Here is a 57193-nt window from a genome sequence, read left to right on the forward strand (position 1 = left end):
ACGACCGATGTGCTCACACCTTCCTGTCGGCGATCGCCTTCGCTGCAGCCTTCATCTTCTGGATCAATGAGTCCTGACCCTAGCTGGCCTGTGGACGCAATCTATCCAGCCTTCAGCCGTGAACCGGTGAGCAGACCGCGCTCCTCAAGCACGGGATAGGCCATCGAGGCGAGCAGCGAGTTGATCTGCTTGAGGTCCCGAATGGTGTCGAGATGGATGGAACTGGTCTCGACACTCTTGGCGGTGCCGTCGCGCAGCCGCACGAAATGGCTCTGGCTGGTTTCCTTCTCGCGGTCGCGCAGCCGGTCCTTTTCCAGCACCAACTGGCGAGCGGTCTCCGGATCGCGAGACACCAGCACGTTGAAGGCAAGCCTGGCATTGGCAAGCACCAAGGCATGGAAGGCGCAAAGCTCACGCCATCCTTCCGGCGTGAACTCCAGCCCGCGCTCGAATTTCTTCTTCACGTGGACCAGCATGTTGCGCACGATGATGTCGCCGACCTGCTCCAGCTTGACGCAGGCGCCGATCAGCTCCTGGCAACGCAGGGCCTCGTCCTCGCTCAGCGGGTTCTTGGTGACCCTGGCCAGATAGAGCTTGATCGCCGCGTGCTTTCTGTCGACACGGTCGTCGAGTGCGGCCAGCGCGCCAATCTTGTCGGCATCGGCGCTCTCATAGAGCTCGATGATCCGTTTCAGCATGATCTCGACCGTTTCGCAGACCCGCACCACCTCGCGGGTGGCGTTGGCTAATGCCTGGCTCGGCACGTCGAGCGCACTTTCGTTGAGCGCGGAAAGCTCAACGACGTCGAGCGCGTCGGCGGGCTGCGGCTTGGTGCCCAGCGCCACGATCTTTTCCGAGGCGCGATAGACCAGGCGCGCCAGCGGCACGCCGGCGATCAGGATCAAGATGTTGAAGGCGATGTGGGCATTGACGATCTGCTCGGGCACGGTGCTGCCCAAGAAGGCGACCCGCGGCTTGAACGTCAGGAACAGGATCAGCATGATCAGCGAACCCATACCGCGCATCAGGAGATTCCCGATCGGCACGATGCGAACGCCGGGCTCTGCGTTGCGGGTTAGAAGCGGCGCGATGATCGAAGAGCCGAGATTGACGCCGAGCACCAGCACGATGCCGAGTTCGGGCGGGATGAAACCGCGACCGGCGAGCGTCACCATCAGCAGCACCGCGGCGATCGAGGAATGGAACAGCCAGGTGACCAACGCCGCCAGAAGATAGGCGGTGACCGGATCGCCGGAGAAGTAATCGACGATGAGCGGCATCAGCGTGCTCTGGCGCAGCGGCTCCGACGCCTGGCCGATCATCTCCAGCGACAGAAGCAGCAGGCCGATGCCGACCAGGATGCGGCCGAACTGGCGCCAGTCGCGCCGCTCTGTGGCCATGAACATGACCGTGCCGGCGACCAGGCAGACCGGCACCAGCAGCGACAGATCGAAGGTAAGCAGCTTGACCACCAGCGCCGAGCCGATCTCGGCACCGCGCACCGCAAGCTGGCCCGACATGCCGCTGACAATACCGGAGCCGGCGAATGAGCCGACCAGCAAGGTGACGGCGGTCGAGCTTTGCAGTGCGACAGCCAGGCCGCAGCCGGCCAGAACCGCCATGAAGGGATTGCGCATGGTGGCGCGCAGTTTGTGGCGCAGCACATCGCCGTAGGCGCGCTCGACGCCGGTCTTCACCAGACGGGTGGCAAACAGCATCAGTGCCACCGCACCGGCAAGGTGCAGCAAAACGACGGAGCCACTCATGCCAGGCCCCGCAACGCCACAGGCGCCGGCGACGCGGGCGCGGTGAAGTCGAAGGGGCAAAAGCGGGCGCGAATCGTGGACATTGCAGAGGTTGATATTACTCCGATTTATTTTAGCCGAATAATAAATTTTGCCCGGTTCGGACGCCTGTTGGCACGCGACGGGGCGTGTCGGAAATGGATGGCTGACAAAATGGTTGCATAGCCTGCGAGGTTGCGGAGGGTCATGCGTCCATTCTCGGACGGTCGCTTTAAAGGTATCGCTGAATTAGTCGTGCTAAATATAAGAAATCATTACGAAAACGTAATCTATGCATTCAGTTTCGGTTCATCCTTCCGGCTCTATTCCGGAGGCATCGACAACCAAGGAGTACCCGCCATGAAACGTATCGTTCTTTCCGCCATTGCCTTCTCGATGCTGGCTGCAACCGCCTTGCAGGGCCAGGCTGCACCACTGAACACACCAAACGCGCCGCAGTCGAACTACAGCCAGGTCGACTGGCAGAAGCCGGCAGGCATGTGAACAAGCATGTCGACGTGAACAAGCGCGTCATAGTGAAGAAGAAGATCGTCGTGAGACGCAGCCATTGGCGCAACGGCCAGAGATATTCGAGCTGGAAGCGTCACCAGCCGATCCGCGACTATCGCCACTATGGCCTGCGCCGTCCGGGTCCCGGTCAGGAATGGATCCGGGTCGGTAACGACTATCTGCTGGTCAGCGTTCTCTCCGGCCTGATCTTCAGTGCCATCGCCGCGCAGTGAGCGCGGAACGGCTGACCGGCGCTGCGCCGGTTTAGATCAAGAAGGCGGTCCGCGGGCCGCCTTCTCTTTTGACCTGTGAAAACCGGGTATGGTCGCCATTAGGAGTCGTCGGGCTTCGCCCGTTTGATTATATGAAGGCCAAACGAGCTGTCCCCATGCGCTTTCCGCCTGCTTTCCTCGACGAGATACGCGACCGCGTACCGATTTCTTCGGTGATCGGCCAGCGCGTCGCGTGGGACAGGAAGAAGACCAACGCGCCGCGTGGCGATTATTGGGCGTGCTGTCCGTTCCATGGCGAGAAGAGCCCGTCCTTCCATTGCGAGGACAAGAAGGGCCGTTATCACTGCTTCGGCTGCTCGGTTTCGGGCGATCATTTCAAGTTTTTGACCGAGCTCGACGGAATGAGCTTTCCCGAAGCGGTCGAGAAGATCGCCGACATGGCCGGCGTGCCGATGCCGGTTCGCGATGCCGATGAGGAACGGCGCGAAAAGGAACGCGCCAGCCTGACCGATGTCATGGAGATGGCGACGGTGTTCTTCCAGGAACGGCTGCAGGGACCGGAAGGGGCAAAGGCCCGCGCCTACCTGCGCGACCGGGGGCTGACACCGGCGACGCAGCAGTCTTTCCGCCTCGGCTATGCCCCTGACAGCCGCAACGCGCTGAAGGAGCACCTTGCCGCCAAGGGCGTCCCCAAGGCCGACATAGAGGCGTGCGGGCTGGTGCGACATGGCGACGACGTGCCGGTTTCGTATGATTGGTTTCGCGACCGCATCATGTTCCCGATCCCGGATTCCAGGGGCAAGATCATCGCCTTCGGCGGGCGGGCACTGGCGCCGGATGCGCTGGCCAAATACATGAACTCGCCCGACACGGAGCTCTTCCACAAGGGCAACGTGCTCTACAATTTCGCCCGTGCGCGCCAAGCGCTCGGAAAGGGAGCGCTGGCCAAGGGCGGCACGGTCATTGCCGTAGAGGGCTACATGGATGTGATCGCGCTGGCGCAGGCCGGCTTCGAGAACGTGGTGGCGCCGCTCGGCACCGCATTGACTGAAAACCAGCTCGAACTTCTGTGGCGCATGGCCGGCGAGCCGGTGCTGTGCTTCGACGGCGACCAGGCCGGGCTGAAGGCAGCATGGCGCGCCGCCGACATGGCGCTGCCGGCGGTCCAGGCGGGCCGCTCCGTGCGGTTCGCCCTGCTGCCGGAGGGCAAGGATCCCGACGATCTGGTCAAGGGTGACGGACCGGATGCGTTCCGCGCCGTGCTTTCCGAGGCGCGGCCGCTGGCCGACCTCTTGTGGATGCGCGAGACCGCCGGCGGCATCTTCGATACGCCGGAACGGCGGGCGGAGCTCGAAAAGACGCTCCGCGAACTGACCAGCCGCATCCGCGACGAGAGCCTTCGCTATCACTACCAACAGGAAATGCGCGAGCGCGTGCAGAGCTTCTTCGGTGCCCAGCGCGGACGCCAGGGACGTCAGGACGGACGGCCCGGTGAGCGCTTCCCGGGCAGGGTCTCAGCACCCGGCGGACAGTTTGCACGTGGCGGCGGTGCCGGTGGGCGCACCGCGATCACCGAAAGCCTCGGCCGCTCGGCGCTGGTCAAACGCGGCGGCGAGGGCATGTCGGTGCGCGAGGCGACGATCATTGCGGCCCTCGTCAACCATCCCGTGCTGATCGACGAGAATTTCGCCCATGTCGAGTTCCTCGATCTCGCCAATTCCGATCTGAAGCGGCTGCATGCGGCCATCCTCGACGCCATGGCGCACGATATGGCCAACAACCGCGAGGCTGTAATCGCGACGATCGAGCGGGCCGGCTGCGGTGAGATCTGGCGGCGCGCGGTGGCGCTGATCAAACGTGCGCGGCAATGGCCGGCGCTGGAAACGGCAGCACTCGACGATGCTCGTGATGCGTTCAGCCAAGCTCTCCACTTGCAGCGCAGCGCGCGCACCTTACATAAGGAGCTGAAGCAGGCGGAAGCAGCGCTCGCCAGCGATCCCACGGACGAAAATTACCGGCACCTGGTCGAAATCCAGGCGCAATTTCGTGATGTGCAGGCAACGGAAGCGCTGATCGAAGGGTTTGGCGTATCGTCGGGCAGAGCTGGGCGCGTTTAGATCGAAGCCTCCAGAAGACTGAAATGTAAGGACGTGCTTGCGCGTTGAATCAAGCGTGCGGTGCTCTAAGTCGGGTAATTGATTCGCTTTTTTCATGCGAATCATGCGAGAGGCGCTTGACCTTCCGGCAGAATGGCGGAATCAGGTCGATTCGAAACGTTAACCCGCCCCGGCATCGACGGGAATGCAGCGATGTAAGGTACTGATCACTGGACAGGCAGTCTGCTTGCCACAGATATCAGGGTTAATCTGGACTTAACGAGAGATGCAGTTACTGGCCCGGTAAAGCGCGTTCTGGAAGGAGCGCATCCAATTTGACCGGACCGGCAGCTTACGCGGCTTTGATACTCAGCCGCTTGGAGAAAATAAAGACTATGGCGACAAAGGAAAAGGAAGAAGTCGAGACCGAACGCGAGGCCGCGACCGATGGCCCTCTGCTCGACCTTTCCGACGATGCTGTCAAGAAGATGATCAAGGCCGCCAAGAAGCGCGGCTATGTCACCATGGACGAGCTGAATTCGGTGCTGCCCTCGGAGGAAGTGACCTCCGAGCAGATCGAGGACACGATGGCCATGCTTTCCGACATGGGCATCAACGTGGTCGAGGACGACGAGCAGGGCGAGGAGCCCGAAGCCGCCGATACTGCCGCTGACGCCGAGGAAGACGCGAACGAACTCGCCGAGCAGACCGGCACCGCCGTCGCCGCCACCACGACCAAGAAAGAGCCGACCGACCGCACCGACGATCCGGTCCGCATGTATCTGCGCGAGATGGGCTCAGTCGAGCTTCTGTCGCGCGAGGGCGAAATCGCGATCGCCAAGCGCATCGAGGCCGGCCGCGAGACGATGATCGCGGGCCTGTGCGAAAGCCCGCTGACCTTCCAGGCCATCATCATCTGGCGTGACGAGCTCAACGAATCGAAGATCCTGCTGCGCGAGATCATCGACCTCGAGGCGACCTATGCCGGGCCGGAGGCCAAGCAGGCGCCGGTTGTCGAGCGTATCGAGGAAGCCAAGACCGAGGAAAAGTCGCGCCGTTCGCGCGAGGACGAGGACGACATCACCAACGTCGGCGGCGACACCCGTGGCCTGGTGGACGATGACGAGGAAGACGATGACGAGGCGAGCCTGTCGCTTGCGGCGATGGAAGCCGAACTGCGCCCGCAGGTGATGGAGACGCTCGACGTCATTGCCGACACCTACAAGAAACTGCGCAAGCTGCAGGACCAGCAGGTCGAGAACCGGCTGGCTGCCGCCGGCACGCTGTCGCCCAGTCAGGACCGCCGGCTGAAGGAATTGAAGGACCAACTGATCAAGGCGGTGAAGTCGCTGTCCTTGAACACGGCGCGCATCGAGGCGCTGGTCGAGCAGCTCTACGACATCAACAAGCGCCTGGTGCAGAACGAGGGCAAGCTGCTCAGGCTGGCCGAAAGCTATGGTGTGCGCCGCGAGGAATTCCTCAAGGAATATCAGGGCTCGGAGCTCGATCCCAACTGGACCCGCTCGATCGGCAATTTGACTTCGCGCGGCTGGAAGGAATTCACCAAGAACGAGAAGGACGCCATCCGCGACCTGCGCGCCGAGATCCAGAACCTCGCCACCGAGACGGCGATTTCGATCCAGGAATTCCGCAAGATCGTCAACCAGGTGCAGAAGGGCGAGCGCGAAGCCGCGATCGCCAAGAAGGAAATGGTCGAGGCCAATCTGCGCCTCGTCATTTCCATCGCCAAGAAATACACCAATCGCGGCCTGCAGTTCCTCGATCTGATCCAGGAGGGCAATATCGGCCTGATGAAGGCGGTCGACAAATTCGAATACCGCCGCGGCTACAAGTTCTCGACCTACGCGACGTGGTGGATCCGGCAGGCGATCACCCGTTCTATCGCCGACCAGGCGCGCACCATCCGCATTCCGGTGCACATGATCGAAACGATCAACAAAATCGTGCGCACCTCGCGCCAGATGCTGCATGAGATCGGCCGTGAGCCGACGCCGGAAGAGCTGGCGGAAAAGCTCGCCATGCCGCTGGAAAAAGTGCGCAAGGTGCTGAAGATCGCCAAGGAGCCGATCTCGCTCGAAACGCCGGTCGGCGACGAGGAGGATTCGCATCTGGGCGACTTCATCGAGGACAAGATGGCGATCCTGCCGATTGACGCGGCGATCCAGGCCAATTTGCGCGAGACGACGACGCGTGTATTGGCCTCGCTGACGCCGCGCGAAGAGCGCGTGCTCAGAATGCGCTTCGGCATCGGCATGAACACCGACCACACGCTTGAAGAGGTCGGCCAGCAATTCTCGGTCACCCGCGAGCGCATCCGCCAGATCGAAGCCAAGGCGCTGCGCAAGCTCAAACACCCGAGCCGGTCGCGCAAGCTCAGAAGCTTCCTCGACAGCTGAGGCCGGGTGACGGATAAGCAGTTTCAAGGGCGCCGGTGGCGCCCTTTTCCGTTTAGGCACAGGCGATCACGATTGAACGCGCCGCTCTTGCGGGTCGTGCCTTACGAGAGGATAATTCCGCGACGGACGCATTCTCTGGGCGACAAACCCGGATGCCCGCCCCGGCGGTTGGACGCCGTGCTCCGTGGCACCGGAGGGAGGTGTGCCATGACAACTTACATCGTGCTGATCAACTGGACGGAACAAGGCGCCAAAAATGTGCGCGAGTCGCCGAAGCGGCTCGATGCCGCCAAGAAACTGCTGGGCGACATGGGCGGGTCCTTCAAGGCATTTTATCTCACCATGGGGGATTGCGACATGGTGGCTGTGGTCGAAGCGCCCGACGATGCCGTCCTGGCTCGCTTCTCGCTGATGCTGGCGACGGCCGGAAACGTCAGGACGCGGACACTCAAGGCTTTCCCGGAGGATGCCTATCGCGAGATCATCACCTCGCTAGGGTAAGTTGCGCTCCAGGCCTAGCCGGCCATTTCGCGGCTGTCGTGTTGCGTTGCGGCGCAACGGCGTTTGCCGGATAGTCGGTGCGTCCCTCTGGTGCCGTTTCGAAACATGAGCAAGCCTCTGCTGACCGTCTGGTATAATACGCGCTGTCCGGTCTGTGATGCCGGCATCAGCCGGCAGAAACGGCGGCTGATCGAGGCGGTCAAGGCCGGTCGGATCGAATTTCGCGACATCAATACCGAACCGACGGCGTTGGCCCGCTACGGCATAGGGCTGGAGGATATCCGGCGTCGGCTGCATGCGACCGACGCCGGTGGCAAATTGCTGGTCGGCGCAGATGTTGCAGTTGCGGTGTGGCTGATAACGCCGGGCGAGGGCGGGTTGGCGACGCTGTTCGGCAATCCCGCCGCACTGCCGTTGACGCGCTATGCCTATGATCGTTTCGCCGATCTGCTCTATGCCTGGAACCGGCGCAAAGGCCGCTGGTAACAGGTATCCATTCCTCCCGCACCGAGCGTTTCGCATGCCCCGCTATCAAGCCGCGGGGTCGCGAAGCCAGCCAACGATGCGGCGCACCGCAGGCAGCACCAGCAGCAGCGTTGGAGGCAGCTTTCTGCGCGAGGTTTTCACATTCGTCTGGGATTTCGCCGAAGCATCCGGTCCGTCGCCTTGCATCCATTCGCCGGTCTTCGGCGTAACTGCCCGGAACGGGGCGTTGCTTCACGTTAGACGCCTGGGGAGTGGCCTTCGGCCCCTCGCGCGCTTCCTCCGCCCTTGCCGGCGAAAACCAATCCTGCTGGCGCCATCTTCAGATACATCGTAAGATATATCTTGACTCCGCCGCTGTGAATACGTAGTTGAGATATATCTTAAGACATAACTCAAGGAGCAAACAATGCACAAAGACAATCATTTCGGGCGTCATCGTTTTGGCGAACACGCCGAGCGCGTTTTCATGCATATGGCCGGCAAGTTCGGCGGACGCGGCGGCGGCTTCGGCCCGTTTGGGCATGGCATGAGAGGCGGACGCGGCGGGCCGGGCGACATGTTCCGCGCCGGGCGCATGCTGGCCGACGGCGACCTCAAGCTGATCACGCTGTCGCTGCTGGCCGAGGCGCCGCGGCACGGCTACGACATCATCAAGGCGCTGGAGGAGCGCACCAGCGGCTTCTACAGCCCGAGCCCCGGCGTGGTCTACCCGACGCTGACCTTCCTGGAAGAGGCCGGCTACGCCGTTTCTGCGGCGGACGGCAACAAGAAGGTGTTTTCAATCACCGAGGCTGGGCAGGCGCACCTCAACGAAAATCGCGAGATGATCGACCACGTGCTCGAACATCTCGAGCGCTTCGGCCGCAAGATGGCTAAGGCGCGCGACTGGTTCGGCTGGAACGACGACGGCGACGGTGGCCGGCGCGGCCGCGGCCGCTCGGAAAAGCGCGACGAGTTTCGCGCCGTGCGCCACCGGCTGCGCGCCGCGCTCGGCGAAATCGTCGATGCGTCTGAAGGAAAGCAGGCCGAGGCAATCAGCATATTGGAAGCTGCCGCAGAGGCCTTGGAAGCGTTGTCGCGCGACTGACCTCTGAGTGCCAAGCCAGCTGCGGCCCTTGCCCGCTCGGCCAAGGACCGGTACTGAAAATCATCCTGCACCGCGCTATGTGGTGCAGGATGATTGCCGTTGGAGGATACCCCATGTCTTTTCTGAAGCGTCTTTTTGGCGGAGGCAACGAAGCCGCCGAGCCAAAGACAGCGGCGCCGGCAAAGCAGATCGAGCACAAGGGCTTTTTGATCAGCGCCACGCCCTACAAGGCCGAGGGCCAGTACCAGACCTGCGGCGTGGTTTCGAAGGAGATCGACGGCGTGATGAAGGAGCACAAATTCATCCGCGCCGACCGCTTTGCCGGGCTTGACGACGCTATCGACATTTCGATCAAAAAGGGCATCCAACTGGTCGACGAGCAAGGCGAAAAGATCTTCGGGTAGATCGGCTACCACAGCCTTGGGTCGATTGGCCCGCTTTCCAACGCCAGCACGGCGAAGACACACTCGTGAACCCGGCGTAGCGGCTGCTTGGCGACAAATCGCGTTAGCGCTTCGTGGCCAAGCGCGAACTCTCTGAGCGCCAAGGCTGCGCTTGCCGGCCAGGCCGCGTTCTCGGAGGCGCACGAGATTGTTGGGCGCGTCATATTCGGGACCATAGATGATGCGCAAATATTCCGGGCCGCGGACCTTCAGCGCCGGCTGGATGACCCCCTTCTTGCCACGGCTGACGAATAACCAATGGCAGTTGTGTGGCCCACCACAATAGGTTGTCGCCAACGACAACAAGGGCAGGCGCCAGGCGCCTTCCCTTGTACAATTCAGACGATGCTGACGCTCTACGCCGCGGTGGCCACGCGCTCGGCACTACCGTTCGCGGCCACAATGGCGTCGACCTTGGCCGACGCCTTGGCCAGCGCTGCTGCCACCGCATCGGCGCCCATCCCGACTCCTTCGATGCGGATGACCTCGACATCGTTCATGCCGAGAAAGCCGAGTACGCTGCGCAGGTAGGGAATGGCGTGATCGAACTGCACGGCCGCACCTTCGGAATAGATGCCGCCCGAAGCCAGCACGATATAGACCTTCTTGCCGGTGACGAGGCCCTTGGGGCCGTTCTCGCCATAGGCAAAGCTCTTGCCGGAACGGGCAATGTGATCGACCCAGGACTTCAGCGTCGAGGAGATGTTGAAGTTGATGAAGCCGGTGGCGAGAATGACGGTCTCGGCCGCAAACAGCTCGTCCAGCACCGTGTCGGAAACGCCGACGACCTCAGCCTGGCGCTGGCTGCGCGCTTCGACCGGCATATATATGCCGGTCGAATAGTCGGGGTCGATATGCGGCAGCGGGTTGGCTACGAGGTCGCGGGCGACAAGCCTGGCCGAGGGATTGGCGGCAAGCAGCTTCTCGGCGAGTTCGGTGGCGATGCGGGTCGAGTGCGAGGCGGCGCCGCGTGGGCTGGATGTGACAAGAAGGATCGACATGATGGGTCTCCAGGGTTGGACTTAAAATCTCCCGGCAAATATGTGTGCGCAGACCCATTTGAAAAACTGGTATATTTTGTATATGATCCATCTAAATTGTGGATTGAACGATGCAACCGAACCCGACGCTTGACCAACTGCAGATACTGGTTGCGGTGGCCGAGACCGGCAGCTTCTCGGCCGCCGGGCGCAAATTGAATCGCGCGCAATCGGTGATCAGCTACGCTATCGCCAACCTCGAAGCGCAGCTCGGGCTGAAGCTGTTCGAGCGCGAGGGCACGCGTGAACCGCAACTGACCGATGTCGGCAAGGCGACGCTGGAAGATGCGCGACGCATGGTCGGCGTGCTGCAACGCATCCGCTCGCGTGTCGACGGATACCGGCAGGGATTGGAGGCGGAAGTTACGCTGTCGGTCGACGTGACACTACCGTCGCCGGTGCTGGTTCGGGTGCTAAAGGCATTCGAGGCGCAGTTCCCGGCAGTGACGCTGCGTCTGCATATCGGCTCGCTTGGCCTGATCCTCGATCATGTTGTCGGCGGACAGGCCGATCTCGGCATCGGGGGGCTTCTGGGTGAGACGGACGTGAATCTGCTTCGCATCGGCTTCATCTCCCTGGTGCCAGCTGCAGCGCCTGAACACCCGCTGGCGCTGCTGCCGAGACCAGTGGCGCTAGAGGATGTCCGCGAACACATCCAACTGGTCGTCTCGGACCAATCCGAGCGTACGCGCGGGCGTGACTATGGCGTCTTCGCCTACCGCACCTGGCGGCTGACGGATGTGCGCACCAAGCACGTGCTGATGCGCGAGGGGCTGGGCTGGGGCGGGCTACCGCGATGGCTGATTGCCGATGATCTGGCGAACGGCCGGCTCGTCGAACTCAATCTCGAGCCTTACAGCGAAGTCCGCTCGCCGCTCTATGCCATGCATCGCGCCGATCGCAGCCCGAAACCGGCGGCCGCCTGGCTGATCGACCAGTTCAAGCGCCAGCTCGGCTGTTTCAACGAGTTCGAGCCGGGTGAGATGCCTGCGAAGGAGCCGGAGACAGGCCGTCGATCAGCGCCATGAGAACGGCGCGGTAATCCTCGATCGAGGCTCCAGCTTCAATGGCGAGCGCTGCGCGGTCGAAGGCAGCGGCGAGCAAAGCGGTCAGTGCTTCCACAGGCAATCTCTTCATGGAGTGCGACCGCATCGTGGCAACAAGGCTGTCGCGCAGCGAACGGTTGCCATGGCGATTGTCGATCGCATCCATGGCGGCGCGGCCGAGCACGGCCGGGCCATCAAGCAGCAAGAGTCGAGTTCGGCCGGGGGCACGCATGGCAGCCAGATAGGCATCCGAGCCGGCAATCAGCGCATCGTGGGCAAATAGCGAAGGCGGCGACGCGCGTTCGATCTCTTCCGCGATGGCTTGCGCCTCTTTTTCGACCACAGCGGCAAACAGCGCCTGCTTGTCGGCAAAGTGATGATAGAGCGCGCCGCGCGTTACGCCAGCAGCGGCGACGATCTCGGGTGTGCTGGTCTCGGCATAGGATTTTTCGGTGAACAGTTTTCGCGCCGCGGCGATGAGCTCGGCGCGTGTCGCCTCCGTGCGATCGCGGTTGGAGCGGCGAGCGGATCGTTGTTGCATACATGCAGCCTGTATGTTAGTTTAATTTAGATGCAGACTGTATGTTATTCGCCGGGAGAAGGAAAGATGAGGACGACGAGCTATTATCCGGTGCTGATGACGGGCGATGTTGCCGGCACTGCAGCCTTTTATATCGCGCATTTCGGCTTCAAGCCGCTGTTCGAGGCCGACTGGTACGTCCATCTGCGCTCAGCCGAAGATCGTCGCGTCAACCTCGGCATCGTCCAGGGCGATCATGAGACGATCCCGAAGGAGAGGCGGGGCCGCACCTCCGGCCTGCTGATCAATTTCGAGGTCAGGGATGCGGATGCCGTCTATGAGCGGATCACCGCCGCCGGGCTACCGATCCTGCGAACGCTGTGCGACGAACCCTTCGGCCAGCGCCACTTTATCACCAAAGATCCCAACGGCGTGCTGATCGACGTCATCAGGCCGATCCCGCCGAGCCCGGAATTCCTAGCGCAATACGCCGATGGCGCGGCGGGCTGAGCGAGACAGCGGCCGCTGGCAGGAACTGTCCGCAGACGCGACGTGAGGGCTTTAGCCGCGTGGCCGGTCACGCCTTTGCGGTTTATGCTTAGGGGTTAATCAACCCTGGGCCTTCTCCATGCGTGAAATCTGCCTTGTCCGCGCACCCTCCAACCTTGGCCTCCGCCCGCTCCGGCCGGGGCATATTCCGGGGACCTGGCGCGCGCCGCAGGCGCTTACCGAAGCCGGCTTGGTCGAGATGCTTTCGCCCGCCAAAGTGGTTGATCTTGATCGGCCCGCCTATAGCACCGAGCCACAGCCGGGCACCCGGCTGCGCAAGGGCAACGCCATACGCAGCTTCAATCTCGCACTCGCCGAAATCGTTGCCGGCGCGCTGGGACGAGGCGAGTTCCCGCTGGTCGTGGGCGGCGACTGCGCTGTCCTGCTTGGCGCGCTGGCCGCAGCACGGCGATCTGGTCCGGTTGCGCTGGTCCATGTCGATGGCCACAGCGATTTCCGCCATCCGGGCAATTACGACGTCAACGCCTCACTCGGCTCGGCCGCCGGCATGGACCTTGCGCTCGCAACCGGACGTGGTGAGCCGTTGCTGACCGACTGGCCCGGCATCGCAAGACCGCTTGTCGCGGACGAACAGGTGATACAGATCGGCGAACGCGAGAACCGCAACGCCAACTTCGGCTGGCCGGACATCCATTCGACCGCGATGACGTTGATCGACGTCTTTGCCGTGCGCGAGCTTGGCGCGGCGAAGGTCCTGGACAAGACCTGGAGCACGTTGGCGCGAACCGGCTGGCCCCACTGGGTGCATTTTGACGTCGATGCGCTCGATCAGACAGTCATGCCGGCAGTGGATTCACCGGGCAGCCCCGGCATCGATCCTGACGATCTCGTCGACATTCTCACGGCGCTGGTGGCGGATACGCGCTGCACCGGAATGGATATGACCATTTTCGATCCGGATCTCGATCCGACCGGCGAACTGGCCGCGCTGCTGGTTTCGCTGCTTGGCCGGATCTATGCGCCGCGATAGAGCCTGCCCATTCCGATAGGTTCGGGATGGGCTCTATCTTGTTTGACCATGATGTTGTCCGAAAAACCGGTTCCCACTTTTTGCTGCGCTGACCTTCGGTTCGGGATCAAGGTCGAGCACTCAGCTTCGCGCCACTGGCATCACCGTGACCTGAGTAATGCCGGAGCGGCGCACCACCGTGCACAGCGTCTCGTGGCCGATGCGCTCGGCGTCGAGCATGCGCACCAGATCGTCGACACCGGTGACCGGGCGGCCGTCGATGGCGGCAATGATGTCGCCTTCCCTGAGGCCGGCCTTGTCCGACGGGCTGTTCTTTTCGACGGTGCGCAGGCGCACCGCCGTGCGGCTCGATACTTGCGACAAAAGGGCTGCGCGGCGCGGCAGGTTGGTGGTGTCGGCTGAAACGCCGATGAAGGCACGGCGCACGCGGCCGAAGCGGATGATTTCCGAGATGACGAAATTGGCCGTGTTGGAGGCAACCGCGAAGGCGATGCCTTGCGCACCATGGATCATCGCGGTGTTAACGCCTATCACCTCGCCGGCCGAGGACACCAGTGGTCCGCCGGAATTGCCGGGGTTGAGCGCGGCGTCGGTCTGGATGACGTCGTCGATCAGCCGGCCGGTGGAGGCACGCATCGAGCGGCCGAGTGCCGAGACGACGCCAGTGGTGACGGTCCATTCGAAGCCGAGCGGGTTGCCGATGGCAATTGCAATCTGGCCGCGCCTCAAACGCTTGGAATCGCCGAGCGGCGCAACGTCGGCAAAGTCACCGTCGGCGCGCACCAGCGCAATGTCGGTGTCGGGGTCGCGGCCGAGCACGCGGCCTTCCCTGGAAGCGCCGTCCGGCATTGATACGCGCACGCTGCGCGCATCGCCGACGACGTGGAAGTTGGTGACGACCAGCCCGTCCGGCGCGATGACGAAGCCGGAACCATGGCCGCCCGGGCCACCGATGCGCTCGATGCGGCAGACGGCGGGCCCGATGCGGTCGACGGCATCGGCGACCGTCGCCGAATAGGCATCGAGAAGGGCATCGTCATATTGCAATTGCTGAGCGGGCAGGGCCACCTGAGGACTCCGTTTGGAACAAGATGAACAATGCCTATATGTGCGGAGCAGCCGGACCGGCCGCGACCTGACCAGATGGCCAGTCAAATGCTCAACTAGCCGTCAGGCGAGTATCCGCCAACCCCCGCCGGGCGATATCTGGGTCACGAAGAACCCAGGAGACAAATCATGAGCGATTTCAATCTGAGCATGTTATCCGACGCCATTGCCGACATCGCGGCAGCTGCGGCACCAGCGACGGCCAGCTTCGCGACGCACCAGCGGACGTCAACTGCTTTCCACTGGCGGGACGGCTATTTCGTCACTGCCGAGGAGGCGGTCGAGGCCGGCGAGGAGATCGAGCTGACGTTTTCTTCGGGCCAAGCCGTCAAGGCCGAACTGGTCGGCCGCGACCCGTCCACCGGCACGGCCGTTTTGAAACCGGCCGGCGCGCCGAGCGCCCCGTCATTGGTAAAGGCGGAGGCGGTGCGGCCGGGCAATCTGGCAATCATCGCGGGCAATAGTGACGGTACGTCACTCGCCACCTTCGGCACGGTCGGCGAGGTCGGTCCGGCCTGGCGCTCGATGCGGGGCGGCACGATCGACCGGCGCATCAACCTTGCCGTCAATGCCGGCGGCCGTTTCGAGGGCGGCCCTGTGCTCGACGCCAAGGGCGGACTGATCGGCATGCTGCTGTTCGGGCCACGCCGGCGGGCACTGGTCATGCCTTACGAAACGATCGAACGGGCAGTCACGACACTGCGCGAGAAGGGTCATGTGGCGCGCGGCTATCTTGGCGCCGGCCTGCATCCGGTCCGCAATGGTGATACACAGGGCGCCATGGTGATGAGCCTGGACGATAACGGCCCGGCGAAAGCAGCCGGTCTCAGCCTCGGCGACATCATCGTGTCGTGGAACGCAGAGGCGGTGCATGGCCCGCGCGAGCTGATCCGCAAGCTCGGGCCAGACAGTGCCGGTGCCCTGGTGACACTCGGCGTGGTGCGCGGCGGCGAGAATCGTGAGGTTTCCCTGACCATCGGTGAAAAACCACTGAGCTGAGGGATAGATGGTAAGCGGTGAGGTCGCTGGCAGACGGCTGACGGTGCTGATCGCGCTCGCTGACGCCGAGCGCGCACGAAGTCTGTCCGCGGCTCTCGCCGCGACCGATGATCTGCGGCCGGTTCTGGCGGGCGATGTCGACGGGCACGGGGCGGCGGATGTCGCCATCGTCGATGACCATGGAGTACAAGGCGGTCTCTTCGACGCGGCTATGCCTCGCGTGCTGCTATTATCGCGAGCGGCCCGTGAACGGCCGGCCGATACAGTGTTTGCCGTGCTGCCGGTGCAAGCGGACGAGTTGCTGATCGCCGCCGCCGCGCGGCTGGCGGCGGCGGGCTACCGGATTTCGCGCGACAGCCATGCTCTATCCGATCTGCATCACGATTTGACCTTCCACGACAGCGGCCGGTTCGAGGAGGAACCAACTGACGAGCATATCGTCCGGCCGACGCTTTCGCCGCGCGAAAGCGAGGTGCTGGCGCTGCTGGCCGAAGGCGCGCCCAACAAGGTTATCGCGCGACGACTGGACATCTCCGTGCACACGGCGAAGTTCCACGTCGCGGCTATCTTGACCAAGCTCGGTGCCGTCAACCGCACCGATGCGATCGCCATCGCCATGCGGCAAGGCTTGGTGCTGGTCTAACGTGGATCAAAGGGCCGGTTCGATGTCGGTCAGCCGGAAGTCGTCACCCTTGAACAGCAATGGCATGGCTTCGAGACGGGCCGTAGCATAAGCAATGCAGTCGCCGAAGTTCAGAGCGGCAGGATGCCGGCCTTTGCCGTAGCGCAGGAAAGCCTGACGGGCGACAGCGGCGTGGTCGGCCGTGAAGGGTATCGTTTCGATCGAGGCAGTGCGCAAAAAGGCTTCGAAACGATCGATAATCTGATCCTGCCAGCGACCGACAAGCACCATTGTCGTTTCGAGCAATGTCGGTGCCGCAAGCAAACGTCTTTCAGCCTGGGCGATTGCCAAAACGAATCGATCGTAGCCCGGTTCCGCGCGCAAGATGGCGACCAGCGCCGAGGAATCGATGATCATCGCGTCGGGATGCCCAGCTCATCGTAACCGAGAATTTCATCTTCGCTCATCGCGTCTTCGCGCTCCGGTATTCGTGCGGCCCGTTCGGCAATGGCCATCAGACGTTGAAAGAGATCACCGGTCTCCTCGCGGGGCACAAGCCGTTCGCGCGCAACTTCCCGCTCAAGGCTTTGACGGATGGCCTCCGTCACCGATACCCGGCGGCGGCGGGCGAGCTCACGCGCCAATTGCTCGACCTTGGTATTCTTGATAGACAAAGCCACTTATATATTCTTCCTGTTTAGGTAGAATATAACAATTTTGCTCGGCGATTCAACGCGTCTCACGAAATCCACAACCCTCCGTGGCGTCACACCGTTACGGCCGCAGGCCCTTGTATCCGTCGTTGGTGCGGGCAAGGATCGCAAAGAGAAAAGATAGCGGAAAAGAGCGTAGCACAAGGAGACGCAACGATGTCGCTCAAGGGAAAGACGCTATTCATCTCCGGCGGGTCGCGCGGCATCGGACTGGCGATTGCGTTGCGCGCGGCGCGCGACGGCGCCAACGTGACGATCGCGGCCAAGACCGCCGAGCCGCATCCGAAGCTGCCGGGGACGATCTACACGGCGGCGCAAGAGATCGAGCAGGCCGGCGGCAAGGGGCTGCCAGCGCCGTGCGACATCCGTGATGAAGCGCAGGTCGCCGAAGCCGTCGCCAAGACCGTGGAGAGGTTCGGCGGCATCGATATTTGTATCAACAACGCCAGCGCCATCCAACTCACCGGCACGCTGGAGACCGACATGAAACGCTACGACCTGATGCACCAGATCAATACGCGCGGCACTTTTCTCGTCTCCAAAATGTGCATTCCATACTTAAGGTTGGCGGAAAATCCTCACATTTTGAATCTGGCACCGCCGCTCGACATGAAGGCCAAATGGTTCAAGAACCATGTCGCCTACACGATGGCGAAGTTCGGCATGTCGATGTGCACGCTGGGCATGAGCGCCGAGTTCGCCAGGGATGGCATCGCGGTCAATTCGCTATGGCCGATCTCTACCATCGACACGGCGGCGGTGCGCAACCTCTTGGGCGGAGCGACGGTGGCAGCGATGAGCCGTTCGCCCGACATCATGGCCGATGCGGCATACGCCATCCTGGTCAGGCCGTCGCGCGAGGCGACCGGCAATTTCTACATCGACGAAGAAGTGCTGCGTGCCGAGGGCGTCAGCGATTTCTCGACCTATGCGCCGGGCGCGACAGGCCCGCTCGCCGGCGACTTTTTTGTGCCGGACGAGGTGTTCGGGCGGACTGATACCAAAATCAAAGCTATCTACTGACGGAAGTATCTACCTACAGAAGTATCCTCAAAAGACCGGCACAGACGCATGCTCACTCCCCGGCTTTCTTGGCTTTGCCCAGGCCCATCAGCCGGTCGATATAAGCAAGCATGAATGCCGAGGCGACGAAGGCCAGATGAATGATGGTCAGCCACATCAGCTGGTCGGTCGTGTAGGAGACCGAGTTCAGGAACACCTGCAAGAGGTGGATCGAGGAGATCGCTACGATTGTCGAGGCGACCTTGACCTTCAGCGAGCCGACATCGATCGTGCCCAGCCAATGCACCTTGCCGTCATTTTCATCGAAGCGGCTGACGAAGTTTTCGTAGCCCGAGATGATCACCATCACCACCAGTGAGGCGACCAGCGCGGCATCGATGAGGCCGAGCATTTTCAGGATGGTGTCGGTGTCATCGAGCGTGAAGGCGACAGGAACGAACTCGAACAGCTTCTTGCCGAAGGACACGGCATAGATGGCAAGTGCCGCGCCCAGTCCGAGATAGAAGGCGACCAGCAGCCAGCGCGAGGCGAGAATGATCGATTCGATGGCAAGTTCGATGCGCTTCATGTGACGGTTCCGGGCTTCTTTGCGGAGCGCCGTATTTCGGGCAGGCTGCGGCGGTTTGCAAGGTCCTAAAAAAACGAAACCCCGCCGGGAGGGGACCGGCGGGGCTCGCGTGTCCCGCTGGAGTCGGGACAGGGCAGGGAAGCCCTGTCCAGAATTTGGGATTGGTAGCCGCGCGTTTCAAGATTGATGACCGCGCGACTCAATGGTTGATCGAATCGCGCGGTTCACATTGCGGTTTATTGGGCGCTGGCCACCGGCGCCACCAGGGGGGTAATCCGGCGGATGGCGACGCGCCGGTTCTCGCGATTGGGTCCCGACGTGTTGACCTTGAGATACTCCTCGCCATAACCCTGCGTCGTCAGGTTCTCCGGCGGGATGCCAAAGGCATTGGTCAGAGCTTCGGCGACCGCCTCGGCGCGGCGGTCGGACAGAGCGAGGTTCGCCTCCGGCGTGCCGACTGCATCGGTATGGCCTTCGATCAGGAAGGTCTCGGCCGGGTTTTTCTTCAGCAGCTTCTCCATGGCGTTGGCAACACCCTCCAGCTTCTGGACCTCGGTGTCGGAAATCGAAGCCGAACCGAACTCGAAGTTGAGCGTATCGAGGTCGATCCGGCGGGCGATGTCACGCACTCGGGCCGAGCGCTTGACCTCGTCGACCGAATAGAGGCGCTGGACCCTCTCCACCGGCGGCCGTTCGAGGAAGGTGTAATAGTCGTCCGGATCCTCGACCTCTTCGGAATCCAAAATGTACTCCTCTTGCGGAATGGTAAGGCGCATCGGCGGCAGGTCGTCGCCCGGGTCGCGCCAGTCTGCATCATCGTCATAGTAGCGCTCGTCGACATAGCTCAGCACATATTCGCGCCCGTCAGGCGCGATGCGTGAACGCTGGATGACGTCGCCGTAGCGGTTGCGGATAGTGACGATCCGGACACCATTGTCACGCTCGACGATTTCCCGGGTGCGATCGCCCGACAGGTCCTCATAATAGACATTCCTGGCGCCGCGGTGCATGCGCGGGGCATCGCTGCTTTCCACGAAGGTCTGGTTGTTGAACTGCAGGATGACGCGGTCGCCGAATTCCCTGACGACGTTGGCGCCCTGCGGGCGCGGACGGCGGCGAACATCCTCGATGTCGGGCGCACGCTCGACGCGCTTGCCTTTTTCCTCGGTCACCGGAACGATCTTTTCAGGCTTGATCTCCTGCTGGGCTGCCTTGTCGTCGGTAGGTGGCGGTCCCTCCTCGATCGGAGCAGGCTTCGGGGCTTCCACCTGGTTCTCGCCCTGCTGGGCTGGCTGGTTGCCCTGCTGCTTACCGGCATTTTGGCCGCGCTCCTTGCCGCCCTTGCGCTTGCGCAAGACATCCTTCTGGCTGTCCAGTATGGGCGCCTCGTTCGGGTTGGCGGCGGCTTCGCCCTGAGCAGGGAGCCCACCCTCGGCGGGTGCTGCCTGTTCGCCCGTCGTCGTGGGCTGCTCACCGGTTGCGGGCTGCTGTTCGCCGGTCACCGGCTCTTCCACAACGGGCTTCTTGCCACGCTTTTTCGCCTGGTTCTCGGGCTGTTCGCCTTGAGCAGGAGCCGCTTGCTTCTCGGTTGGAAGTGGCTCGGCCTGTGGGAGAGGCTCACCGGCGGGGCGTTCCTTCTTGCGCGGCGCCTGTTCGGCCGGTGCCGCCTCGATCTGCTGGTCTTGCTTGTTCTTCCTCTTGCGCGGATTGACTTGCTCGTTGTTGTCGTTCGCGGGTGCAGCCTGCTCGGCCGGCTGTTCGGCAGGCGCGGCCTCCTGCTGTTGCTGGTCGCGCTTCTTTCTCCTCGGCTTGAGCTGCTGCTGATCGTCGTTCGCGGGTGCAGCTTGCTCGGCCGGCTGTTCGGCAGGCGCGGCCTCCTGCTGCTGCTGGTCGCGCTTCTTCCTGCGCGGTTTGAGTTGCTGCTGATCGTCGTTAGCAGGCGCGGCCTGCTGGTCAGCCGGAGCGGCTTCGATCTGCTGCTGGTCGCGCTTCTTCCTGCGCGGTTTGAGTTGCTGCTGATCGTCGTTAGCAGGCGCGGTCTGCTGGTCAGCCGGAGCGGCTTCGATCTGCTGCTGCCTCTTCTTCCTTCGTTGATTTCCTTGCTGCTCTTCGCCGGAAGGCGCGAGCTGTTCAGCAGGCGCGGATTCACTCTGTTTTTGCTGCTCGCGCTTGTTCCTGCGCGGCTTCTGCTCGGGCTCGCCCGATTGTTCGGCGGGCGCCGCTTCGGATTGTTTTTGCCGGTCGCGCCTCTTGCCGGGCTTCTGTTCCGGCTCCGACTTTCCGCCTTGAGCGCAGGCTTCGGCCGATTCGCCCTCGGCACAATTCGACTGCGCCGGGATAAACATTGCGCTGTTCCGGGCGGGGCCGAATGCAGCATTGCCTTGCAGCGGGAACGCGCCTAACGGCGCGGACGCCATCAACAGGCCAAGCGCCGTGCCTGCCAGAATCCGTGGTTGGCGTTTCATCATAAACACTCCTTGTGGCGTCCCATCCGTGCCCAAACTTTCAGCAACCATGTTTGGTTCCTGTTTGCAGGTCTTAGCGGTGGCACAGGGCGATTGACCGGCGTTTTGAAGGCGACTTCGTGTCATTCGTATGTTCCTGGCGTATCGTTCGGACGAGGCGCAAAGGTTGCCGTGCTTGACCTTGAGGCGTCCGAGGGCCACATGCCGACAATGGACAAGCCGTTCTGGAAGACCAAGACGCTCGAGGCGATGACCCCGGCCGAGTGGGAATCACTCTGCGACGGTTGTGGCAAGTGCTGCCTGTCCAAACTCGAAGACGAGGACACCGGAGAGATCTACTGGACCAGCGTCGGCTGCCGGTTGTTCGACGCTGGAAGCTGCCGCTGCTCCGACTATGCCAACCGGCTGGCGCGTGTTCCGGATTGTGTCGGGCTGACGCCGCAGAATGTGCGCACCATCAGCTGGCTGCCCAAGACCTGCGCTTACCGCCTGGTCGCCGAGGGCCGCGATCTCTATTGGTGGCACAGGCTGGTGTCTGGAAGCGACGAGACCGTGCACGAGGCAGGCATCTCGATGCGCGGCCGAGTCAGCGCCAGCGAGATCGACCTTGCCGAGCCGGACGACTATTTCGACCATATTCTCGCGGACGAGCCTTAGGATTTTATCGCAAAATCGAGAATCCGGAATCGACGGCAAAACGGACGTTGTCCATCCACCATGCTATCCACCCTATGTAGCACCGCCGTCCATAGCACCGCCTTCAGAAGCGAGAGACTGTTCCGGTCTGCCTCATGAACTGGAGATGAATGGCCGGTTCGCAAAAAATTCAGACAGGCGGGTGCATTCTCCTCCCATCGGTTCGACGAAACGGGTGGAAACCCTCAACAAGGAGAGAAGACAATGTTCAACACCATCAAGACGGCGGCTCTTTCGGCTCTTGTCGGCCTTGGCACGCTTGCTGCCATCCCCGCTCATGCTGACAGCATCTATCTCGGCTTCGGCAACAACCAGGACCCGCGCGTCGGCGTCTATGCCGGCGACGAAGATGATGGTTACTATCGCGAACACCGCCGTCATGGCGGCTGGCGCCGGTTCTGTTCGCCGGAGCGTGCCATCGACAAGGCCGAACGCATGGGCCTGCACCGCGCCCGCATCATCGACATCAACCGCCGCACGGTCAAGGTCGCCGGCCGCCAGTATGGCGACCGTGTCGTGATCGTATTCGCCAACGAGCGCGGCTGTCCGATCATCTATCGCTAAGGTCTTCGGGCCTGCGGCCGGCTGACTTGCAGCCGGTAGCGTAGCAGAGCCCTTTCCGCCAGGACGGAAAGCGCGGCTTAAAAAAGCCCCGGAGGATCGATCCTCCGGGTTTTGCATGTGCAAGCGATGATCATTTCAATTCGAAAGTCACCGTCACCTGTGCGGTATAGGAATTCTCGCCGGCTTGCACCGGGACCGACGCGCCGGCGGCATCGAATGCCTTGGCGTTGATCGGCATCGGCGGTGGTGCGAAATTCTGGTCGGTGATTTCCAGGACCCGGCCGATGCCGACGCCGGCTGCTTCGGCCAGCGTCTTGGCCTTGGCCATGGCATTGGCGACGGCCTTCTTGCGTGCCTCGGTGACGGCTGCCGCCGGATCGTCGTTGGAGAAGGAGATGCCGCCGCCTTGGTTGACGCCGAGCGACACCGCCTTGTCGAGAATGTCGCCGGTCTTGTCGATGTCGCGGATGCGCACCGACAGCGTGTTGGTCACCTGATAGGCGACAAGCTCGGCCTCCTGGCTGCCGTCGGGCTTGTTGGCGTAGTTATAGCGCGGGTTGATCTGAATGCCCGCGGTCTGCAGGTCGCGCTCCTTGATACCGGATGATTTCATTGCAGCGATCACCGCGGCCATGGCGTCGTTATTGGCATCGAGCGCTGCACGTGCCGTCTTGGCTTCGCGCATGACGCTGAGCGTCAGCAGAGCCAGATCGGGTGCTATCGCCGCCTCGCCTTCACCGGTGACGACGATACGCGGCGGCGGTGGTGAATCGGCGGCGGCCGCGATCGCCGGTAATGCGACTGCGGCGGCAATCGCCAGGGGCAAAATACGTCTGGTCATAAAATCTCCTCGATCTGCGATCCCAAGGCAGCCGAGTAGGCCGCGTCCAATGGGCGACGTGCAATAGGTTATCAATATGGGCTGATTTGGGCGATCTCTGCCAGCCCCCTTGGAACGCCTGCTTGGATAGCTTCGGAAAGGCTTGTGCGGTTCAGGGAAAAACACTAATCCAGCACCGTGGGGCCTGTAGCTCAATGGTTAGAGCCGGCGGCTCATAACCGCTTGGTTGGGGGTTCGAGTCCCTCCGGGCCCACCATTGGCTTTTGTGGCCGTTGATTTAATTGGATTTTTTGGCCATTTTTGTCCCACCTCTTTCAACCCCCTCAGAAAGTGGGACAATTTTGTTCTCTTTTCGATCGATAACCAGCAGGTATTTCGCCGCTCTCGCTACCTTCCGGCGACGCGCTTTCTTGATGTAGTGGTCGGGCTGCTGGTACGTAGTCCACCCATATATCGCCTTCAGCTGCTCGTGCGTCGCGCCGTTCTCAGCGGCGATCGTCGCGCCGGCCTTGCGAATTCCATGAGCACTGCAGTGCGGCAGCTCAGCTTGATCACACCACTGGCGCATCTTGTTGCCCAGACCGTTCTCCGAGAACGGGCGACCATACTCATTGACCAGGAAGGTCATCTGGTCGGAGGGCGTGTGCTCAAGTTCCGCCTCTAGTTCGGGCAGAAGCGGGAGCTCCACCAACACCGCATCCTTGTTACGACTGGTCTTCCCAGGCTTAATTCTGATCCACTTCTCCCACTGCTCGGTCTCCTCGTTGTAGACGAGCGTGATGTGCTGTCGACCGAAGATCGCGACGTCGGACAACCGCAGGCCAGTAAACATGAAGATCGAGAGCGCACGTCTGGCTGCGGTACCCAGCGGATGCCGCTTCTCATATTGAACGATCTCCGACACGTCCCATGGGTGCCAGCCGTCGCCGCTCTTTAGCCGTCTGATGCCGCGGGCGGGATTGGAGTCGACGCCCGGAATCTCTGTGTCCTTTGCCCACTCAAACATCGCGCTGATGGCTTTTACGATATTGTTTGCCGCGCCAAGGGCGTCGAGCCTGGTGTCCCTGATCTCCTTAACATGAGACCGTTTCATACCGGCGAATGGCAGAGATCCCTTGGTGGGATACTGAGGATCCGGGTCACCTTCGAGGGGATGAGGTAATTCGCATACGCGCTCCAGAATTGCTCGTCGGCGCGCCATAGTGTCTTGGGTGATTTCCGTGCCGCCCCGACGGTAATACTCCTGGCAAAGCCACAGCAACGTGCCTTTCTTCGCTGGCTCGGAAGGCTTGGGGAGGCGCCGGCAAATCTCGGGAAGAGTGCCGGGCCGAACATAAGTGACCTCGGCGCGCGCGCACCGCAGTTCCTCGAGGAACTCGTCGCTGCCGGTCGGTTCACGGAGCCGGACCTTCTTCCGACCCGGTGCGCGAAAATAGTACCGATCATTGCCGTGGCGATCAGTGTCCTTCACTACGCCCTTAAGATCGATTTTCACGGGCTCATCCGTCATGTTCGTGGTTTTCGATCCCAAGGATTGTCTAGTGGCGGCGAATCTTCGTCAAGCTTTGGTGCTCCTCCGATTTGGCGGTGAGGGAGCTTTCGAAAGGCCAATACAAGTTCCTCGACGTCCCAAACAATGCGCCCCTTGCTCGGCATTCGTGGCTGGGGCATCCGGCCGTCCTGGACCATTTCATCAAAGGTCGTTGAGCTTACGCCGATGAACGTCGCAGCCTGCTCGCGATTGATTCCTACCGGCGGGAGCGAGGGCGGCAAGACGCTCGGGGTGCGTAGCATCGGTTTAGCGCGTTGAAAGCGCGTTTTTGACGCCTGCCTGTCTTCCTATGTACCTGTCCGAATATTGCAGACGCTCAATCATGTCCTAGCCCTGTGCTTGCAGGCTCACCCTAGGTCTCCAGACCTCAGGATCGCTCAAGACACCGGACTCTTTTCCAGCCTTTGTGTACGATGATGGGTATCTTAATGCGCTCGAGGCCAAGAACTGAATGGTCGGCGACTTGGAAGGGCAAAATGACCGTGGAACCACGAATCTGAGTCAGAGGCGGAATCCAACTGAGGAAAGTATGGCTGTGTTTTCAGACGGTTATGACTCTCATGCATGCGTAACAACCAACAAGAATACCAACAAAATGTTTCTGTGGTTACTTTCATTCCTCATGGAATGCGCGACTGATTTGGTCCGACAGCGGCTTCACAAAATAAGAAAGCGCCGTACGCTCGCCCGTCTGGATCATCGCTTCGGCCGGCATGCCGGGCACGAGCGTCAGGTCCTTGAGCTTCGTCAGTTCCGCATGCGGAACCGACAGACGCACCAGGTAATACGAAACGCCGTTTTTTTCGTCCGTCGCCAGATCGGCTGCGATCCGGCTGACATATCCGTTCAATACCGGCGTGGTCCTCAGATTGAAGGCTGACATCCGCAGCACGGCCTTGTGACCAAGCTGGATTTGGTCGATGTCCTTCGGGGTGATTCGTGCTTCAAGCGCAAGATCGTCGCCTTCCGGCACGATTAGCATAATCGGATCGGCGGGCGTGATCACTCCTCCGACCGTATGAACTGCGAGTTGTTGAATGGCGCCTGACTGCGGCGCGACAATATCGATCCGTCGCAGTTCCTGTTCAGCCGCCACCTTGCGCTCAACATACTCCCCAACCTGCGCCTGAACCTCTCTGAGCTCCTGGCCGACTTCCGTCTTGAAATCCGGATCGATCTGCAGGATCTGCAGGCGCGTTTCGGCTATGCGGGCTGCCGTCTGTGCCTGATGTGCAATCTTCTCACCGCGTTCGCCGCCGAAAGTGGCAACCTGCGTCTTCAGACTGTTCAAGCGTTGGTCCGAGACAATGCCTTGTTCGCGCAGCCCACTCAGGGCAGCAATTTCCTTTTGGAGGATCTCGGTGCTTTTCTCACAAGCGATTTCCTGCGCCTTGAGCCCCTCGATCTCGTGCTCATATTGAGTGATGCGTTCCGCTAGCTGCGCCTGCCTTCCGTCGCGGGATTGTCTGCGGAATTCGAACAGCCGCGTCTCGCCATGTACTGCCGAAGCTACGTCCGGAACATCTCTGCGGGCGAGCAGCCAGTCCGGGAAGGCGATCTCCGCCAGATCGTCACGCTCAGCTTCGAGTCGTGCCAGGTTGGCGGCCAGCTCATCGAGCCGCTTGGTGACTACAGCGAGAGTGGCGCGCGTCTGGGTGGCGTCGAGCCGCATGAGGATGTCGCCGGCTTTTACTTTATCACCTTCGCTCACCAGGATTTCTCCCACCACCCCGCCGGTCGGGTGCTGCACCTTCTTCACATAGGAATCGACGACAAAGTGTCCGGACGCGACAACCGCACCGGAGAGATTCGTGAAGGCCGCCCAGGCTCCGGCTCCTCCAACAAAGATCACGCTCGCCAGAAGGCCCGCCACCAGGTGCCGGCGAATGGAGCTGGAAACGTCATTATTCTGATGAATGCCGGCCACCGGGACCCTCCATGTCAGCGCGCTCTCCCACGTTATCCTGCGTAGACTCGATGGCCTTGACGCCAGCGCCTGGTGCCATCGCTGCCCTCTTCAAGACTTTGGAAAGCGCTTCATCACGCGCACCGAATGCTCGCTGCCGTCCACCTTCCATGACCAACACAAAATCCACGGCGCGGATGGCGCTCGGCCGATGGGCGACGACAACCGCAATGCCCTTGCGCCCGCGCACGGAGGCGATCGCCTTGACGACCGCAGCCTCGCCTTCCGCATCGAGATTGGCATTGGGTTCATCCAGCACAACAAGGAAAGGGTCTCGATAAAGAGCACGGGCAAGACCGATACGCTGGCGCTGCCCGGCGGAAAGTGCCGATCCGGCCTCACCAATCGGAGTTTCGTAGCCGTGCTCAAATCGGAGGATCAGTTCGTGCGTGCCCGCTGCTTTCGCCGCGGTGACAATAGCCTCAGGGTCAGGATTATCTTCAAAACGAGCGATGTTTTCGGCAATGGTGCCGTCGAACAGTTCAACACCTTGCGGCAAATAGCCGATATGACGGCCTAGCGCTTCCCGGTCCCATTGATCGAGGCTTGCGCTGTCGATGCGAACCTTTCCGGCGACCGGCGTCCATGCGCCGACGATGGCGCGCGAGAGTGTCGACTTGCCCGAACCCGATGCACCGATGATCCCGAGTGCGCTTCCCGCCTGAACGGCAAACGCAAGGCCGGTCACGGTCGGCTTCCTTTCGCCGGGCGGAACGATTGTCACGCCTTCGAGGCGGAGTTCGCGTTCAGGTGCAGGCATTGGCATAACAGGAGCGGTTTCAGGAACCTTTCCCAGGAGGTCCTCCAGCCGCGCCCAACCCTGGCGCGCCATGAGGAAGGGTTTCCAGCTTGAAATGGCCAGATCGACCGGAGCCAGCGCACGCCCCATCATGATCGAACTTGCAATCATGACCCCGGCCGTAGCCTCCTGCCTGATCACAAGGTACGCGCCGACGGCAAGAATGGCCGATTGCAGCAGCACGCGCAGCGACTTTGAAATGGCACCCAGCCCACCTGCCACGTCCCCGGCTTTCCGGCTGGCGGCCAGATACTTGGCATTGGCCGTGTGCCATCGGGCAGCGATCCGCCTTCCGAGACCGAGAGCTTGCACGACCTCGGCATTGCAACGCGCTGCTTGCAGTAGACCATTTCGTGCCATGTTGTGGGCAATGGTATCGCGTATCGGTTGTTGCGAGAGAGTGTTGGCAAGAAGTGTCAGAGATGTGAGACCGATCGCCCCGATAAGGGCCGTCATGCCGATCCAGAAATGAAAGAGGAAGCAAATGGCAAGATAAAGCAGCATCCATGGCAGATCGAAGAACGCTGTCGGACCGTTTCCACCTAAGAATCCGCGAATATTGTCGAGATCGCGAAGCGGCTGCAAGCCGTCGCCCGGCATGCGCGTTAAAAGCGGAAGGCGAACGATCGCATCGTGAACGCGTCCGGAAAACTGTTCATCGAAACGCTCGCCAATCCGCAGCAGCACGCGGGCGCGCAAAACGTCGAGCAGGCATTGGAACGCATAAAGCCCTGCAGCAAGCACGACGAGCCCCACTAGCGTCGATACGCTGCCACTTGCCAGAACGCGGTCGTAGACCTGAAGCATGAACAGCGGCGAGATCAGCGCAAGCACGTTGACCACGCCGCTGATCAACAGAATTCCCCAAATAGCGGAACTCAGAGGGAAAGGTCTCAAAGCTGAATCCTTCAAGGAATGGTTACTCACGTAGGTCTCCGTGAGGATCTGGCGACCCAGCTCCCTATATTGCTCCCCGAGCGGCAACCGACTGCATCCGCGCGCTGATTCAGGATCAGTGCTCCCGCCGAATGTGTTTGGTTCGGCATCTAATGGAGCGGGTCAACAACAACACCGTCCGGCTGAAGGTTTGGAAGGGCAACGTCATCGTGGCCGGCCGCAAAGGGCCCGAACAGGCTTCCGCCTCCACGCCTTCAGGGAGATTTCGGTGTACGACCAGCGCGACGTGCAGGGCTTCGTCAAGCTGTACACGCTGCGACTGCTCCCGGGCGCCCCGGCCCATCGCAAGTAGCGGAAACGGAAAGCGCCCGCCCCCGGGGGGCGGGGCGCTGTTCCGTATGGGTTTTCTGGATCAAACGAAGGTGAAGTCCGACGCGGTCAGGCCTAGGTCGGCCACGGTGACCACACCGCCCAGGTGGACGAATTCATGCGCGTTGTTGTCGGCGGTGACATAGGCCAGAGTTGCGACTCTGTCGGTGTAGCTGCTTTGGTAGACAATGATGTCGCCGGCGTGCTCGCCGGAGATCGCACTCGCGGCTTCAGAAGCAGAGTTGAAAGATTCGCCAGTGATTACCACGACGTGTTCGCCGTTCGCACCTGAGGCCGCACCACTGTAGAAGCTGCTCACCGGGTAGCCGGACTGTATGCTGGCGTTGTTGACGAAGTTCGCGCCAAAACCGTCATTGTAGAGGCCCACCGCATCGAAGGCGAACTTGTCCTCCGCCGGGTTGAAATCGGTGATAGTGGTAATGTCCGACTTCGACCCGACAACCCCAGGCACCGGATTGTGGAACTGGAACACGAACGTGTCACTGTCGGTGCCCCCGGTCAACGTGTCCTGGCCGTCACCCACGTAGAGGACATCCTGGCCGGGACCGCCGCTGAGCCTGTCATTGTCCTCACCGGAGACGCGCGGGTTGAAGCGGCCGTTGTCGCCGGAGAGATCGTCCCAGCCATCTCCGCCGAAGATGCGGTCGTTACCCTTGCCGCCGATGAGTCGGTCACTGTCCGGGCCACCCGAGATCTCGTCGTTGCCGCCACGACCGTCAATCCAGTCACCGCCCTGGAAACCCTCCATCCAATCGTCAAGCTCGGTGCCGATGAGTGTTTCGGCACCCGGGCCACCCTCGATAATCTTTGCCATCGAAAATACTCCTAATGATGCACCCTGCCTGACGCGTTCATATTGCTCATCGGATAATTAGAGAAATCGATTGCTTGGATAGACACACATTTACGAAATGGATGCATTCACGTTCACTTCGCCCTTCTGCTGAGCAGTTGCGGGCTCGCTGGCGGCGGGGACGCTGGTCGCCCAAGCAATCGATGAAGATTCGACACTGAAACCGGGACTAGGACGAACTTCGTAACGGGGCCGTCCTGGTTGGGCCCCAAACTTCTCTCTGTTACTCGACGCCGGCATACCCGCACCGTAAGCGCTGGACGAGGACAAGTTCCGCTGGCCGCGGGTGGAGAACGGCGTGATCCGGCTTGCCGCGCCGAACTGATGGCGCTCGTCGAAGGCATGGACTGGCGCGTTTGAGCCGGACGGAGACGGCGCCCGACGTCGGCCGGATAGGCCGTGGCGAAGTGACTCAGGCGCAAAAGGCGGGCCTCAGGCCGTGCAAAATAAGCTCCTGTCGGCGTCATGACGAGAAGCGCTTCGGCCCGTCCCCACGAAATCGATCCGCTCAAGGCGATGTTCGTCGCCATGGCGGCGGAGAAGGCCGAACTGCAACAACTCCGGAGCGAAACACTCAAGGCCGAGATCGTCCGGATGGCGACACTCAACGAGCGTGCCCAGGAGAGGATCGCCGACCTTCATGGGATCGTCAAGCAGCTGGAGCGCGCCGCTTCGGTCGCAGCTCCGAGAAGCTCGAACGTGCCCAGCAGGCCTTCGCCTTCGAAATCCAGACCGGGCTCGGCGCGATTGAGTCCGAGCTCGAGGCCGCAAGACCGACAGGCGAGCCGCGACGTGCTGCGCGACCGCGCAAGGCGTTCCCGGCGCATCTGGAGCGGGTCGAGATCGTCATCCAGCCCGAGCCATGGCGGAAGAAGCGCTCCCGCAGCCAATCGTCCAGTCCGTCAAACGCGGTCGGCCGCACAGGCTTGCGAAACGGAACAGTCCCGCCCTCGCTTAGATACCGAGGCACCGTGTTGCGAGCGCACCCGAATTCGTTCGCCCGTCGGTTCCCCAGCCAAGCTCATGCAGCGGCAGCATCGCTGCCACCTCTTCAGGTGAAGGATCTGCTCTCCCTGCATCGTTCTCGACAATGCAGGAATCGCCCAATCCCAATCGCCATCCATGCCTCCTCTCATAACCGAGGGGTCGTCGGCCGACAACTGAGACGTCCGGTGCTCTTAGGCGGGGTAATCATACGAGATGCCTCCTGCAACATCATTTCCCGCATCCATAGGCTTGCCGGATCATTATTGTGAAACGCAGGCCATTGGACGGCCTCCGTGAATGCGGCAGGAAGTGGCGGCGGAAGTTCGACAATCCGCAGGGGTGTTGTTTTTGCGAAATGCTGCGCCAGCCGTAAGGGCATTGTCCCGATGCGGTTGGTGCCTGATAGAAGGGGCGGGATCATGCTAAAGCCCTGTACGACGACCTCGATACGTCTCTCGAAACCGTTCTCGAGCAAATACCATTCCTCGATGGAGGGCTGCCGGGTGTCCCCGAATTTAAGCACAACCTGCCCCATCGACAAGTATCGGTCGAATGTAAGTGGCTCTGACAGCTGCTTGTTCGTGCCGCAGCCTACGCATACGAGTATATCTTCGAACAGGGCTGCGCGAGGATGTTTCGACATGAACACTTCCGGCATAATCAGAAAATCAACGTCGCCGCGCCGGAGAAGCTCCTCGGGGTCGTCGGAAATAAGCAGACATTCGAAGCGGACGGCGGGAGCTTCCCGCGCAGCACGCTTTACGATCTTCTTAAAAAATACGAGTGTGAGGTAATCGGAAAGGATGATGCGGAAGCGACGATCCGATCGGGCCGGGTTAAAGGCGTCCCAGGAAATAATCGACAGCTGGATGTGCAGCAATGCCTCCCGGACTGCTGTGGCGAGCCCCTCCGCGCGCGGTGTCAAAATGAGTTCGCGGCCGTTCATCGTAAATAGCTCATCGCTGAAATAGGCGCGTAACCGACCGACGGCGGCGCTCATGGCCGGCTGACTCAGGTTAATACTGCGGGCCGCGGCGGTGACTTTACGCTCCCTGATCAAAGCGTCCAGCACAACCAGGAGATTTAGATCGAGTCCCTTAAAACGCATGTATTGACCTATCCGACGCGTGGATGGGTATCGCCCAAAGAATCAATTTTACGAATGGTAAGTAGCGTCAACGCATCAGCCGACGACGAAATAGAGCAACCGATAGGAAGAACGGCAAAACCGTGTATATGCAAAGCGCGCCGATATGCAGGCCCATGCTGCCGGCCGGACGGCCAAGCATCGCCGGACGAATGAGGTCAATTGCATGTGCGAGCGGCAACAAGGAGGCGACGTCCTGAAAAGCGCCGGGCAATTGGTTGACCGGAAACATCGCGCCGCAAAGGAACAGCATGGGTGTTACAACAAGCGTATTATAAAATATGAAATATTCATAACTGGGCGCAAGCGCCGTGACGACCATCGCTAGACTCGCGAAGGCGAGGCCACTGAGAGCGATGACTGGCAGCAAGCAGAGGATGGATGGCCACGATGTGTAGCCGAGCGTGGTGGCAACAATAGTGATTGCTGTGCCCGCCATCAGGGCCTTGGTGGCTGCCCACGCCAATTCGCCGAGTAAGATATCGCCGAGCGTCAGCTGAGTGCATAGCATTCCTTCCCAGGTGCGCTGGTTGTCCATGCGGCCGAAACTCCCGTAAACCGTTTCAGCAGTCGCCGATGCCATCGCGCTTGTGGCAACCATGCCAGCCGCGAGAAACGCAATGTACGAAGTGCCCTCAACAGGACCTATCATTGTTCCGATGCCAAAGCCGAGACCGAACAGATAGATCATCGGATCGGCGAGGTTGCCGAGAACCGATGCAAGCCCGATTTTCTTCCATCCAAGATAGTTGCGGCGCCAAACCGCGACCCAATTCCACGCATTGGCGGGCATGGCCGCCGCATAACGTTCGCCCATTGTTCAGTCCTCCATCTCGCGCCCGGTTAGCCGCAAGAACACATCCTCGAGATTGGGGGGACGCTGCAGAAGGCGCAGACCGGCGCGCCCGCGTAGCTGCACCAGCACCTGCTCCGGATCGGGTGCATAGCAAAAAAGCGTCTCACCGCTCACCTCGATGCGCTGTGCGTACGGCCGGATCAGCGCACCCAGTTCATGCGGATTGCCGCCGTAGACCTCGACCACGTCACAGCCGATCTGCTCGTCAATGAGTGCGGACGGGCGGCCTTCGGCGATCTTGCGCCCCTCCTCCATAACGCACAGCCGATCGCACAGCCGCTCGGCCTCTTCCATGAAATGGGTAGTCAAAAGAATAGTCTTGCCCCGCGCCAGCAGCGATCGCAGCCGTTCCCAGATCAGGTGGCGGGCCTGCGGATCGAGGCCGGTGGTCGGCTCGTCCATCACCAGCAAGTGCGGGTCATTGATCAGCGCACGCGCGAGCGTCAGGCGCCGCTTCATGCCGCCGGACAGTTCGGCGACGCGCGCATCCGCTTTGTTCTCGAGGCGGGCGAACTCAAGCAGCGACGGTATGACCGCTTCGATCTGGCGTCTGCTCATCCGGAAGTAGCGCCCGAACACCAACAGGTTCTCGCGTACAGTGAACGCGGTATCAAGATTGTCGAACTGCGGGACCACGCCGATGCGCATACGTGCCAAACGCGCGCGCGCCGGCACTGGAGCGCCGAGCACAGTAATCTTCCCCGCATCAGGCGATGTCATGCCGAGGACCATACGCGCAATCGTGCTTTTGCCCGCACCGTTCGGTCCCAAGAGCCCGAAGCATTCCCCCGCCGCAACGCGGAACGACAGTCTGTCGACAACGAGCTTGTCATAAGTTTTGCTTACGTCAGTAAGATCGATCGCTACCATGGACATGGGTTCATTTTACCGAGAGGGACGCCAAGACTGGCGGTTGCTTGGTTGCCTGCCGGACCTGAAACTGTGACTCGTCTTCGCCATCCCAGCCGTCGATAACGAACTGATCGACATCACAAGGATTTAGCCCCTGTTCCGCCAAAGCGGCGACAATTGCGTCGAGATTATCGATGGTTTGATAACGCGGATTGTTGTGCCGCTTTTCCTGCTCAACGCAGAAGACGAGCCGTCCATCCTCGACAAGGGCGATCGCCCCATCATGGGTCAGCTTGGTACCACAGATGCGCATAGTGTCTCCACGTTAACGGCGATAGATTCGATTGATCAGGAAGCGGAAAGCGGGTTCCGGAAACGGACGAGCAAGCAGTCTTCGTTGACCGACTCGCCCCGACACTCAAGACGCTCTACCTCGATCAACGTTTCGTTCAGCATGGCGATGACCGGCTCAGCACCAGCGGCGTGACCCCAGCGACGGCAATTAGCATCCCTTGCCGATCCGAAGATCAGATGCCCGCCTGGCGCAAGCACCCGCACCAGGTTTTTGACGGCCGCGCGCATCTCGGCTATGTCTTCGAGGTAGTATAGGACCTCCGCCACAACGATCAGGTCAAACAACTCGTCGGTCGAAAACTGTTGAACATCGGAGACTATCCAGTTGATGCGCGGCGGCTTCTTTATCCGTTGACGTGCTCGAGCTATCGCTTGCGCCACGACATCGATGACGGTGAGCCCTTGGCAGTAGGGGGCTAGTTTTTCCGTGAATGCGCCGGCAGCGCACCCGACTTCGAGGGCATTTGTAATGGAGCCTTGGGCAAGCGCCAGCTGGAGCATTTGCGTGTGGCGCTCCCGCTCGAACGGATTGCCGTCGAGGCGCCACGGATCGTCTGCGGCCAATTCCCGATCGAGCAACTGATGATTCATGTTCTGGGTCAAACTCGTCCACCTCTCGTCCACCTAGGTAATTAGCGATCACTCGTCGCCGCAGATGTTGCTCGACAGCGCTAATCCCGAAGAATCCGCGCAAGATTGAGCCTGCGAAGCGGAGCCGCATGCGGTGAGAATTCTGCCCTGCTTGATCCAGTGATCGGAGTTTGGGTGGGGGCCTGTTTTCCCCCAGTGTTCGATGTAGCGACAGCAGAGCTTCGCGACAGCCAATCGCTATTGCTCAATGTACACAGCGCGTAGGCCTTCAAGGGAAGTAAGAGAAAGATGTTGATGAACGTGTGCAGGGAAAAGCCCAGAAATCGAAACTGTCGAGCACGAAATGCTACCACGCTGCATCGGAGCATGGTCATGGACACAATCATCAGTCCTGTCCACCAAGGCACAGTGCCTGTCAGTGCGAAATGTGCGAGGCCCGTTAGTACCGATAGGGCGAGGAGTAGCGGCCCGAGATTCTGTCCGACCACGTCCAACGTGAGATAGCTATTGAGGCCGGGCAGCAAGCGCAGCCCAAGCAGCGTGTCCCGGAATGTGCTTCGTGCCCAACGGAGTTGTTGGCGCAGATACGGTCCGAGTCTGTTCGGAACGACTGTGGCCGCGATGGCGCCCGGAACGTACTCGGTTCGAAAGCCTGCTTTCAGCATGAGGATAGTGAGATGGCGATCCTCCCCGAAGTCGCTTGGCTTGCCCCGAAAAAATTGCGACTCGTACTGGTCCAGTAACAAAAGGAGCGCAGACCGGCGGTACATGGCACATGGGCCGCAACAGCACATAACGGCACCGAAGCGAGCCTGTGCCGCGCGCTCCTCGTTGCAAGCCAGCCAGTACTCCATGTCTATCAGCCTTGTCAGCCAGCTCTCGCTCCGGTTACTGGCAATCAACTGACCCATGACTGCGCCGACCGCTGGATCTCGCATCTTCGGTACAAGCTTGGTGATGACGTCGGACGCGAGTATCGTGTCTGAATCAACGTTAAGCACCAAATCCCCGGATGAGCGGCGTATCGCGGCGATCTGCGCCTTGCGCTTTCCAACATTCTCGGGAAGCAAAATGATGTCGAACCTAGGGTCGCGCGCGTAGGTTTCGTGGACAGTTCGTACGGCTTCGCGATTTCCAGAACCGTCATCAACCACATAGACCCGAAGTCTTCCGGCGTATTCTTGGTCTGCAATGGAAGCCAGGCACTCTGAAAGCGTGCGCGGATCCTCGTTGAAGCAGGGGACGATGACATCCACGCTGGGCAGTTGATCGGAGCCGACGAGATCCTCCAACGCCGATGAGTCGTTTGTCGGCAGAGCATAAATCCCCTGCATGCTCTTATAAGCAGTCGAGAGCAGTGCATAAAGCGAAATGGCCACAGTGCTGGTTGTACCAAGAAGAGTCATGGGATCTCGTTTGTTCAGTGATGTTGAGGAAGTGAGCGGATTACAAATCCGCGCTCATGAAGTGCTGGAATCAGACGGGACAGCGCCGTGACCGTCTGGTCGCGCAGACCGGCGTGAGCGCCCTGGCTCAACTCGCCGGGAGGGCATCCGTCGTGCAAGAGTACGATTGCGCCCGGCCGGACAGAGGCGAGCACGGTATCGATAATCGCGTCGACCCCAGGGCGAGACCAATCTCGAGGGTCGACGGACCAATGGAGGGCCGTCAGCCCGGCGATCTGTGACGCTGTGAAGACTTCTTCGCTCCAGGCGCCGTAGGGCGCGCGAATATAGCGCACCGAGGCCTGAGGGCACGCCCTCATGATGGCGCCGTTCGCTTCAAAGATCTCACGTTGCACTTCGCCGAAGCCGCATTTGTACAGATCCGGATGAGTCATCGTGTGGTTGCCTAGCTCGTGCCCTTCTGCAAACATTCGTTGGATTAGATCCGGGTGCTCTAAGGCGTAGGCGCCGATGACGAAGAAAGTGGCCGGCACCCGCTGCTCTGCCAGCACATCCAGAATCTCCGGTGTGAAAAGTGGATTGGGACCGTCGTCAAACGTCAGATAAACGCTGCGACGGCCGGTGCCGTCAGAGCACTCACGGCGCACTTCGTACAAGCAATCGGGACGGCTCATAGCTCTGGTCCGTTCCGATCGATCATCGTGCCCGTGGGCCATTCGCTGATCGGCCGTCCAACTGGCAGAACAATGGTGAGTGCGTCATCAATGCGTGTGGGCGGCAGGTCGAGGCGCGCCTCTGGTCGGGTGGAGCGCACGCGAATTCCCGACAAGACGGCCAAAGGGCTGTATCGCCGCCCGAACCTCTCAACATGATTCCGCAGCGCGTGCCGGACGGTTCCGAAAGCGAATGGAACGCCAAGCTCCTGCAGTATTGGAAGCACGACATGGATTGAATGGGCGATTCCGAGACTCTCAAGATCCGGACGTACCCCGTACAGGCCCAGCTCAGCCACCAACAGATCGACCGCGTCAACCTTGATGAAACGGCGCAGTATGCCCATGTGAGCCGCTACACCGTTCGAATCATAGGCGATTGCGCGGAGTTCAGGCCTGGCTCCGGCCCAGCTTCGACTACCTTCGAACGGTTCTGCGTTGGACGCCCCAGTCGGCCCGTAGGTATTACGAAAGAACTGGGCGAGCTCGACGTGGTCCGAGAGCTGCAACTCGTTTTCCCAGCACAATTTCCACTGCACCTGAGGGCGCATTCAGGACCTCTCTTCAAAATAGTTTCTTGCGGGCCGCATTACCCGGCCAAAGCGGCGGCGTTGTTGGCTGCACTCAACCGTTGTCGTTAGCGAAGGTGAGCCAGCCGGTGGGGCTCGCCAATGAGCTCTCTCGATGTTCCCGCCCGTCGCGGCGCCGTCGATTTGAGCTTGACGTCGGTCATTTACGTTCCTCTAATGCATGGTTCGTAAATTCGTAAAATTGATTGTTTAGATGATGCCCATCCACACGCTGGATAGATCAGGATATGCGGTTTAAGGGGCTGGATCTGAATCTCCTCGTCGTGCTGGACGCTCTGATCAGGGAGCGTAAAGTCACTGCCGCGGCCAACAGTATTAACCTGAGCCAGCCGGCCATGAGCGCCGCCGTCGCTCGGTTACGCGCCTACTTCAGCAATGAGCTATTTACGATGAACGGCCGCGAGCTCATTTTGACACCGCGCGCGGAGGGGCTTGCCCCAGCAGTCCGGGACGCATTGCTGCACATCCAGCTATCGATTATTTCCTCCGACGCCTTTAACCCAGCCCAATCGGATCGTCTCTTCCGAATCATGCTTTCCGATTACCTCACGCTCGTGCTTTTTAAGAGGATCGTAGAGCGTACTGCGCGGGAAGCTCCCGCCGTCCGCTTCGAATGTCTGCCTATTTGCGACGACCCCGAGGAGCTTCTCCGGCGCGGCGACGTTGATTTTCTGATTATGCCGGAAGTGTTCATGTCGAAACATCCTCGCGCAGCCCTGTTCGAAGATATGCTCGTATGCGTAGGCTGCGGCACGAACAAGCAGCTGTCAGAGCCACTTACATTCGAGCGATACTTGTCGATGGGGCATGTCGTGCTCAAATTCAGGCACACCCGGCAGCCCACCATGGAGGAGTGGTATTTGCTCGAGCACGGTTTCGAGAGACGTATCGAGGTCGTCGTACAGGGCTTTAGCCTGATCGCGCCCGTCCTATCAGGCACCAACCGCATCGGGACCATGCCCTTACGGCTGGCGCAGCATTTCGCAAAAACAACACCCCTGCGGATTGTCGGACTTCCGCCGCCACTTCCTCATCCCGCATTCACGGAGGCCGTCCAATGGCCTGCGCTTCACAACACTGATCCGGCAAGCCTGTGGATGCGGGAAATGATGTTGCAGGAGGCATCTCGCCTGGCGCCTTTGCCTGAAAGCTATTGAGCGTCTCGGGCACGACCATCCGACCTGGCAGTTAAACACCGCCCGCAAGAATATGTCATTAATCAGCATGTTAGGCGCGCTCCGGCGCGTGTTACCACTACGTTTTGGGGGTGATCTCAGGCGAGTTGTTCGTCCAGGTTGTGTGGCAGAGCGATGCCAGCTGCCTTCAAAACGTTGCCCACTTTGGCCGTGACGTGGTGGTGACGACGCGAGCATCCTTTTCGATGGTGGCTTCCTGGAGGCGGTCGCGATCGCGTAGGAGCGGTTGCCATTCGGGCGTCAGGCCTTTGGCCCGGCAGAGCGGCGCAGTTCCTTGCTGAGTACGAGGGCCAGGAACGAGCAGAACACATGTCCGGGTTGGTACTGAATTGACTGCCGCCTCCGATTTCGCGTGCGAAGTCCCAGAAGGTGTTTAGCCCCACTCAAATGCCAACTTTGCCGGCCATGCCGCGGCTTTTCACGCGGCCAGGCGAGGAGATGGCGGTCGACGAGGTCGATACCAATGGACTGTGCCGGCCTCGCTCGGCTACTGGCGTGAGGCATCCTTGACGACACCGCCCTGCACCGACAACGTCGAGATGTTGGCAATGAAGCCGGTCGAGGTCGACGCTGCGGATGTAGGCAATTTACCTCGCGCTTCGGGCTGAACGCGCGGCCGATCCGTTCACCCAATCGGCGCTTCATCCTGGGCCGCGGCTGAGGCCTGTGGGGTGCGGCTACCCCGCGTGGATGGGATAATCAATCAACTTTCTCTCATTCATGAAAGGAAACTCCCCGCTTACGATAGAAGCCATCAGTTTCATATATTTTCCGGCAGATGGATGTCGAACGGCAGAAATGTCTGTCCTGGTGTTTCAGCAGTGCCGGTCTCGATAGCCCGCGTCATCAGCGTTATCAGCTCCTGGGAAAGCCGGCGCATTGGCGTGGCGACCGCCATCGTGATGATGTTATCAGCGAGTGCCGCCCGAGATTCCGGCGTGATTTCATTCACGATCGCGACGAGATCGCGACTTTTACCCTCTTCCCGGACCGCGGAGATGGCGCCCTCCATGCCGCCGCCGGCGACATAGAAGCCGACGAGCTCGGGTTCCCGCTGCATGAGATCAAGCGTTGCCTCGTAGGTGACCTGCCGTTTCTCCAGGTTCACAAGCGGATCGAGCACCTCGAACGTCGGCGCGTTCTCACGGCAATAGGAGCGAAAGCCGACGTCACGGAGCTCGTGCCCCTGGAAACGATGGCTACCGACAAACACCGCCACCTTGCCGGGCCGTTTTGCGACCTTGGACACCATCCAAGCGGCCGTGCGCCCCACCTTGCGGTTGTTGAGGCCGATATAGCCCTGTCGCACGCCGGCGGCGAAGTCGGAAAGCAGCGAGAAAACCGGAATGCCTTTGGCCTTGAGGTCCTCAACCGCTGCTGTAATTTTTGGGTGGTCCGGTGCCACCATCGCGATCGCATGGCAGCGTGCGCCCAAATCCTTGAGCGGTGCGATTAGGTCGTTCGGCATATGTGACGGGGCGAATTGGATGAGCGGAATGCCGTGGAAGGACTGGGCCAAATTGACCGACGCTTCGACCTCGCGCGCAAAGTCTTGGTAGAAATGCTGGGCCGGTTTTCTCAAGATGAAGCCCAGACGGTAGCACGGTAGGTCTCGCCGCAAGCGCTGCTTGATGAGCCCGGCAGCATGATAGCCGATCGCGTGGGCGGCGTCGTGGACCCGCCGCGCGGTCTCCTCGCGCACCGGATGGCGGGCGTTCAGAACCCGATCGACCGTTGCTACGCTGACTCGGGCTTCGCGGGCGAGATCGGTAATTGTGGGGCGCTTGGTCATGGGTCCTATTCTGATTGGTTTTTGACGCAGGCTGGCTCTCTGTCACCTAGCGCGATTCGACAATGCTTTCGGGTGGGCAAAGTGAAGACGCCCGCATACTGAATGATCGACAGCGTATTGGACTACTCCAGACGTAGACCGGCCGGGTATAACGGAAGGTTCATTCGCTTAGGGCGGCGATGATTTGCACTCACACATTTAGCGCTTCTGATACATGGTCCGTGAGGCGCCGTTTAGAGCCTGCGAGTCGATCGTTCAGGTCATGTGACCAGCTTGGCGAAACCGGTCGCGGTGCGTCGCCCTTACTCGGCGGAGGATAGCCGGTTTGATGCCTCGGCAAGCTGATGACCGCAGAAGGCGGCTTTCATCTGCGCTTGGTCCAATTCTCCTTCCCAGCGGGCGACGACGAGGGATGCCACTGCGTTACCAACGCAATTCGTCAACGCCCGGCATTCGGACATGAAGCGGTCGATGCCGAGTATCAGGGCCATCCCAGCAACGGGAACACTCGGAACTACGGCGAGCGTAGCAGCCAGGGTGATGAAGCCCGCACCTGTCACACCTGCAGCGCCCTTGGAGGAAAGCATCGCAACGAGCAGCAGCAGCACCTGATCGCCGATTGACAGATCGGTGTTCGTCGCCTGCGCGATGAAGAGGGCCGCCAGGGTCATGTAGATATTCGTGCCGTCCAGATTGAACGAATATCCGGCCGGGATGACGAGACCCACAACCGAACGCCTGGCGCCCGCCTTCTCCATCTTCTGCATGAGCGAGGGGAGCGCGGCCTCCGAGGAGGACGTTGCGAGGACAAGCAGCAGCTCTTCCTTGATGTAGCGAATGAGAGAACAGATCGAAAAGCCGTTGTAGCGGCAGACCGCGCCGAGAACCCCGAACACGAAGAGGAAGGCGGTGAAATAAAACGTCGCGACCAGCATCGCGAGGTTGACGACCGAACCGATGCCATATCTGCCGATGGTGAAGGCCATTGCGCCGAAAGCGCCGATCGGCGCGGCTTTCATCAGAATGCCGACGAGCTTGAAGACAGGCGCGATGAGCGCCTGAAGGAAGGAAACGACAGGCTTGCCCGTCTCTCCGGCCATCGCGAGCGCCATGCCGAACAGAACCGAGAAGAACAGCACCTGCAGGATGTCGCCTTCCGCGAAGGCGCCGACTATCGTTGGCGGGATGATGTTCATCAGGAAGCCGGTGACCGACTGCTCGTGAGCCTTTGCGGCATAGGTATTCACGGCCTGGACATCGAGCGAGGCCGGATCGATGTTGAGGCCGGCGCCAGGCTGGACGACATTGGCGACGATGAGGCCGACGATCAGCGCCAGCGTCGAGAAGGTGAGGAAATAGACCATTGCCTTGCCGGCGACCCGGCCGACCTTGTGAAGATCGTTCATGCCGGCAATGCCGGTCGCAATTGTCAGGAAGATGACAGGCGCGATGATCATCTTGACCAGCTTGATGAAGGCATCACCCAGCGGCTTCAGGCTCTCGCCGGTCCCCGGATAGAAATAGCCAATTGCGACGCCGAGGGCGATGGCGGCAAGCACCTGCGCGTAAAGCTTGGCATAGAAGGGTTTGCGGGGCGCGGGACTCGCGCCGCGGACTTGTGCAGCTGACACTGTTTCTCTCTCCCTGACCGGATCGAGGTGGCGTGACTTCTCCCGGGCTTCTCCCTATCGCGGCGCTCCGGTCGAACGCTGCACCAAGGCCGCCGCAATACCCATGCCAAATGGATCCGCATCACCTGAACTGACGTTGGGCTCGCCAATGATGGGATGAGCGGTGGCACAAGACAGGAATGACAAGGCCGCCGTCCAGCACGCGCTTGATGTTCTCCGGCAGATTGCCGGTCGATCTCTCTGGCTTGCGGTTTTGCTGCACATCGTGGCGGGCTCCTCGGTTTGCCGACTTTGGGAAGGGCCGCATCGCTGGCACGAGGGCGCAGAATTGCCGTGTTCTTTGCCGCGCTCCCGCTGCAGCGACAGCTTGAAAGCGACGTCGAGACGTAGGGATTGACGCCGCTGGTGCTGACCGCGACGATGCGGTTCAGAAGTTCCGAGCACCGCCGAGAAAGCCGCGCTCGACCGCCACCTTCGCGCCTTCACACGCGACGCCGCCGCCTTATCTGTGTCATCAATATCGAGGAAATGGCGGTTGCCGCGACCGACCAGTGTCGTCGGCAGTGATTATCGCTCCCGCCCCTGGTTCGCAGGCGCTGGTGACTGGCACGGCCCGGCAACTCGGCGCGGTCAGCCGCTCGGGCACCGCATCGCCGGCGCCGTATTTCTGTCGTTCAACATCGCCGACAAAAATTAGAACTGATGAATTCTATCATAGGCCGCGAGGTTTCCTTTCACGAATGAAAGAAAGCTCGATTGACTATCCCGCCTCGCTCCAGTCTTTTGAAAATCAACGTGTGGTTGCCCCCGTGCAAGCCGAGAACGTGGCCAAGCTTCGTGGAGGGAGAGCCAAGCGATGCGTCAGGGGTCGACCCGCTTTGCACTCGACCACACGGCGGTGGCACGAGTTCACGTCAGAGCATTTTCGCGCTTGCCCGCGACGTCGCGGGCGCACATGCCGCCGGCATGCATTTCATGGCGCGAGATCGAGGATCATATGCACCACAACATTCCCAAATCAGAACAAAATGCCAGCGAGTGCCGCATTTCGCTTCCGGATGCGAAAAGGGCTTACCCAAAGTCCGAGATGAACACCGCGGTCCCTTTTGTGCCATCGCACGAGCACGCGCTTACCGGCATCTTCGAAATATCGAAAGTACTCACCGACCCCGCCCGGCTCGAAGTCACGTTGGCCAAGGTCGTCGATCTCCTGCCCTCGTTTGTGCAGATGCGGCACGGCATCATCGCTCTCTTCGACGCTGAGGGCGTACTGGACATCACCGTAGTCACCGGCTGCGACGAGAACAGCGATGAGCGCTCCCGGATGCGCCTGCCGCGCAAGGCAATCGATCTGATTGTGACGACGGACACGCCGCTCGTCGTCGAGAACATAGCGGTGCATTCGGCCTTCACTGCCGCTGACATAGAGGTGCTTGGGGCCTCCGACACCGTGTCCTTCATCGGCGTTCCCATTCGTGTTGATGGGAACGCCGTAGGCACGCTGACTATCGACCGCGCCTTGGACAGCAGGTCAACGTATCGGCTCGATTATGATGTCCGGCTGCTCACCATGATAGCCAACATGGTGGGACAGACAGTCAAGTTGCACCGCTTCTCCGCGGGCGACCGCGAACGACCGACGGAGGTGGAAGATGGGCTGCAAACGCAATTCTCTGATGTCAAGCACCCTGCACCGCAGCGCAAGAAGGTTCACGTCAAGGGAATGATTGGCGATAGTCCGGCGCTAAGCGCGCTGCTCGAGAAGATCGCAGTTGTAGCTAAGGCAAAGACCACGGTTCTGTTGCGAGGCGAATCCGGTACCGGGAAGGAGCTGGTCGCCAAGGCAATTCACGAGTTGTCGCCGCGCGCCAAGCGGCCCTTCATCAAACTCAATTGTGCAGCGCTGCCAGAGACAGTCCTGGAATCCGAATTGTTCGGTCATGAGAAGGGTGCCTTCACAAGCGCGTTCAATTCCCGCAAGGGTCGCTTTGAGCTCGCCGACAAGGGGACGTTGTTTCTGGATGAGATCGGCGAGATCTCGGCCTCCTTCCAGGCAAAGCTACTGCGCGTGCTGCAGGAGCAGGAGTTTGAGCGCGTCGGCAGCAACCAGACCATCAAGGTCGACGTTCGCGTGATTGCCGCCACGAACAGGAACCTTGAAGAGGCGGTTGCAAGGAATGAGTTCCGCGCCGACCTATATTATCGCATCAACGTGGTTCCCTTGCTGGTGCCGGCATTACGCCAAAGGCGCAGCGATATTCCGCTCCTCGCAGCTGAGTTTCTCAAGAATTTCAACGATGAGAACGGCCGTACGCTGACCTTCGATCCGCGTGCGATTGAAGTACTGATGAAATGTGAATTTCCCGGCAACATTCGCGAGCTTGAAAATTGCGTGCACCGGACAGCGATCCTGGCGGAGGGACGATCAATCGGGAGAAACGACTTTGCGTGCTCCCACGACCAATGCTTTGCCGAGGCGCTGCGGAAGAGCAGATCGGGCAAGGCCGCGCTGCAACCAGCGCCAATCCTGCCAGAGGCAGTGAATCCGGCCACGCCTCCGGATGCGGCCGCTCGTTCGGCCGCCACCACAGTCCCGCCTGCCGGAGCAACCCACTCATTGGGCGCGAGGACCACCGACGCCGAGCGCGTCATTGCTGCCATGGAAAGATGTGGCTGGGTGCAGGCAAAGGCGGCGCGCCTGCTTGGACTGACCCCGCGCCAGATTGGCTACGTGCTGAGGAAATACGGCATCGAGGTCAAGCGTCTGTGAAAGCATGACTCAGGCGGATTAGCTGAGACCGCTTAGCGGCTTGGCCCGCGCAGGGATGCAGATCCGCGTCCGCGTCAAGTCGATCCGACCGAGGACAGCCTGGCCGAATTCCCGTCGTGGCAGCCGGCGTTGCGACCATCTTGTGAAAGGCGACGCTGCCATCGTCAATCCGTCCGCCATGTTGCTCTCGTTGCGAGCTCATACGGATGCCCTGTGCGACTGAAACGGAGATAAAATATGTCCGATGCAAAACTGCAAGCTGTGCTTTCGTCTCTTCCGCAAGGGACGCGACAGTTAGATGCTCTGCCGTCCAACGGACCAGCGCCGGACAGAAGTTTTGTCAAGCTGAATACGAATGAGAACCCGTTTCCGTTGCCGCCAATCATAATGCAAAGTGCAGTGGCGGCCCTCCAGCGCCAGTATCTGTATCCGGACGACGATAACATCAGCTTGAGGGAAGCAGCGTCCAATACCTATGGCGTATCCACGGATCAGGTCATCGCAGGCAACGGGTCGTCTGAACTGCTCGGACTCATCTACAGAGCTTTCCTCGCCCCTGGCGACAAGGTGGCGATGATATCGCCAGGGTTTTCGTTCAACCGCAAACTTGCCATGTTGCATGGTGCTGAGTTTCTCGAGATCGGATGTCAAACTCATTCGCTGCCAATGGAGCAATTGCTTTCCGGTCCGGCAAAAGACGCCAAGTTCATTCTGGTGGCCAATCCAAACAATCCGACCGGAACATTCCTCTCGATAAGCAATATCGAACGCCTCGTGGCACAATCGGATCGCCTGGTCGTCCTTGATGAGGCCTACGTCGACTTTGCACCCGATCACGGGCTGCGCCTCATCAACCGTTATTCGAACCTTCTGATCTTGAGAACATTTTCGAAGAGCTATGCCGCCGCCGGCATTCGCGTCGGTTTCGGTTTCGGTCACCCTGAGATTATTGGCAGGCTGCGCAACATCCAGAACGTCTTCAACATGAACGTGATTGGGCATGCGGTTGGTATCAGCGTGCTTGCGCATCGCGGCGCCTACGCAGAGAACCACAAGCACATCAGACATGAACGACAGCGAGTGACAGCCGCACTGTCGCAACTTGGATTTTCCGTAACGCCCTCCCACGCAAATTTCTTGCTAGCCCGTGTGCCAGCGGGACAGGACGGCTCATGGTGGCAAGCGGCCTTGGAAAGGCAAAAGATACTCGTTGCCTACTTTCCGGACAATGGTTTGGAACATTGCATCCGCGTCAGCATCGGCACAAAAGAGCAATTGGATGCATTTCTTGCTGCCGCTCGCGATATAGTTGGAAGCTTAAACATACCAAGCACCACGGGCAGGGGAGCGTCAGGCTCTGCTCGTTCGGTACGCTGACGCTAATCCGATATCACACATTGCTATCTTTAGACTTGCTTGGTCACCCAAGCACGACAACATTTTTCTTTAAAATCGGGGACAATATCGAGTGACAAACGTCTTTCCTTCAAACCTAGCCTTCGGCATCTTCGATCATCTGGACGAGGACGGCCTCGATATCGCCCGGCAGTACGAAGATCGCCTGATATTAGCAGAGGCGTGCGATCAGCTAGGGTTCTATGCCTATCATCTCGCAGAGCACCACTGTACCCCCCATGGGAGAGGCCCATCGCCGAATCTGTTCTTATCGAGCGTCGCCCAGCGCACCCGGCGCCTGCGTCTCGGACCCTTGGTGATGCTGCTTGCGCTTTATCATCCGCTGCGTGCGTTCGAAGAGATCTGTATGCTGGACCAGTTGAGCGGTGGCAGGCTCGAACTGGGCATAGGGCGCGGTGCTCTCCCGATCGAATTGGGTTACTTCGGGATTGGTGCGGACGCGGTGCCGGGCCGCTATGCGGAAGCCAGCGAAATTCTTGTTGAAATACTTGTTAATGCCATGAAGGTTGGCACGCTGTGCTATCAAGGACGCCATTTTGAGCTCAATGACGTTCCTTTGACGCTAAGACCTCATCAGCGTCCACATCCGCCGACATGGGTCGCCGCCAATCGACCCGAGTCCGCAGCCTGGGCCGCTGCGAATGGAGCAAATATCGCGTGTGTAGGACCTTCCTCTTCTGTTCGCAAAACTACTGATGCGTTCCGCGCCTATCGAGAGGACAACGCTGGCGCGGGCGATCAAGCGCCATTTATTGGATTGCTCCGCATGGTCGTGGTTGGGCGTTCTGAAACAGACGCGTATTCGATCGCGGCACCTGCTTACGATCGATGGCTCAAGAGCTTCCAATTCCTTTACGACCTTAATGCCATCCCGACTCCACCAAACCTGCCGCTGACCTTCGATGCGGCAATAGAGCGTGAATTGTGTGTGGTAGGATCAGCAGAATCTGTGCGAAAAGCTCTGTTAGATCAGTTGGAAGAGGCAGGTGCCAACTACCTGCTTTGTCAACTGGCATTTGGAAATCTGCCGCTAGATGCTTCCCTGTACACCGCGACGACCATTCAATCCGAAATCATGGCTCGACTTGGCTGACCATGAAATTCGCGGTCTGATCCGAAGGTAAATCGTTGTAACAGCGCTCCCTCACATTGCTCGAGCGTGCACGTGGTGGGGATTGGGAAATCGTGAGGGAGGCCAAACTGACGACGAGCCGGCGGCACAGATTACCAGGTTTGTGCGTTGGCCGGCATCTGGGCACGGTGTGAGACTGCACGATCCTAAGGAGATGATGGCCGAGCGCGTCACGATGCCGGCACGCATCTGCTCGTCGCGCTCGCGCTAGTCGTTGCCCATAGCCCGCCGCAAGAGGTTCTTCTCGACCGGGGCGGCGCCGGTGGCGGCTCCCGCATCCAGCTTCATCAGCGGCTCGGCGGTAGCAAAGCCGTCACTCGCTACGGCGCTGTTGAGGGCGCGCTCGCGAGCGGCTTTGCTACGCCGAGCGACACCACCTGGAGCGAGTTCGCCCGATGTCGCGGCGTGCACCGCGGTCGGATAACGACGCTGGAGGAAATCGTTCGCAGCCGGTCTTCACGATCCGCGCGAGTGCTTTGCATGAATGCTGCCTGCTTCCTCGTCTGCGGCGGCCTGAGTGTCCGCCGGCACGCCCGAACTCAATGTCAGTACCACAAGGCCGCCAAGACGTCAGGTCTGGGAGCCGGCTTGTACGGTCGTATCGTGTTCTGGAATATCGTCAAAGGAGGCGTAGTTGAGATTGTAGAGTTTGGAATACAGGCCCCCCATGGCTATTAGCTGATCGTGGTTGCCAGTCGCAATAACTTGGCCATTCTGAAGCACGATGATACGGTCGGCACCCCGGATCGTGGCAAGACGGTGGGCGATGACGAGGCCAGTGCGCCCTTCAAGCAGCTTTATCAGAGCCTTCTGAATCTGCATTTCCGTGTAGCTGTCGATGTTGGCGGTAGCTTCGTCGAGCACGAGGATCTTGGCGTCGGCGACGAGGGCGCGGGCGAAACTGATAAGCTGGCGCTGGCCGAGAGATAAGTTGTCGCCGCGTTCGCCAAGTTGGGTCTCATACCCGTCGGCGAGGCTCATTATGAAGTCGTGGGCGCCGACCGCCTTGGCGGCCTCGATCACCTTGTCGCGCGTGGCTTCCGTCTTGTGGTATCGAATGTTCTCGAAGACCGTCCCGGTGAACAGGAACGGCTCCTGCAGCACCATGGCGACCTGGCGGCCGAGCGATTCCTGGGTGAGATCGCGCACATCATGTCCGCCGACCAGCACTTGGCCCTGCTGAACATCATAGAAGCGGTGGACCAGGGCCATCGCGCTCGATTTGCCAGAACCGCTCGGCCCGACCAGTGCGACCGTCTCGCCGGGATTGACCCGGAAGGAGACATTTTTCAGCACCGGACACTTGGGATTGTAGCCGAAGCTGACGTCCCTGAACTCGACCGAGCCGTCCATTTCGGGCGAAAGCACCTTGGCATTGGGTTTGTCCTGAACATCGATCTTGACGTCGAGCACATCCGTCAGGCGCTTGCCTGAGGCCATGGCGCGCTGCATGATCGAATATTGCAGGGTGAGTGAGCGGATCGGGTCAAAGAAGCGCTGGATGTAAAATAGGTAGGCAACCAATACGCCCACATCTATGCGGCCATTCATGACCATCGAGCCGCCGACCACAATAACGGCGGCCATGGCGAGGCCGGTGAGGCCATCGACGATAGGCACCATGACCAGTGCATATTTGGCAGCGATCAGGTGGGTCCTCAGGTTGGCATGGGCCTTGTCCTCAAAAAGAAGGGAATTCACCTGCTGGCGGTCCATGGACTGGACGGTGCGCACGCCGTGAATGGCTTCGGCCAGCGCGCCGTTGACGACGGAATTAGTCTCGTGTGCAGCCATGAAGGCTTCGCGGGCACGCGGCAGCCAGACAATGCGGACGATCACCAGGACCGGCAGAACCGAGAGCGTCAGGAGGCCGAGGCGGAAGTCGAGCGACAGCATTACGAAAACGATGCCGAAGAGAAGCGCAACATCGCCTACGGAATATACCGAGGTTTCGAGGAATTCCTGTATGGAGTTGACGTCGCCTTGCAGGCGCGACATGAGGCGTCCGACCTCGGTCTTGTCCATGAAGGAGAGCGAAACCTTCTGCAGATGGCCAAACATGGCGCGGCGGATGTCGAACAGGACAGTTTCGGCCACTTTCCCAACCACGGTTTCCTGCATGTAGCCGGCAGCGAAATTGACCAAAATCGCCAAAACGAACGCGCCGACGGCCGCAAGCTGGGCTGAGCGATCGGTCCTTGCCGGGTTCATGCCCTGGTCGATCGCGTAGCGGATGATCAACGGGATGAGAAGCTGCGTCCCGGTGAAGATCAGCATTGCTGCAATCGTGATGACTACCCTGGCACGATAGGGACGGACGAAGGCCCAGATGCGCCGGAGGATGCTCTTGTCGAAAGCCCGGCCGAACATCTCCTCCTCGATGCGGTGCGAGCCGACAACCGCGCGCGGAGGGCGTCTGCGGTCGTCACGTTCGGCTTCGAGTTCGCCGGCGCGGCCCTGCGCCATCAGCGGGCGCCCCCATACTGGGTCATAATGTCATCACCCGGGCGCGTCTGGAGATCGTAAAGGGCCCTGTAGCGTCCCCGCTTCTCCAAAAGCTCTTGATGCGTGCCGCGTTCTACGATTTCGCCGTTATCGACAAAAAGGATCTGATCGGCATGCATAAGCGCACTCAGCCGGTGCGCGATGATGATCGTCACCCGATCCTTGGCGAAGCGCCGCATCGCCGCGCGGATGCGCTGCTCGGTGCCGGCATCGATCGCGGCCGTTGAGTCGTCGAAAACGACGACGGAGGGGCGCAGCATCATGGTGCGAGCAATCGTGAGACGCTGGCGCTGGCCGCCAGAGAGAGAGACGCCGCGTTCGCCCACGACCGTCTCGTAGCCTGCTGGGAGCCCGAGGATGTAGTTGTGGAGCTGGGCAAATTCGCCAGCGCGTTCGATTCGCTGTCTCTTCGCCCAGGGATCGCCATAAGCGATGTTGTTCTCGATCGTGGTGGTGAATAGGAATGCATCCTGCTGTACGACGGCGACCGCCTTGCGAAGCGTCGCGAGGGTGACATTACGAATGTCCTGGCCGTCCAAAGTGATGGCGCCACCGGTCACGTCGTAAAAGCGGGGGACCAGATGAGCCATCGTCGATTTGCCCGAACCCGGCGGACCGACGATCGCGATCGTCTCGCCTCTACGGGCCTCAAAGCTGAGGTTCTTCAGAATGGCGCGGTTTTCGGCGCTGGGGTACGCAAACGAGACATTGTGGAAGCGCAGAGTGCCGTCGCTTATCTCGAGCGGTCTGGCCTCGAGAGCATCCCTGATTGTGATCTCCTGGTCGAGGAGACCGAAAAGCCGCGAACCGCAGCTAGAAGCGCGGGCAAATGCATTGACCATGAGGCCGATCTGGCGGACTGGCATTTGCAGGATTGTCATGAAGGTCAGGAAGGTCGCCACCGTTCCGACGCTGATCTCGCCAGCGACGAGCTTGCTGCCACCGATCCAGAGCACCAATCCCATTGCGAAAAAGAAGGACAGGGTCATCGCCGACGTGCTGGGCACGTAGATGTCAACGCGGTCGTTGGCGAGGTCGAGCGCGTTCTTGGAAGCGCCGTCGAACTTCTGCATCTCATAGGCTTGAGCCGCAAAAGCGCGGACCACGCGGATCCCTGCGAGGTTTTCCTCCATCACGCGGCTTAGTACCGAAAGCCGCTCATGCAGGTCGAGCCAGGTGGCGCGCAGCCTAAGCTGTGTGGCCGATGAGCGCCAGGCGACAAAAGGCACGAAGCTCAGCGCGACCAGGCCGAGCATGGGATCGGTCGAGATCATCATGTAGGCGCCGATCCCGATCAGCATGGTGAGCAGGACCACGCGAACGAGCGCGGTGGAAAAATACATCCGCACGCCTTGGAGATCGAGCATTCCGATGGTGATCAGATCGCCTGAATGGACCCGGTCGTGAAAGGAAAAGCTGAGACGCTGGATCTTGTCGTAGTAGGCGAGCCGCAGTTCGTACGCGACATGATGCCCGACGGCTTCGGCAAAATAGTTCTGCGCCATCGTGAAAAGGCCGCGTAGCGCGCTGACGGCGAGCAGCAGGAGAGCCGGGGTCCAGAGCGCTTGTCCTGCCGCGGTCCCCGCGACACCGCCCCCGATGGCTGTCTGGGTCTGGTCGACAGCCCGGCCGAGCAGCTGGGGAATGAGCAACTGGAGGATTGCCGCCATGATCGTCGAGCCCATAGCGAAGGCGACCTGCCAGGGATGCCGCAAATTCATCCGCGTGATGCGCAACAGCGTACTCAAATCCCGGCCCCAGCGCGCCGCTTCCACATGGGTCAACGAATTCAGAGCGTTCGTTGCGCTGCCGATAGCATCACTGCTCACGGGTGTATTCCCGACTGCATTTTGCGCCTTCGAGGCAAGCCGAAGGACCAATCATCAAAGGGGCCCGCCATTGTTAATCCTGTCCACCACCTGCAGCAGGGCGCGTTCCTATAAGCCGAGCCGCGGCTTCACTTACTGGCATGTCGATCACCGTGATTCCGCTTGCCGCAAGGAAACGCGCTTCGTTTCTGGTCAGCGTTTCCGCGTCCATTACCGCGCAATATGGACCTCGGGAGCGCTTCATGATCTGCCTGGCGTAGGTGCGCAGCATCTGATCGTTGAAGCGGCAGCCAACGAAGAAAAATCCACGGGTGATGCGCCGTTCCTTCACCACGTCTGGGATCGGTGTCTGGATATCGATTTCGGTCAGAACTTCGACATAGTCGGAATCTGCGACGAGAAAGTTTTGCGCCGGCCTAATACTCCCGTGAGGCGTATAGAGAACCGTCTTGGCCCCCGATCGGGGGTCGAGTTCCCTCCCGGACAAATCGTAGGTTTTCGTCCAAATGTTACCGATTTCGTTCGCCCGCGTGACGCCCTGTATCTCAACGACGTCCGTTCGGCCGGTCTCTACGAGAGCCGTGCGCATCGCGCCGTCGTACCAGCTGTCGACGATGAGGGAGAGCGGCAGCCTTGCGAGCCAGGCGTGGAGGAGGGTCGGCGCCACCGGCGCTGCGAATATGTCGGTCATCCAAGCTTGCAGCGTCCGGCGATGCCGGCGCTGTTCGATGAACTGCGCAACCGACCACATATTGGTGCGGATCCTGGAAGGGGCTGGCGCCCGCGCATTGAGTGCCGCGGCAACGACCTCCGGCGTATGCGGCACAGGCGGTTCCGCACAGTTGAACCCAAGAAGACCCGGACCGAGATAGGGGATCACCTCATCGGCGGCGAGCGCTTCCTTCGCCAGGTCAAGCAGCTTTTCGGCAAAACTGTCCCGCACGATGACGAGGTGGCCCGCTGTCAGGATGGTGTTCATGCTCGTTTCCTCGCGACGCACCTATCAAGGGGCAGCATCAGTCCTCTTCGGAAACCTTCCTTGCCTCGACGGTGATCGGCAGACGCGTATCCCGTGGAAGATCGGGTAGGAGGAGCCGCCACCCGTTCCTGAGCGTCACAGTTCCGCCCCACAACTCTTCCTTCTCGAGCTTGATGATCGGCTCTTCGAGGTCCTTTTTGGGGACATACGCCGACAAGCCAGCATCGGTCCTGCGGATCATGACTTTCATCTGGCCGTCCCTTCATTGGTATTGTTTTCAGCGCTGCAGGGCGCCTCGGCTTTGTCGAGGCTCATCAGTTCACGCGCTCGCATGCCGACGACGGTGCCACGGTCGATCCATTCGACCGCATAGATGAAGAACTGCTGGAGAAAGGTGCCAATGTCGCGCACATATCCCTCGTCGCCCTTCCGCACGAGATTTTCGCCGATCTCCCTGCCAGGATAGGTGCCGTCATTTTTTATGTGGCGAGTGGCACGTACCCGCTCTCCCGGCATGAATCGTGGAGGCCTGCGGATTTCGACCTCCTCTTCGCGTCCGAGCGACATGTCCGTTCCCTGATTTCTCTTGAGGCTGCAGATTGTGAACAAAGGCGTTCCAGGCGTCCTGCGAAGGCATCCCCGACCATGTCGGCAGCCCAATGTTCGTCACGCAGGAACGCAGGTCTTCGGCACCGGGCATACCGAGGCACATTGCTGCGCATCGAAGACCCCCTCGCACTCGGTGCACTTTTGCGGCTCGATCACATAGCTCTCGCCTTTGAACTTGATCGCGCCGGAGGGACACTCGAATTCGCAGGCGCCGCATTGGGTGCATTGGGATGCGATGATCTTGAAAGCCATTTTAACTCCTGGTCCGAATGGATGAGACGCGCTCAGGCCGTCGCCGCGAGTGCGGGGGTCCCAGACGCGGCCGCGTAAATCGCGCTGATTGCGGTTTCGATATAGTCGTGGGCATATGCGTCGGTGGCTTGGATTCCAGCGTCGGCGAGCTGATCCTGCGGGCAGTTTCCGATCTTGGCGCACAGCACGACATCTATGCCCTCAAGCGCAGCGATGACGCCATCCAGGGTGGCCTCTGCGCCCCAGCCGCCGAGACAATACTGCTCGACCTTGCGATGCCCGACAAAGCTGATCCCTCTCGGCGAGGCTTCGTAAACCTGGAATTCCTTCGCATGGCCGAAATGTTCATTGACGCGGCCGCCGCCCTTGGTCGCCACCGCGAAGAGAAGGGACTTGCCGGGGCTCGCTGCCTTGATCAATCCGATCGCTTCTCTCCTAGCCGCCACGTGATCACGGCGCTCCTCCGCGACCAGCTCCCGATAGGCCTTGCGATTGCTGGCATCGTAGGTGACCTCGCCGGGAATTCGGTCGACTGTGAATTCCTGGCCACGATCCTCACCGAGCAGGCCGACGGCATCTGCCCGGCACTGCCGGCAGTGGCGCATCAACTGGGCGCCGCCTTCGACACGATCCTGAAGAGCCTTCATCTCCATTGCGTTTGGGCCGCGTTGCCCGCTCAGTCCGTAGTGCGTGCCGTGCGCCGGGTCCGAAATCAGCGGCATGAGGTTGTGCAGGAACGCGCCTCGCTCCTTGACCCATCTATTCACCTCGATCAGATGCTCATCGTTCACGCCGGGGATCATCACCGAATTGATTTTGGTGAGGATGCCGCGCGCGGTCAGCATCTCCAGGCCCAACATCTGCCGCTCGTGCAGGATCCGGGCGGCTTCGATGCCGACGTAGCGGCGATGGTCGTAAAAGATCCAAGGATAGATCTTTGCACCGACCTCAGGGTCGACCATGTTGATGGTGATCGTCACGTGATCGACATTCATGTCGGCAAGCTCCTCGACATGGTCCGGCAGCGCGAGCCCATTCGTGGAGATGCAAAACTTGATGTCTGGGATTTCCCTGGCGACTCGTTCGAACGTTGCCTTCGTCTTCTTCCAGTCGTAACAGGCATCGCCAGGTCCGGCGATGCCGAGCACGGAAAGCTGCGGCACCTCGTTGGCGACCGCGATCACCTTGCGTAGCGCCTGGTCGGGCGTCAGCTTTTCGGAGACCACCCCAGGCCGGCTTTCGTTGGCGCAGTTATATTTGCGATTGCAGTAGTTGCATTGGATATTGCAGCCGGGCGCGACCGCGACGTGCATGCGCGCGAAATAGTGATGCGCCTCTTCTGAAAAGCAGGGGTGATCCTTGATCTTGTCCCAGACAGCCGGATCCGTGTCGTCCGGCTTTATCGACGAGCCGCAGGACGAAGACGCGCAGCCACCGGCTTTCACGGTGGCAAGCAACTGGTCATCGAGTGTCGTGCTGAGGCTCTCAAGCGAAATTGCCGGTGCGGACATCGAACGGCTCCGTTGCTGGGTGAATGTCGCAGTTCAAACCGCAAGAGCTATGCCAGCTCAAAGAGCGGTTTTGGTTCACGAATTGGCTTTCGTGTCGGAATCCGTCGGATTGCTCCGACACACCTTTGTCGGGCTTCCGACAGTGGACAAGCAAATCGGGTCGCGAAGGCTACCAGCCTTGGGCGCGCAGAGTGTGAGGGAGACTACTCCGGGCTTACGTTTGACGTCATCACGACGTCTAGAATTTCTTCACCTCGATGCCATGCCGGCGCAGGGCGTAGCCGATTTGCCGCGGCGTGAGGCCGAGGATACGAGCCGCCCTGGCCTGAACCCAACCGGCCTTGTCCATCGCGTCGATCAGCCGGTCGCGTTCCGTCAGACGCGGGGGACAAGCGGGATCGTTCGGATCGCCGGCCGCAAGGGGAGATACCTTGCCTGCGGAGGCACCGATGCGACTGGCCGGCAGCCGCAATCCGGCCGGCACTGCGTTGAACCGTGCGAGATCGTCGATGGCATTGCCGCCATTCGAGCGGTCGGCTCGCTTCCAGAGGAGCCAGGAAAGGCACTGGCTCTTGTTGCAGGCGAAATCGGATGGCGTGATCGTCCTTGAACGCGCAAGTGTGGCCGTCCTTTGGACGCAGTTCTCCAGCTCGCGGACGTTACCAGGGAAGTAGCATTGCGAGATCAGGTCAAGCGCCGACGGCGCGAAGGCGAGTGCGCGATCGTTCTCCTTGTTGAATCGATTGAGGAAGGCGCTCGCAAGGCGTGGAATATCGCCGGGTCGCTCTCTGAGCGGAGGCAGAATAATTGGCACCACATTGATGCGGTAATAAAGGTCGGCCCTGAACTCCCCTTTTATGACAGCCGTCTCGAGGTCCTTGTTGGTGGCGCATATGAGGCGCACGTCGACCTGTAGCGTTTTGGTGCCGCCGACTCGCTCCAACTCGCCTTCCTGCAAGACACGCAACAGCTTGGCTTGAAAGGCCGGCGAAATCTCGCCGATTTCATCAAGTAGCAGCGTTCCCTCATTTGCCAATTCAAAACGACCGGCGCGCTGGGAGATAGCACCCGTGAAAGCGCCCTTTTCATGCCCAAACAGTTCTGACTCCAGAACGCTTTCAGACAGTGCGGCGCAGTTCAATTTGACGAAAGACTTCTTCCTCCGACGTGAGAGCTTATGGATGGCTTGCGCAAAGAATTCCTTGCCGGTGCCGCTTTCACCCCGCAGAAGCACGGTGGAATTGGTCCCTGCTACGACCGAGACGGTTTCGAGCACCTGCTTGAGTGCGGGGCTTTCCCCGATGATCCCGTCGATTTTGGCATCCGCATGCCGGGCAGGGTCGTAGGTCCTCCCCTCGTTGGGCGATTTCTCCGGTCTCCATTGTTCATGGACAGACCGCTGACGATCTGTACTCAGGGTGCGATGGAGACGGATGGTCCGGCCGACAAGGTTGGCGACCATCGTCAGGAAGTATGTGTCCTCGTCGTCGCGAAAGTCGGTGACGCCGTCTCCGGCGCGGTCGATCGACAATGTCCCAAGGATCTTATGATCAGCCTTTAGCGGGATACCGATAAAGGCAATTGGGATGGTCCCGCTGCTCGAAGACGTTTGAAGGTCAGCCTGAAATAATTGGGACTTGCGGACGTCCGGTATGAAGAGCGGCGTCCCCGTAGCGACGATTTGATCTGTTATGGCCTGTGGTATGACGCGGCGAGTGCCTGATTGAGGTGCGTGGGTATTGCCGGCAGTTGCGGCAATCTCCGGCTCTCCTTCAGCGTCCAGGACGACGATTGCTCCGTGACGCATCTGCAGAAACGAAGGCAGGATGTTCACGACATTGGCGAGCGTAATCTCCAGCTCGCTGGGGGCGGTCAGCACCTTCGATATCTCGTAGAGTCCCCTGAGCGCGATATCTGCTTGGGGCATGCTTTTGATGGGCGGTTCAGGGCGGGTATCCCGAGGTGCTACCTCGTCGACCCGATCTTGCGGTACGTGAGCCATGGAAACACCTCAGCGGTTGTCGTCCAGAGTGCTCCTCCTTTTGTGTCTGAGTCTGAATTCTGAAAGCACAGTATTCACGAGCTTCTCTTCGTGGCGCGGCAATTCAAGCAAAGATAGACTTGGCGTTGGTCGCGACCTCATGTGTACCAAGATTGACCCTCTTGATACGGTGCGTGCGTCTTCATCCGAATTTGAAGAGGACTCCGAAACCGCCGCGTGGATAGTTCCACTCGATCTCGCCACTGGTCTCACACAAAATCCGGCAGGTGCCGCACTCCATGCAGCCGTCGGCAGTGATCTCCACTTGACCTTTGT

At 60.5% G+C, this 57193-nt stretch carries 52 protein-coding genes, 1 tRNA gene and 5 pseudogenes (1 of these 58 cut by a window edge); 22 read left to right on the forward strand and 36 right to left on the reverse strand.

Features of this window, described 5'->3' with window-relative positions; genetic code table 11:
* Positions 1–101 precede the first annotated feature (101 nt).
* On the reverse strand, positions 102–1766 hold the full coding sequence (locus NKH80_RS21495; RefSeq protein ID WP_352506762.1) for a Na/Pi cotransporter family protein: 1665 nt from the start codon (positions 1764–1766) through the stop codon (positions 102–104).
* A 378-nt stretch (positions 1767–2144) separates the two neighbouring features.
* Here NKH80_RS21495 and NKH80_RS21500 point away from each other — a divergent pair, with 378 nt between their 5' ends.
* The 8 genes from NKH80_RS21500 (at position 2145) to NKH80_RS21535 (ending at position 9518) form a co-directional block, all read left to right on the forward strand.
* Positions 2145–2288, forward strand: coding sequence for a hypothetical protein (locus NKH80_RS21500; RefSeq protein ID WP_352993350.1), 144 nt, complete (start codon positions 2145–2147; stop codon positions 2286–2288).
* On the forward strand, positions 2285–2527 hold the full coding sequence (locus NKH80_RS21505; protein WP_352993352.1) for an RcnB family protein: 243 nt from the start codon (positions 2285–2287) through the stop codon (positions 2525–2527). The genes NKH80_RS21500 and NKH80_RS21505 overlap by 4 nt, the downstream gene beginning before the upstream one ends.
* 155 nt (positions 2528–2682) lie before the next feature.
* The gene (gene dnaG, locus NKH80_RS21510) at positions 2683–4644 is read left to right on the forward strand and encodes a DNA primase (RefSeq protein ID WP_352506763.1); all 1962 of its coding nucleotides are present in this window, start codon (positions 2683–2685) and stop codon (positions 4642–4644) included.
* Between the two features lie 374 nt (positions 4645–5018).
* Positions 5019–7040, forward strand: coding sequence for an RNA polymerase sigma factor RpoD (gene rpoD, locus NKH80_RS21515; RefSeq protein ID WP_023678297.1), 2022 nt, complete (start codon positions 5019–5021; stop codon positions 7038–7040).
* 207 nt (positions 7041–7247) lie between these two features.
* Positions 7248–7541 carry a GYD domain-containing protein gene (locus NKH80_RS21520; RefSeq protein ID WP_254820351.1) on the forward strand — a complete coding sequence of 98 codons (294 nt, stop codon included), beginning with the start codon at positions 7248–7250 and terminating at the stop codon, positions 7539–7541.
* A 105-nt stretch (positions 7542–7646) separates the two neighbouring features.
* On the forward strand, positions 7647–8027 hold the full coding sequence (locus NKH80_RS21525; protein ID WP_352704222.1) for a thiol-disulfide oxidoreductase DCC family protein: 381 nt from the start codon (positions 7647–7649) through the stop codon (positions 8025–8027).
* A gap of 406 nt (positions 8028–8433) precedes the next feature.
* Positions 8434–9114, forward strand: coding sequence for a PadR family transcriptional regulator (locus tag NKH80_RS21530; protein ID WP_352993355.1), 681 nt, complete (start codon positions 8434–8436; stop codon positions 9112–9114).
* Between the two features lie 113 nt (positions 9115–9227).
* On the forward strand, positions 9228–9518 hold the full coding sequence (locus NKH80_RS21535; RefSeq protein WP_352993357.1) for an HlyU family transcriptional regulator: 291 nt from the start codon (positions 9228–9230) through the stop codon (positions 9516–9518).
* Positions 9519–9523: 5 nt separating this feature from the next.
* Here the strand turns inward: NKH80_RS21535 and NKH80_RS21540 are convergent.
* Both NKH80_RS21540 and NKH80_RS21545 read right to left on the reverse strand, forming a co-directional pair.
* A pseudogene (locus tag NKH80_RS21540) lies at positions 9524–9863 on the reverse strand (hypothetical protein).
* Positions 9864–9913: 50 nt separating this feature from the next.
* Positions 9914–10558, reverse strand: a complete 645-nt coding sequence (locus NKH80_RS21545; RefSeq protein ID WP_352993359.1) for an FMN-dependent NADH-azoreductase — start codon at positions 10556–10558, stop codon at positions 9914–9916.
* A gap of 110 nt (positions 10559–10668) precedes the next feature.
* On the opposite strand from NKH80_RS21545, the gene NKH80_RS21550 reads away from it, so the two are divergent.
* Complete coding sequence (locus tag NKH80_RS21550) at positions 10669–11625, forward strand: LysR family transcriptional regulator (protein ID WP_352993361.1); 957 nt, start codon at positions 10669–10671, stop codon at positions 11623–11625.
* On the opposite strand, the gene NKH80_RS21555 is transcribed toward NKH80_RS21550, so the two are convergent.
* Entirely contained in the window at positions 11558–12184 is a 627-nt protein-coding gene (locus NKH80_RS21555) for a TetR/AcrR family transcriptional regulator (RefSeq protein ID WP_352993363.1), read from the reverse strand. The genes NKH80_RS21550 and NKH80_RS21555 overlap by 68 nt on opposite strands.
* Positions 12185–12250: 66 nt before the next feature.
* On the opposite strand from NKH80_RS21555, the gene NKH80_RS21560 reads away from it, so the two are divergent.
* Entirely contained in the window at positions 12251–12673 is a 423-nt protein-coding gene (locus NKH80_RS21560; RefSeq protein WP_352993365.1) for a VOC family protein, read from the forward strand.
* Between the two features lie 118 nt (positions 12674–12791).
* Complete coding sequence (locus NKH80_RS21565; RefSeq protein ID WP_352993367.1) at positions 12792–13703, forward strand: arginase family protein; 912 nt, start codon at positions 12792–12794, stop codon at positions 13701–13703.
* A gap of 120 nt (positions 13704–13823) precedes the next feature.
* Here the strand turns inward: NKH80_RS21565 and NKH80_RS21570 are convergent, their stop codons facing one another.
* Entirely contained in the window at positions 13824–14771 is a 948-nt protein-coding gene (locus NKH80_RS21570; protein ID WP_352506773.1) for a S1C family serine protease, read from the reverse strand.
* 168 nt (positions 14772–14939) lie between these two features.
* On the opposite strand from NKH80_RS21570, the gene NKH80_RS21575 reads away from it, so the two are divergent.
* Together NKH80_RS21575 and NKH80_RS21580 are read left to right on the forward strand one after the other, a co-directional pair.
* Complete coding sequence (locus NKH80_RS21575) at positions 14940–15809, forward strand: S1C family serine protease (protein WP_352738986.1); 870 nt, start codon at positions 14940–14942, stop codon at positions 15807–15809.
* Between the two features lie 7 nt (positions 15810–15816).
* The gene (locus NKH80_RS21580; protein WP_352506775.1) at positions 15817–16452 is read left to right on the forward strand and encodes a helix-turn-helix transcriptional regulator; all 636 of its coding nucleotides are present in this window, start codon (positions 15817–15819) and stop codon (positions 16450–16452) included.
* Between the two features lie 6 nt (positions 16453–16458).
* Here NKH80_RS21580 and NKH80_RS21585 read toward each other — a convergent pair whose 3' ends face one another.
* Positions 16459–16848 carry a type II toxin-antitoxin system VapC family toxin gene (locus NKH80_RS21585; protein ID WP_352506776.1) on the reverse strand — a complete coding sequence of 130 codons (390 nt, stop codon included), beginning with the start codon at positions 16846–16848 and terminating at the stop codon, positions 16459–16461.
* Positions 16845–17111: a type II toxin-antitoxin system VapB family antitoxin gene (locus tag NKH80_RS21590; RefSeq protein WP_352506777.1), complete on the reverse strand. Its 267-nt coding sequence runs from the start codon at positions 17109–17111 to the stop codon at positions 16845–16847. Before NKH80_RS21590 ends, NKH80_RS21585 begins: the two co-directional genes overlap by 4 nt.
* A gap of 189 nt (positions 17112–17300) precedes the next feature.
* Here NKH80_RS21590 and NKH80_RS21595 point away from each other — a divergent pair, with 189 nt between their 5' ends.
* Positions 17301–18167, forward strand: coding sequence for an SDR family oxidoreductase (locus NKH80_RS21595; protein ID WP_352506778.1), 867 nt, complete (start codon positions 17301–17303; stop codon positions 18165–18167).
* Between the two features lie 52 nt (positions 18168–18219).
* Here the strand turns inward: NKH80_RS21595 and NKH80_RS21600 are convergent, their stop codons facing one another.
* Together NKH80_RS21600 and NKH80_RS30140 are read right to left on the reverse strand one after the other, a co-directional pair.
* On the reverse strand, positions 18220–18735 hold the full coding sequence (locus tag NKH80_RS21600) for a TIGR00645 family protein (protein ID WP_254820365.1): 516 nt from the start codon (positions 18733–18735) through the stop codon (positions 18220–18222).
* 236 nt (positions 18736–18971) lie between these two features.
* Entirely contained in the window at positions 18972–21200 is a 2229-nt protein-coding gene (locus NKH80_RS30140) for an OmpA family protein (protein WP_352704279.1), read from the reverse strand.
* A 210-nt stretch (positions 21201–21410) separates the two neighbouring features.
* On the opposite strand from NKH80_RS30140, the gene NKH80_RS21615 reads away from it, so the two are divergent.
* Both NKH80_RS21615 and NKH80_RS21620 read left to right on the forward strand, forming a co-directional pair.
* Positions 21411–21857, forward strand: coding sequence for a YcgN family cysteine cluster protein (locus NKH80_RS21615; RefSeq protein WP_352704281.1), 447 nt, complete (start codon positions 21411–21413; stop codon positions 21855–21857).
* 243 nt (positions 21858–22100) lie between these two features.
* Positions 22101–22460, forward strand: a complete 360-nt coding sequence (locus NKH80_RS21620; RefSeq protein WP_352704237.1) for a hypothetical protein — start codon at positions 22101–22103, stop codon at positions 22458–22460.
* 130 nt (positions 22461–22590) lie between these two features.
* Here the strand turns inward: NKH80_RS21620 and NKH80_RS21625 are convergent, their stop codons facing one another.
* Positions 22591–23301 (reverse strand): SIMPL domain-containing protein, encoded by a 711-nt coding sequence (locus NKH80_RS21625; RefSeq protein ID WP_352993371.1) that lies wholly within the window; start codon positions 23299–23301, stop codon positions 22591–22593.
* Between the two features lie 180 nt (positions 23302–23481).
* Between NKH80_RS21625 and NKH80_RS21630 the strand changes: the two genes are divergently transcribed.
* A tRNA-Ile gene (locus NKH80_RS21630) sits at positions 23482–23557 on the forward strand.
* Positions 23558–23578: 21 nt separating this feature from the next.
* On the opposite strand, the gene NKH80_RS21635 is transcribed toward NKH80_RS21630, so the two are convergent.
* The 5 genes from NKH80_RS21635 to NKH80_RS21655 form a co-directional block, all read right to left on the reverse strand.
* Positions 23579–24796 (reverse strand): tyrosine-type recombinase/integrase, encoded by a 1218-nt coding sequence (locus tag NKH80_RS21635; protein ID WP_352457555.1) that lies wholly within the window; start codon positions 24794–24796, stop codon positions 23579–23581.
* A gap of 670 nt (positions 24797–25466) precedes the next feature.
* Positions 25467–26780: an HlyD family type I secretion periplasmic adaptor subunit gene (locus NKH80_RS21640; protein ID WP_352993373.1), complete on the reverse strand. Its 1314-nt coding sequence runs from the start codon at positions 26778–26780 to the stop codon at positions 25467–25469.
* Positions 26758–28530 (reverse strand): type I secretion system permease/ATPase, encoded by a 1773-nt coding sequence (locus NKH80_RS21645; protein WP_352503904.1) that lies wholly within the window; start codon positions 28528–28530, stop codon positions 26758–26760. The genes NKH80_RS21640 and NKH80_RS21645 overlap by 23 nt, the downstream gene beginning before the upstream one ends.
* A gap of 397 nt (positions 28531–28927) precedes the next feature.
* A complete protein-coding gene (locus tag NKH80_RS21650) occupies positions 28928–29719 on the reverse strand; it encodes a calcium-binding protein (protein WP_352483785.1) in 792 nt (263 codons plus the stop codon).
* A 471-nt stretch (positions 29720–30190) separates the two neighbouring features.
* On the reverse strand, positions 30191–30400 hold the full coding sequence (locus tag NKH80_RS21655; protein WP_352753583.1) for a hypothetical protein: 210 nt from the start codon (positions 30398–30400) through the stop codon (positions 30191–30193).
* 35 nt (positions 30401–30435) lie between these two features.
* Here NKH80_RS21655 and NKH80_RS21660 point away from each other — a divergent pair.
* A pseudogene (locus NKH80_RS21660) lies at positions 30436–30591 on the forward strand (hypothetical protein); the annotation flags it as partial.
* A gap of 29 nt (positions 30592–30620) precedes the next feature.
* Here NKH80_RS21660 and NKH80_RS21665 read toward each other — a convergent pair.
* The 9 genes and pseudogenes from NKH80_RS21665 to NKH80_RS21705 all read right to left on the reverse strand — a co-directional run.
* Positions 30621–30882 (reverse strand): annotated as a pseudogene (locus tag NKH80_RS21665) (hypothetical protein); the annotation flags it as partial.
* An 8-nt stretch (positions 30883–30890) separates the two neighbouring features.
* On the reverse strand, positions 30891–31853 hold the full coding sequence (locus tag NKH80_RS21670; RefSeq protein ID WP_352687762.1) for a LysR family transcriptional regulator: 963 nt from the start codon (positions 31851–31853) through the stop codon (positions 30891–30893).
* Positions 31854–31920: 67 nt separating this feature from the next.
* Complete coding sequence (locus tag NKH80_RS21675; protein WP_352483783.1) at positions 31921–32709, reverse strand: ABC transporter permease; 789 nt, start codon at positions 32707–32709, stop codon at positions 31921–31923.
* Positions 32710–32712: 3 nt separating this feature from the next.
* A complete protein-coding gene (gene nodI / locus NKH80_RS21680) occupies positions 32713–33624 on the reverse strand; it encodes a nodulation factor ABC transporter ATP-binding protein NodI (RefSeq protein WP_023719311.1) in 912 nt (303 codons plus the stop codon).
* A 43-nt stretch (positions 33625–33667) separates the two neighbouring features.
* Positions 33668–33913: pseudogene (locus tag NKH80_RS21685) on the reverse strand (carbamoyltransferase N-terminal domain-containing protein); the annotation flags it as partial.
* Positions 33914–33948: 35 nt separating this feature from the next.
* Positions 33949–34545 (reverse strand): nodulation methyltransferase NodS, encoded by a 597-nt coding sequence (gene nodS, locus NKH80_RS21690; protein ID WP_352517092.1) that lies wholly within the window; start codon positions 34543–34545, stop codon positions 33949–33951.
* An 80-nt stretch (positions 34546–34625) separates the two neighbouring features.
* A complete protein-coding gene (gene nodC, locus NKH80_RS21695) occupies positions 34626–35951 on the reverse strand; it encodes a chitooligosaccharide synthase NodC (protein ID WP_352609807.1) in 1326 nt (441 codons plus the stop codon).
* A 14-nt stretch (positions 35952–35965) separates the two neighbouring features.
* Positions 35966–36625, reverse strand: a complete 660-nt coding sequence (gene nodB, locus NKH80_RS21700; RefSeq protein WP_352457035.1) for a chitooligosaccharide deacetylase NodB — start codon at positions 36623–36625, stop codon at positions 35966–35968.
* Positions 36622–37215, reverse strand: a complete 594-nt coding sequence (locus tag NKH80_RS21705) for a NodA family N-acyltransferase (protein ID WP_352483781.1) — start codon at positions 37213–37215, stop codon at positions 36622–36624. The genes nodB and NKH80_RS21705 overlap by 4 nt, the downstream gene beginning before the upstream one ends.
* A gap of 266 nt (positions 37216–37481) precedes the next feature.
* Between NKH80_RS21705 and NKH80_RS21710 the strand changes: the two genes are divergently transcribed.
* The gene (locus tag NKH80_RS21710; RefSeq protein ID WP_352494956.1) at positions 37482–38411 is read left to right on the forward strand and encodes a LysR family transcriptional regulator; all 930 of its coding nucleotides are present in this window, start codon (positions 37482–37484) and stop codon (positions 38409–38411) included.
* Positions 38412–38527: 116 nt separating this feature from the next.
* Here NKH80_RS21710 and NKH80_RS30145 read toward each other — a convergent pair.
* The 3 genes and pseudogenes from NKH80_RS30145 to NKH80_RS21720 form a co-directional block, all read right to left on the reverse strand.
* A pseudogene (locus NKH80_RS30145) lies at positions 38528–38765 on the reverse strand (IS1634 family transposase); the annotation flags it as partial.
* Positions 38766–39210: 445 nt separating this feature from the next.
* Positions 39211–40242, reverse strand: coding sequence for a LacI family DNA-binding transcriptional regulator (locus NKH80_RS21715; protein WP_352542066.1), 1032 nt, complete (start codon positions 40240–40242; stop codon positions 39211–39213).
* 302 nt (positions 40243–40544) lie between these two features.
* Entirely contained in the window at positions 40545–41873 is a 1329-nt protein-coding gene (locus NKH80_RS21720; RefSeq protein WP_352615322.1) for a dicarboxylate/amino acid:cation symporter, read from the reverse strand.
* Between the two features lie 997 nt (positions 41874–42870).
* Here NKH80_RS21720 and nifA (NKH80_RS21725) point away from each other — a divergent pair.
* From nifA (NKH80_RS21725) to NKH80_RS21735, 3 genes are all read left to right on the forward strand, one after another.
* Positions 42871–44643, forward strand: a complete 1773-nt coding sequence (gene nifA, locus NKH80_RS21725; protein ID WP_352993376.1) for a nif-specific transcriptional activator NifA — start codon at positions 42871–42873, stop codon at positions 44641–44643.
* 237 nt (positions 44644–44880) lie between these two features.
* Positions 44881–46020: a histidinol-phosphate transaminase gene (gene hisC / locus NKH80_RS21730; protein ID WP_352472406.1), complete on the forward strand. Its 1140-nt coding sequence runs from the start codon at positions 44881–44883 to the stop codon at positions 46018–46020.
* 91 nt (positions 46021–46111) lie between these two features.
* Entirely contained in the window at positions 46112–47152 is a 1041-nt protein-coding gene (locus tag NKH80_RS21735; RefSeq protein WP_352993379.1) for an LLM class flavin-dependent oxidoreductase, read from the forward strand.
* A 609-nt stretch (positions 47153–47761) separates the two neighbouring features.
* Here NKH80_RS21735 and NKH80_RS21740 read toward each other — a convergent pair.
* The 9 genes from NKH80_RS21740 to NKH80_RS21780 form a co-directional block, all read right to left on the reverse strand.
* Entirely contained in the window at positions 47762–49657 is a 1896-nt protein-coding gene (locus NKH80_RS21740) for an ABC transporter ATP-binding protein (RefSeq protein ID WP_352993381.1), read from the reverse strand.
* Positions 49657–51525, reverse strand: a complete 1869-nt coding sequence (locus NKH80_RS21745; RefSeq protein WP_352978533.1) for an ABC transporter ATP-binding protein — start codon at positions 51523–51525, stop codon at positions 49657–49659. The genes NKH80_RS21740 and NKH80_RS21745 overlap by 1 nt, the downstream gene beginning before the upstream one ends.
* Before the next feature lie 73 nt (positions 51526–51598).
* On the reverse strand, positions 51599–52504 hold the full coding sequence (locus tag NKH80_RS21750) for an SIR2 family NAD-dependent protein deacylase (RefSeq protein ID WP_352993383.1): 906 nt from the start codon (positions 52502–52504) through the stop codon (positions 51599–51601).
* Positions 52505–52541: 37 nt separating this feature from the next.
* Complete coding sequence (gene nifT, locus NKH80_RS21755) at positions 52542–52754, reverse strand: putative nitrogen fixation protein NifT (RefSeq protein WP_023678250.1); 213 nt, start codon at positions 52752–52754, stop codon at positions 52542–52544.
* Positions 52751–53071 carry a nitrogen fixation protein NifZ gene (locus tag NKH80_RS21760; protein WP_352491475.1) on the reverse strand — a complete coding sequence of 107 codons (321 nt, stop codon included), beginning with the start codon at positions 53069–53071 and terminating at the stop codon, positions 52751–52753. Before NKH80_RS21760 ends, nifT begins: the two co-directional genes overlap by 4 nt.
* A gap of 99 nt (positions 53072–53170) precedes the next feature.
* A complete protein-coding gene (locus tag NKH80_RS21765; protein WP_245274753.1) occupies positions 53171–53482 on the reverse strand; it encodes a 4Fe-4S dicluster domain-containing protein in 312 nt (103 codons plus the stop codon).
* The gene (gene nifB / locus NKH80_RS21770) at positions 53398–54876 is read right to left on the reverse strand and encodes a nitrogenase cofactor biosynthesis protein NifB (protein WP_352993385.1); all 1479 of its coding nucleotides are present in this window, start codon (positions 54874–54876) and stop codon (positions 53398–53400) included. The genes NKH80_RS21765 and nifB overlap by 85 nt, the downstream gene beginning before the upstream one ends.
* A gap of 238 nt (positions 54877–55114) precedes the next feature.
* Complete coding sequence (gene nifA / locus NKH80_RS21775) at positions 55115–56878, reverse strand: nif-specific transcriptional activator NifA (RefSeq protein WP_352993387.1); 1764 nt, start codon at positions 56876–56878, stop codon at positions 55115–55117.
* Positions 56879–57059: 181 nt separating this feature from the next.
* Positions 57060–57193 carry the 3' portion of a ferredoxin family protein gene (locus NKH80_RS21780; RefSeq protein ID WP_352639916.1) on the reverse strand. The gene runs 166 nt beyond the window's last position, so only the last 134 of its 300 coding nucleotides appear in the window; its start codon lies off the right edge, out of view; it ends in the stop codon at positions 57060–57062.

This window comes from Mesorhizobium sp. M0904, from assembly GCF_040319475.1.
In the GTDB taxonomy this organism is placed as follows: Bacteria; Pseudomonadota; Alphaproteobacteria; order Rhizobiales; family Rhizobiaceae; genus Mesorhizobium.

Coding starts and splice junctions, on each gene's coding strand:
- NKH80_RS21520 (WP_254820351.1), top strand. CDS start 7,248: ATGACAACTTACATCGTGCTGATCAACTGGACGGAACAAGGCGCCAAA.
- NKH80_RS21655 (WP_352753583.1), bottom strand. CDS start 30,400: ATGAAGGTCGGCGATCCTCTCCTGGGCACGCTCGTTGAGTGTCGCCAT.
- NKH80_RS21600 (WP_254820365.1), bottom strand. CDS start 18,735: ATGAAGCGCATCGAACTTGCCATCGAATCGATCATTCTCGCCTCGCGC.
- nifA (WP_352993376.1), top strand. CDS start 42,871: ATGCACCACAACATTCCCAAATCAGAACAAAATGCCAGCGAGTGCCGC.
- NKH80_RS21615 (WP_352704281.1), top strand. CDS start 21,411: ATGGACAAGCCGTTCTGGAAGACCAAGACGCTCGAGGCGATGACCCCG.
- NKH80_RS21620 (WP_352704237.1), top strand. CDS start 22,101: ATGTTCAACACCATCAAGACGGCGGCTCTTTCGGCTCTTGTCGGCCTT.
- NKH80_RS21565 (WP_352993367.1), top strand. CDS start 12,792: ATGCGTGAAATCTGCCTTGTCCGCGCACCCTCCAACCTTGGCCTCCGC.
- nodB (WP_352457035.1), bottom strand. CDS start 36,625: ATGAGCCGTCCCGATTGCTTGTACGAAGTGCGCCGTGAGTGCTCTGAC.
- nifA (WP_352993387.1), bottom strand. CDS start 56,878: ATGGCTCACGTACCGCAAGATCGGGTCGACGAGGTAGCACCTCGGGAT.
- nifB (WP_352993385.1), bottom strand. CDS start 54,876: ATGTCCGCACCGGCAATTTCGCTTGAGAGCCTCAGCACGACACTCGAT.
- NKH80_RS21560 (WP_352993365.1), top strand. CDS start 12,251: ATGAGGACGACGAGCTATTATCCGGTGCTGATGACGGGCGATGTTGCC.
- dnaG (WP_352506763.1), top strand. CDS start 2,683: ATGCGCTTTCCGCCTGCTTTCCTCGACGAGATACGCGACCGCGTACCG.
- NKH80_RS21525 (WP_352704222.1), top strand. CDS start 7,647: ATGAGCAAGCCTCTGCTGACCGTCTGGTATAATACGCGCTGTCCGGTC.
- nifT (WP_023678250.1), bottom strand. CDS start 52,754: ATGAAAGTCATGATCCGCAGGACCGATGCTGGCTTGTCGGCGTATGTC.
- rpoD (WP_023678297.1), top strand. CDS start 5,019: ATGGCGACAAAGGAAAAGGAAGAAGTCGAGACCGAACGCGAGGCCGCG.
- NKH80_RS21575 (WP_352738986.1), top strand. CDS start 14,940: ATGAGCGATTTCAATCTGAGCATGTTATCCGACGCCATTGCCGACATC.
- NKH80_RS21595 (WP_352506778.1), top strand. CDS start 17,301: ATGTCGCTCAAGGGAAAGACGCTATTCATCTCCGGCGGGTCGCGCGGC.
- NKH80_RS21535 (WP_352993357.1), top strand. CDS start 9,228: ATGTCTTTTCTGAAGCGTCTTTTTGGCGGAGGCAACGAAGCCGCCGAG.
- NKH80_RS21675 (WP_352483783.1), bottom strand. CDS start 32,709: ATGGGCGAACGTTATGCGGCGGCCATGCCCGCCAATGCGTGGAATTGG.
- NKH80_RS21495 (WP_352506762.1), bottom strand. CDS start 1,766: ATGAGTGGCTCCGTCGTTTTGCTGCACCTTGCCGGTGCGGTGGCACTG.
- nodS (WP_352517092.1), bottom strand. CDS start 34,545: ATGAATCATCAGTTGCTCGATCGGGAATTGGCCGCAGACGATCCGTGG.
- hisC (WP_352472406.1), top strand. CDS start 44,881: ATGTCCGATGCAAAACTGCAAGCTGTGCTTTCGTCTCTTCCGCAAGGG.
- NKH80_RS21580 (WP_352506775.1), top strand. CDS start 15,817: ATGGTAAGCGGTGAGGTCGCTGGCAGACGGCTGACGGTGCTGATCGCG.
- nodC (WP_352609807.1), bottom strand. CDS start 35,951: ATGACTCTTCTTGGTACAACCAGCACTGTGGCCATTTCGCTTTATGCA.
- NKH80_RS21530 (WP_352993355.1), top strand. CDS start 8,434: ATGCACAAAGACAATCATTTCGGGCGTCATCGTTTTGGCGAACACGCC.
- NKH80_RS21710 (WP_352494956.1), top strand. CDS start 37,482: ATGCGGTTTAAGGGGCTGGATCTGAATCTCCTCGTCGTGCTGGACGCT.
- NKH80_RS21550 (WP_352993361.1), top strand. CDS start 10,669: ATGCAACCGAACCCGACGCTTGACCAACTGCAGATACTGGTTGCGGTG.
- NKH80_RS21555 (WP_352993363.1), bottom strand. CDS start 12,184: ATGCAACAACGATCCGCTCGCCGCTCCAACCGCGATCGCACGGAGGCG.
- NKH80_RS21585 (WP_352506776.1), bottom strand. CDS start 16,848: ATGATCATCGATTCCTCGGCGCTGGTCGCCATCTTGCGCGCGGAACCG.
- NKH80_RS21650 (WP_352483785.1), bottom strand. CDS start 29,719: ATGGCAAAGATTATCGAGGGTGGCCCGGGTGCCGAAACACTCATCGGC.
- NKH80_RS21670 (WP_352687762.1), bottom strand. CDS start 31,853: ATGCGTTTTAAGGGACTCGATCTAAATCTCCTGGTTGTGCTGGACGCT.
- NKH80_RS21500 (WP_352993350.1), top strand. CDS start 2,145: ATGAAACGTATCGTTCTTTCCGCCATTGCCTTCTCGATGCTGGCTGCA.
- NKH80_RS30140 (WP_352704279.1), bottom strand. CDS start 21,200: ATGAAACGCCAACCACGGATTCTGGCAGGCACGGCGCTTGGCCTGTTG.
- NKH80_RS21705 (WP_352483781.1), bottom strand. CDS start 37,215: ATGCGCCCTCAGGTGCAGTGGAAATTGTGCTGGGAAAACGAGTTGCAG.
- NKH80_RS21545 (WP_352993359.1), bottom strand. CDS start 10,558: ATGTCGATCCTTCTTGTCACATCCAGCCCACGCGGCGCCGCCTCGCAC.
- NKH80_RS21625 (WP_352993371.1), bottom strand. CDS start 23,301: ATGACCAGACGTATTTTGCCCCTGGCGATTGCCGCCGCAGTCGCATTA.
- NKH80_RS21715 (WP_352542066.1), bottom strand. CDS start 40,242: ATGACCAAGCGCCCCACAATTACCGATCTCGCCCGCGAAGCCCGAGTC.
- NKH80_RS21740 (WP_352993381.1), bottom strand. CDS start 49,657: ATGGCGCAGGGCCGCGCCGGCGAACTCGAAGCCGAACGTGACGACCGC.
- nodI (WP_023719311.1), bottom strand. CDS start 33,624: ATGTCCATGGTAGCGATCGATCTTACTGACGTAAGCAAAACTTATGAC.
- NKH80_RS21750 (WP_352993383.1), bottom strand. CDS start 52,504: ATGAACACCATCCTGACAGCGGGCCACCTCGTCATCGTGCGGGACAGT.
- NKH80_RS21760 (WP_352491475.1), bottom strand. CDS start 53,071: ATGTCGCTCGGACGCGAAGAGGAGGTCGAAATCCGCAGGCCTCCACGA.